General features: G+C 45.0%; 51 protein-coding genes, 3 tRNA genes and 1 other annotated feature (2 of these 55 only partly in view). Of the genes, 42 read left to right on the top strand and 12 right to left on the bottom strand.

Annotation, left to right across the window (positions count from 1 at the left end; all coding sequences use genetic code 11):
* Window positions 1-1,439 carry the 5' portion of an IS1634 family transposase gene (locus tag DHBDCA_RS09430; RefSeq protein ID WP_015042137.1) on the bottom strand. The gene continues 331 nt to the left of window position 1, outside the view, so only the first 1,439 of its 1,770 coding nucleotides appear in the window; it begins with the start codon at window positions 1,437-1,439; its stop codon lies beyond the left edge, outside the window.
* Between the two features lie 357 nt (window positions 1,440-1,796).
* Here DHBDCA_RS09430 and DHBDCA_RS09425 point away from each other — a divergent pair, with 357 nt between their 5' ends.
* The 3 genes from DHBDCA_RS09425 to DHBDCA_RS09415 all read left to right on the top strand — a co-directional run bounded on the left by DHBDCA_RS09425 (window position 1,797) and on the right by DHBDCA_RS09415 (window position 3,846).
* Window positions 1,797-2,546, top strand: coding sequence for a Rid family hydrolase (locus tag DHBDCA_RS09425; RefSeq protein ID WP_015043994.1), 750 nt, complete (start codon window positions 1,797-1,799; stop codon window positions 2,544-2,546).
* Between the two features lie 199 nt (window positions 2,547-2,745).
* Window positions 2,746-3,384 (top strand): DedA family protein, encoded by a 639-nt coding sequence (locus DHBDCA_RS09420; protein ID WP_015043993.1) that lies wholly within the window; start codon window positions 2,746-2,748, stop codon window positions 3,382-3,384.
* A 24-nt stretch (window positions 3,385-3,408) separates the two neighbouring features.
* On the top strand, window positions 3,409-3,846 hold the full coding sequence (locus tag DHBDCA_RS09415; RefSeq protein WP_015043992.1) for a YkvA family protein: 438 nt from the start codon (window positions 3,409-3,411) through the stop codon (window positions 3,844-3,846).
* A gap of 83 nt (window positions 3,847-3,929) precedes the next feature.
* Here DHBDCA_RS09415 and DHBDCA_RS09410 read toward each other — a convergent pair whose 3' ends face one another.
* Window positions 3,930-4,610: a manganese catalase family protein gene (locus tag DHBDCA_RS09410; RefSeq protein WP_015043991.1), complete on the bottom strand. Its 681-nt coding sequence runs from the start codon at window positions 4,608-4,610 to the stop codon at window positions 3,930-3,932.
* Between the two features lie 164 nt (window positions 4,611-4,774).
* On the opposite strand from DHBDCA_RS09410, the gene DHBDCA_RS09405 reads away from it, so the two are divergent.
* The 6 genes from DHBDCA_RS09405 (at window position 4,775) to DHBDCA_RS09380 (ending at window position 13,295) form a co-directional block, all read left to right on the top strand.
* Complete coding sequence (locus DHBDCA_RS09405; RefSeq protein ID WP_015043990.1) at window positions 4,775-5,191, top strand: spore coat protein; 417 nt, start codon at window positions 4,775-4,777, stop codon at window positions 5,189-5,191.
* Between the two features lie 123 nt (window positions 5,192-5,314).
* Window positions 5,315-5,788, top strand: a complete 474-nt coding sequence (locus DHBDCA_RS09400; RefSeq protein ID WP_015043989.1) for a spore coat protein — start codon at window positions 5,315-5,317, stop codon at window positions 5,786-5,788.
* Window positions 5,789-6,728: 940 nt separating this feature from the next.
* Window positions 6,729-10,028, top strand: coding sequence for a hypothetical protein (locus DHBDCA_RS09395; RefSeq protein WP_242824888.1), 3,300 nt, complete (start codon window positions 6,729-6,731; stop codon window positions 10,026-10,028).
* Between the two features lie 168 nt (window positions 10,029-10,196).
* Window positions 10,197-11,330, top strand: coding sequence for a glycosyltransferase (locus DHBDCA_RS09390; RefSeq protein ID WP_015043987.1), 1,134 nt, complete (start codon window positions 10,197-10,199; stop codon window positions 11,328-11,330).
* A 72-nt stretch (window positions 11,331-11,402) separates the two neighbouring features.
* Entirely contained in the window at window positions 11,403-12,191 is a 789-nt protein-coding gene (locus DHBDCA_RS09385) for a hypothetical protein (protein WP_015043986.1), read from the top strand.
* Between the two features lie 42 nt (window positions 12,192-12,233).
* Window positions 12,234-13,295 (top strand): CgeB family protein, encoded by a 1,062-nt coding sequence (locus DHBDCA_RS09380; RefSeq protein WP_015043985.1) that lies wholly within the window; start codon window positions 12,234-12,236, stop codon window positions 13,293-13,295.
* Here the strand turns inward: DHBDCA_RS09380 and DHBDCA_RS09375 are convergent.
* The gene (locus tag DHBDCA_RS09375) at window positions 13,284-13,913 is read right to left on the bottom strand and encodes a class I SAM-dependent methyltransferase (protein WP_015043984.1); all 630 of its coding nucleotides are present in this window, start codon (window positions 13,911-13,913) and stop codon (window positions 13,284-13,286) included. The genes DHBDCA_RS09380 and DHBDCA_RS09375 overlap by 12 nt on opposite strands.
* A gap of 143 nt (window positions 13,914-14,056) precedes the next feature.
* Between DHBDCA_RS09375 and DHBDCA_RS09370 the strand changes: the two genes are divergently transcribed.
* The gene (locus DHBDCA_RS09370; protein ID WP_015043983.1) at window positions 14,057-16,282 is read left to right on the top strand and encodes a thioredoxin domain-containing protein; all 2,226 of its coding nucleotides are present in this window, start codon (window positions 14,057-14,059) and stop codon (window positions 16,280-16,282) included.
* A 58-nt stretch (window positions 16,283-16,340) separates the two neighbouring features.
* Here DHBDCA_RS09370 and DHBDCA_RS09365 read toward each other — a convergent pair whose 3' ends face one another.
* Together DHBDCA_RS09365 and DHBDCA_RS09360 are read right to left on the bottom strand one after the other, a co-directional pair.
* A complete protein-coding gene (locus tag DHBDCA_RS09365; protein WP_034378231.1) occupies window positions 16,341-16,763 on the bottom strand; it encodes a putative ABC transporter permease in 423 nt (140 codons plus the stop codon).
* A 91-nt stretch (window positions 16,764-16,854) separates the two neighbouring features.
* Complete coding sequence (locus tag DHBDCA_RS09360) at window positions 16,855-17,457, bottom strand: NUDIX hydrolase (RefSeq protein ID WP_015043981.1); 603 nt, start codon at window positions 17,455-17,457, stop codon at window positions 16,855-16,857.
* Window positions 17,458-17,631: 174 nt separating this feature from the next.
* On the opposite strand from DHBDCA_RS09360, the gene DHBDCA_RS09355 reads away from it, so the two are divergent.
* The 6 genes from DHBDCA_RS09355 (at window position 17,632) to radA (ending at window position 24,545) form a co-directional block, all read left to right on the top strand.
* Window positions 17,632-18,414, top strand: a complete 783-nt coding sequence (locus tag DHBDCA_RS09355; protein ID WP_015043980.1) for a hypothetical protein — start codon at window positions 17,632-17,634, stop codon at window positions 18,412-18,414.
* Window positions 18,415-18,599: 185 nt separating this feature from the next.
* On the top strand, window positions 18,600-19,073 hold the full coding sequence (locus DHBDCA_RS09350; protein WP_015043979.1) for a CtsR family transcriptional regulator: 474 nt from the start codon (window positions 18,600-18,602) through the stop codon (window positions 19,071-19,073).
* A gap of 14 nt (window positions 19,074-19,087) precedes the next feature.
* Entirely contained in the window at window positions 19,088-19,612 is a 525-nt protein-coding gene (locus DHBDCA_RS09345) for a protein-arginine kinase activator protein McsA (RefSeq protein WP_015043978.1), read from the top strand.
* Window positions 19,609-20,676 (top strand): protein arginine kinase, encoded by a 1,068-nt coding sequence (locus DHBDCA_RS09340; RefSeq protein ID WP_015043977.1) that lies wholly within the window; start codon window positions 19,609-19,611, stop codon window positions 20,674-20,676. The genes DHBDCA_RS09345 and DHBDCA_RS09340 overlap by 4 nt, the downstream gene beginning before the upstream one ends.
* Window positions 20,677-20,707: 31 nt before the next feature.
* Window positions 20,708-23,191 carry an ATP-dependent Clp protease ATP-binding subunit gene (locus DHBDCA_RS09335; RefSeq protein WP_015043976.1) on the top strand — a complete coding sequence of 828 codons (2,484 nt, stop codon included), beginning with the start codon at window positions 20,708-20,710 and terminating at the stop codon, window positions 23,189-23,191.
* Between the two features lie 13 nt (window positions 23,192-23,204).
* The gene (gene radA, locus DHBDCA_RS09330; RefSeq protein WP_015043975.1) at window positions 23,205-24,545 is read left to right on the top strand and encodes a DNA repair protein RadA; all 1,341 of its coding nucleotides are present in this window, start codon (window positions 23,205-23,207) and stop codon (window positions 24,543-24,545) included.
* Between the two features lie 153 nt (window positions 24,546-24,698).
* Here radA and DHBDCA_RS09325 read toward each other — a convergent pair whose 3' ends face one another.
* Entirely contained in the window at window positions 24,699-25,091 is a 393-nt protein-coding gene (locus DHBDCA_RS09325) for a hypothetical protein (protein WP_015043974.1), read from the bottom strand.
* Between the two features lie 270 nt (window positions 25,092-25,361).
* On the opposite strand from DHBDCA_RS09325, the gene DHBDCA_RS09320 reads away from it, so the two are divergent.
* The 12 genes from DHBDCA_RS09320 (at window position 25,362) to DHBDCA_RS09265 (ending at window position 35,164) form a co-directional block, all read left to right on the top strand.
* Complete coding sequence (locus DHBDCA_RS09320) at window positions 25,362-26,528, top strand: PIN/TRAM domain-containing protein (RefSeq protein WP_015043972.1); 1,167 nt, start codon at window positions 25,362-25,364, stop codon at window positions 26,526-26,528.
* Window positions 26,506-27,693: a 2-C-methyl-D-erythritol 4-phosphate cytidylyltransferase gene (gene ispD, locus DHBDCA_RS15920; RefSeq protein ID WP_015043971.1), complete on the top strand. Its 1,188-nt coding sequence runs from the start codon at window positions 26,506-26,508 to the stop codon at window positions 27,691-27,693. Before DHBDCA_RS09320 ends, ispD begins: the two co-directional genes overlap by 23 nt.
* Before the next feature lie 107 nt (window positions 27,694-27,800).
* Window positions 27,801-29,258, top strand: a complete 1,458-nt coding sequence (gene gltX, locus DHBDCA_RS09310) for a glutamate--tRNA ligase (RefSeq protein WP_015043970.1) — start codon at window positions 27,801-27,803, stop codon at window positions 29,256-29,258.
* Between the two features lie 19 nt (window positions 29,259-29,277).
* Window positions 29,278-30,741 (top strand): cysteine--tRNA ligase, encoded by a 1,464-nt coding sequence (gene cysS, locus DHBDCA_RS09305; protein ID WP_015043969.1) that lies wholly within the window; start codon window positions 29,278-29,280, stop codon window positions 30,739-30,741.
* Between the two features lie 17 nt (window positions 30,742-30,758).
* Window positions 30,759-31,292 (top strand): Mini-ribonuclease 3, encoded by a 534-nt coding sequence (locus DHBDCA_RS09300; RefSeq protein ID WP_015043968.1) that lies wholly within the window; start codon window positions 30,759-30,761, stop codon window positions 31,290-31,292.
* On the top strand, window positions 31,273-32,607 hold the full coding sequence (locus DHBDCA_RS09295) for an FAD-dependent thymidylate synthase (RefSeq protein ID WP_015043967.1): 1,335 nt from the start codon (window positions 31,273-31,275) through the stop codon (window positions 32,605-32,607). Before DHBDCA_RS09300 ends, DHBDCA_RS09295 begins: the two co-directional genes overlap by 20 nt.
* Window positions 32,608-32,688: 81 nt before the next feature.
* The gene (locus DHBDCA_RS09290) at window positions 32,689-33,177 is read left to right on the top strand and encodes a dihydrofolate reductase (protein ID WP_015043966.1); all 489 of its coding nucleotides are present in this window, start codon (window positions 32,689-32,691) and stop codon (window positions 33,175-33,177) included.
* Window positions 33,178-33,243: 66 nt separating this feature from the next.
* The gene (gene rlmB, locus DHBDCA_RS09285; protein WP_015043965.1) at window positions 33,244-33,981 is read left to right on the top strand and encodes a 23S rRNA (guanosine(2251)-2'-O)-methyltransferase RlmB; all 738 of its coding nucleotides are present in this window, start codon (window positions 33,244-33,246) and stop codon (window positions 33,979-33,981) included.
* Window positions 33,982-34,106: 125 nt separating this feature from the next.
* Complete coding sequence (sigH, locus tag DHBDCA_RS09280) at window positions 34,107-34,760, top strand: RNA polymerase sporulation sigma factor SigH (RefSeq protein WP_015043964.1); 654 nt, start codon at window positions 34,107-34,109, stop codon at window positions 34,758-34,760.
* A gap of 119 nt (window positions 34,761-34,879) precedes the next feature.
* Window positions 34,880-34,955 (top strand) — tRNA-Thr (locus tag DHBDCA_RS09275).
* Window positions 34,956-34,963: 8 nt separating this feature from the next.
* Window positions 34,964-35,047: transfer RNA gene (locus DHBDCA_RS09270), tRNA-Tyr, on the top strand.
* 42 nt (window positions 35,048-35,089) lie between these two features.
* Window positions 35,090-35,164: transfer RNA gene (locus DHBDCA_RS09265), tRNA-Met, on the top strand.
* Between the two features lie 76 nt (window positions 35,165-35,240).
* On the opposite strand, the gene DHBDCA_RS15005 is transcribed toward DHBDCA_RS09265, so the two are convergent.
* From DHBDCA_RS15005 to DHBDCA_RS09245, 5 genes are all read right to left on the bottom strand, one after another.
* Window positions 35,241-35,402 carry a VOC family protein gene (locus tag DHBDCA_RS15005; protein ID WP_081580525.1) on the bottom strand — a complete coding sequence of 54 codons (162 nt, stop codon included), beginning with the start codon at window positions 35,400-35,402 and terminating at the stop codon, window positions 35,241-35,243.
* Between the two features lie 15 nt (window positions 35,403-35,417).
* On the bottom strand, window positions 35,418-35,885 hold the full coding sequence (locus tag DHBDCA_RS09260; protein ID WP_015043963.1) for a chemotaxis protein CheX: 468 nt from the start codon (window positions 35,883-35,885) through the stop codon (window positions 35,418-35,420).
* Window positions 35,876-36,739, bottom strand: a complete 864-nt coding sequence (locus tag DHBDCA_RS09255) for a response regulator (protein WP_021315207.1) — start codon at window positions 36,737-36,739, stop codon at window positions 35,876-35,878. The genes DHBDCA_RS09260 and DHBDCA_RS09255 overlap by 10 nt, the downstream gene beginning before the upstream one ends.
* A 180-nt stretch (window positions 36,740-36,919) precedes the next feature.
* Window positions 36,920-37,147: a small acid-soluble spore protein Tlp gene (gene tlp / locus DHBDCA_RS09250; protein ID WP_015043961.1), complete on the bottom strand. Its 228-nt coding sequence runs from the start codon at window positions 37,145-37,147 to the stop codon at window positions 36,920-36,922.
* Window positions 37,148-37,235: 88 nt separating this feature from the next.
* Complete coding sequence (locus DHBDCA_RS09245; RefSeq protein ID WP_015043960.1) at window positions 37,236-38,516, bottom strand: LysM peptidoglycan-binding domain-containing protein; 1,281 nt, start codon at window positions 38,514-38,516, stop codon at window positions 37,236-37,238.
* A gap of 133 nt (window positions 38,517-38,649) precedes the next feature.
* On the opposite strand from DHBDCA_RS09245, the gene DHBDCA_RS09240 reads away from it, so the two are divergent.
* On the top strand, window positions 38,650-39,735 hold the full coding sequence (locus DHBDCA_RS09240; RefSeq protein ID WP_015043959.1) for an FUSC family protein: 1,086 nt from the start codon (window positions 38,650-38,652) through the stop codon (window positions 39,733-39,735).
* A 40-nt stretch (window positions 39,736-39,775) separates the two neighbouring features.
* Here the strand turns inward: DHBDCA_RS09240 and DHBDCA_RS09235 are convergent, their stop codons facing one another.
* The gene (locus DHBDCA_RS09235) at window positions 39,776-40,591 is read right to left on the bottom strand and encodes an amidohydrolase family protein (RefSeq protein ID WP_015043958.1); all 816 of its coding nucleotides are present in this window, start codon (window positions 40,589-40,591) and stop codon (window positions 39,776-39,778) included.
* Between the two features lie 233 nt (window positions 40,592-40,824).
* Between DHBDCA_RS09235 and rpmG the strand changes: the two genes are divergently transcribed.
* The 13 genes from rpmG to fusA all read left to right on the top strand — a co-directional run.
* Window positions 40,825-40,974 carry a 50S ribosomal protein L33 gene (rpmG, locus tag DHBDCA_RS09230; protein ID WP_015043957.1) on the top strand — a complete coding sequence of 50 codons (150 nt, stop codon included), beginning with the start codon at window positions 40,825-40,827 and terminating at the stop codon, window positions 40,972-40,974.
* 38 nt (window positions 40,975-41,012) lie between these two features.
* Window positions 41,013-41,264 (top strand): preprotein translocase subunit SecE, encoded by a 252-nt coding sequence (gene secE, locus DHBDCA_RS09225; protein WP_015043956.1) that lies wholly within the window; start codon window positions 41,013-41,015, stop codon window positions 41,262-41,264.
* A 48-nt stretch (window positions 41,265-41,312) separates the two neighbouring features.
* Entirely contained in the window at window positions 41,313-41,840 is a 528-nt protein-coding gene (gene nusG, locus DHBDCA_RS09220; protein ID WP_015043955.1) for a transcription termination/antitermination protein NusG, read from the top strand.
* A 30-nt stretch (window positions 41,841-41,870) separates the two neighbouring features.
* Window positions 41,871-42,293: a 50S ribosomal protein L11 gene (gene rplK, locus DHBDCA_RS09215; RefSeq protein WP_015043954.1), complete on the top strand. Its 423-nt coding sequence runs from the start codon at window positions 41,871-41,873 to the stop codon at window positions 42,291-42,293.
* 57 nt (window positions 42,294-42,350) lie between these two features.
* A complete protein-coding gene (gene rplA, locus DHBDCA_RS09210; protein ID WP_015043953.1) occupies window positions 42,351-43,043 on the top strand; it encodes a 50S ribosomal protein L1 in 693 nt (230 codons plus the stop codon).
* 40 nt (window positions 43,044-43,083) lie between these two features.
* Window positions 43,084-43,228: a sequence feature (ribosomal protein L10 leader region), on the top strand.
* 54 nt (window positions 43,229-43,282) lie between these two features.
* Window positions 43,283-43,807, top strand: coding sequence for a 50S ribosomal protein L10 (gene rplJ / locus DHBDCA_RS09205; RefSeq protein ID WP_015043952.1), 525 nt, complete (start codon window positions 43,283-43,285; stop codon window positions 43,805-43,807).
* A gap of 161 nt (window positions 43,808-43,968) precedes the next feature.
* Window positions 43,969-44,346 carry a 50S ribosomal protein L7/L12 gene (gene rplL, locus DHBDCA_RS09200; protein WP_034377915.1) on the top strand — a complete coding sequence of 126 codons (378 nt, stop codon included), beginning with the start codon at window positions 43,969-43,971 and terminating at the stop codon, window positions 44,344-44,346.
* A gap of 558 nt (window positions 44,347-44,904) precedes the next feature.
* Window positions 44,905-48,345, top strand: a complete 3,441-nt coding sequence (rpoB, locus tag DHBDCA_RS09195; protein ID WP_015043950.1) for a DNA-directed RNA polymerase subunit beta — start codon at window positions 44,905-44,907, stop codon at window positions 48,343-48,345.
* Window positions 48,346-48,394: 49 nt separating this feature from the next.
* On the top strand, window positions 48,395-51,847 hold the full coding sequence (rpoC, locus tag DHBDCA_RS09190) for a DNA-directed RNA polymerase subunit beta' (RefSeq protein WP_015043949.1): 3,453 nt from the start codon (window positions 48,395-48,397) through the stop codon (window positions 51,845-51,847).
* A 244-nt stretch (window positions 51,848-52,091) separates the two neighbouring features.
* On the top strand, window positions 52,092-52,343 hold the full coding sequence (locus tag DHBDCA_RS09185) for a L7Ae/L30e/S12e/Gadd45 family ribosomal protein (protein WP_015043948.1): 252 nt from the start codon (window positions 52,092-52,094) through the stop codon (window positions 52,341-52,343).
* A gap of 80 nt (window positions 52,344-52,423) precedes the next feature.
* Window positions 52,424-52,843 carry a 30S ribosomal protein S12 gene (gene rpsL, locus DHBDCA_RS09180; protein ID WP_015043947.1) on the top strand — a complete coding sequence of 140 codons (420 nt, stop codon included), beginning with the start codon at window positions 52,424-52,426 and terminating at the stop codon, window positions 52,841-52,843.
* 84 nt (window positions 52,844-52,927) lie between these two features.
* On the top strand, window positions 52,928-53,398 hold the full coding sequence (rpsG, locus tag DHBDCA_RS09175; protein ID WP_015043946.1) for a 30S ribosomal protein S7: 471 nt from the start codon (window positions 52,928-52,930) through the stop codon (window positions 53,396-53,398).
* A gap of 63 nt (window positions 53,399-53,461) precedes the next feature.
* Window positions 53,462-54,005 carry the 5' portion of an elongation factor G gene (gene fusA / locus DHBDCA_RS09170; protein ID WP_015043945.1) on the top strand. 1,535 nt of this gene lie beyond the right edge of the window, so the window shows 544 of its 2,079 coding nt (coding positions 1-544); it begins with the start codon at window positions 53,462-53,464; the stop codon falls past the right edge of the window.

Below are 54,005 nucleotides of genomic sequence, written 5' to 3'. Positions count from 1 at the left end.
CTAAGGTCAGTCTTAAGTATTCTAAAACTCTCTTCGATCTTCCATAGTCCTCCGTATATCTTGGAAACCTCATCTGTGCTCAAGTTCAGGTTGTTGGTAATGACCGCATAATACCCATCATAGCGGGCGGCTTGCTCAATTTTTGCTTCATCCAGCTTCCAATCTTCTGTGTCAAGCTCCATCTGCAAAAACTGATTGCAACCCCGTTTTACTGCAGCCTTAAGCTGATAGGGTTTGTCAAGGCGTTTCTTGAGCTTCTCTAGTACGCGTTCCCTGTCGGATCTGTCTTTGTTAGCCCGTTTGGCCGACCAGGTTAAGTGTATCTTTACGGGAATTTTTTCAATAGTGTACTTCCTGGGCCTTCCTCTTTTTTTCTTTTCAGCACTTTCCTCATCCTGATCTATGGGAACCTTGACCTCCAGTATTTGCTCTACGATCTTGGAACGAGAGGTTATCTCCCCTGTGGCAAGGTCCACACTATCTTGCCATCCTTCGTCGTTCCATACAAGTTCCTTAAAGGAGTCAGGAGAACGCTTTAAAGTATAGCTGATGACGAAGTCGTGCCCACCCTTGCAGAGGTACTCAAGATTGCTGCCGCTGTTGAGTCCTCTGTCGGCAACCACCGTGATCTTTTCCAGCCTGTACAGACTCTTAAGCTTCTCTACCGATCGGGTCAGAGTACACTGATCCATCGTGTTGCCTGGAAAAAGTTCATACGTTATGGGTATGCCGTTGTTGTCCAAAAGCAGCCCCATGACCACCTGAACTTCGTTATTTTTGTGATCCTTCGAGAAGCCAAACATTCGTAATTCGCCCCAGCGGGTGCTCTCAAAAGCGTACGTTGTGACGTCATAGTATGCTTCAGGACCACTGCGGCTGGTTTTCTTTTCAAAGAAGTCAGCAAGGTGGCTTATGATGGCCTCTTTCTGCTGGGAGAGTACATCAAGAACATCGTAAAGGACATCGATCCCAAGAGAAAGGATACCCGCATAGGAATTCTGTTCCAATGCACTCGCATGGATACTGCAAGGATCTGCGCAGCGATGGGCGACAAGGTAGAATAGAGCTTGTCCAACAGCTGTAGCATTGCGCTTTCCGCAATTAGCAAGAAAAAAGGCGTCTAACCCCATAGTGCTCCAAAGCTGTTTGATTAGCGCATGACCGAACCTGAAGGAAGGAACAACATCCTGAGGTGATGTGATGTCCATAACGGTAACGCTTAAAGCGAGAGGAGCGTTCGTTTCCTTCTTTGCCCTTGTCAGTTCAGCTGCTTCAGCCTTAAGCTTGGCAATAATGTCCGGATCCTCAGCGAGCATTCGTTCATAGTTACCAATCGTCTTCACGACATGCGTCTTTTTCTTCGTTGTTCCCGGAATACGGGTATCTTCTCTAAACTGTATGACCCGGGCCTTGCCCGAGCCTGTTATGGCAACGTACATACAGAAGGCTCCTCTGGATAAAAATATCTAAAACTATTATACCATAATCGCAACTAATATAAAAGGACATAATAGGACAAAATATAATATATTTTCTACATAAAAATCAGCCCTGAACTCCGCTATCTAAACGGTTTTCAGGGCTGAGTGCTAGCAGTTTTTCGTCTTATAAGTCCTAAAGTCAGGATGTAGTCTCTTCATATATGGATGGCTTAGTGCCGTGGTGCTAAGGATGGTAAGGGAACAGCGCAGGTAACTAAAGGGGTACATGTAAACAATGTACCCCTTTGCTTTCCATGAATAATTCAGTATACTATAGGGTAAATTGATTGAGAAATAGCAGTAAATGGAGAGTAAATGATGGATACACTTCGGACTAAAGAAAATCAGCCCGGGCATAATGGTGAAGACGATAACTATCTATTTTTTTCCAGCCTGGAGCTCATTGACTATTTTGTTAATAACTTAGCAGATAAAGATATCAGAACTCAAACGAAAAGAATACTTGAAATGGCCAGAGTTCTTATGAGAAAAAAAGATTTTAAGCTGGAAGATATTTATTCAGTACTCATTATGGTTAGAAATATCGGACTTGGTTCCCAGATTGATGAAGTCTTTTCTTTATATTTTAAAGAAGGAAATTACCCTATCCGGGTTTTTATTCAAATTGCAGATTTAGAAAGCACAGCCGATGTTGAACTGGAATTTTCAGCCTACCGAGGTCAAAAAAAATATATCAATAACGGAAAGCTTTTTCTGTCTGAAGGGCCTTTCTCACAAGGGGTTATCATAGAAAATTATTATCACGGTTCTGCTATACAGCCCTTTTCTCCACTTGACCAAAGGCTTATTGATGGTGACTTCAAGCAGGCTGTCAGGCAGTGCTTGGAGAACCTGAAGAATACGCTGGAGTCGGCAGGGAGCAGTTTAAATCGGGTTTATTCTTTTATGGTTTATTTAAAAGATTTGAATGCACTTCCCGAGGTTGAAGAGATCGTCGGACAGTATATCTCTAATCAGGGTGAAATACTCCAAGACGCAATAAAGATTGAGCAGTTTAAGGGCAATCATAATATCGAAATTGCTTGTTCTGCTTATTTGTGCTAATCATAGTGGGATTTATTACATATTTTTGATAGAATTCTAAGACAATTTTAAGAGCAGGCTGCTAATCTGATTATCAAGATTTAATATTAGTTGTTTCTTGTTCTTTTGTCATGGTTATATTACTATATTAAAGGCAAGGAAATGATTCGAAAATCTAACGTGTTTATTTAAAATGCTTGTTTGAATGAAGGAGAATTTGATGGAATTTATTACGAGTTTGATTGATATTGTCTTACATATTGACAAATACCTGGATATGTTGGTCCAAACGTACGGTGTCTGGGCGTATCTGATTATCTTTTTAATCATTTTTTGTGAAACCGGACTTGTTGTAACACCGTTTCTGCCGGGGGATTCTTTGCTTTTTGTCATCGGGGCTCTGGGAGCAACAGGGGCGATGGATATTAAATTTGCTTTTATCTTACTGCTTATTGCGGCAATCGCAGGAAATACGCAGAATTATTTTATTGGAAGATTTTTTGGACAGAAAGCCTTCAATTGGAAAGACAACAGACTCTTTAAAAAGAAATATCTCATTCAAACTCATGGTTTTTATGAAAAACATGGCGGGAAAACGATTTTTATTTCACGGTTTTTACCAATTATCCGGACATTTGCACCATTTGTCGGAGGGATCAGCAACATGAGGCTGTGGAAGTTCATGCTCTACAATATATGTGGGGCTTTGGCCTGGATTTCACTTTTTATGATGGGCGGATATTATTTTGGGAACATTCCGACAGTCGAACAGAACTTTTCATTAATCATTTTTGCGATTATTTTCATCACTGTTTTACCAAGTGTCATTTTTGCTCTTCGCCAAAAGTTTTCGTCGTAAAGGTGCATTCAGGAGGATAGAAAAATGGCTGATAATATTAAGGAAATTGAACAATACGAAGATGCAGAGATCATAGTTGAGCCACAGGAGATGGAGCGCTGGCAGAACAAGGCTAAAGACTATGTGGACAACCCTGTAAAGACGGAAAATTTGCTTACTGAAGCCCTGAAAAAAGCGGATAACAATAAAAACCGCGATGTAATCCAGAATATCTGGGATAAAATTCAGTTGCTCTTTTCTTTATTAAAAGACTGGTTAAACGGTGATTACAGAACGATCTCCAAAACGGCCATAATTTCTGTAATTGCCGGACTTATCTATTTCGTATCCCCTGTTGATCTTGTTCCTGATTGGATTGCTGCACTGGGGCTAGTCGATGATGCTGCTGTTCTTGCGCTAATATTCAACCAGTTAGACAAGGAATTGACCAAGTATAAAAAATGGAAAAGCCTTGAGTTCTAATATACGATAGGACAACGATAGAATTAATGACAGGAAAAACACAAACAACCCGAGAATTAAATCCCGGGTTGTTTTTATTATATTTAGTGGGGTTGATCAGGAGTATTGAATCTTGGCGCTTGGGGGTCTTTAAGTTCATTGAAGTACTTTCCAGGTGTTGAGAGATCAAAGTATACCTTGGAATCCTGAGTAACTCCCCAGTCTTGGAGTGAGCCTGTATTCTGGAGCATATTGAATGCTTCCCGGAAAAGTGTATTATGTGCTTCTTCCCTATTCAAAAGGAAGTCAATCGTTTCTCTTACCCCTTTATCGTTAATCTGCCGGTAGAGATATTCATAAACTACTTTTGCCCTTGTTTCAGCCGATATATCTGACAGTAGATCCGCAGCGAGATCGCCGGTACACTCGATATATGCTCCGGTCCAGGGATAGCCTGAAGCATTGGTTAACATGGGGGCAAGTCCGCCGATGACATGTGATTCCACGGTGCCAACAGAAGTATTCATGGCTTCAAGCGTGTGGCCATTTAATAGATTGACTGTCTGGGCGACCATTTCCATATGACTTAATTCTTCTGAAGCAATATCCATGAAAAGATCCTTAATCTTTTCATCTTTGATGCGATAACTCTGAGACAGATACTGTAAAGCTGCTTTGAGCTCACCATGCGGTCCGCCTAATTGATCTAACATTAAAGATGCATAATTTGGGTTAGGACCGTCGACGCGTACATCTTTCAGCAGCTGCTTATCATGTTTGAACAAATGTATTTCTCCCTTCATTCAGATTTTAATCGTTCGTTACCTTCTATAGTCTTGCAATATTCTTATTGATTATACAAAGAAGAATAATTGAATTTTAACTTTTTGCATAATAACAATAGATTTTCAGCAAAATATAATGGAGATTGATAATAGGAGGAACTGAAATGCAATTAAGCCAGAAAGAAAAAATGCTTTTAGAGGACCTGAAAAGCCACGAGCAAATGTTTGCTCAAAAATGCAGTGAATTTGCCAATCAAGCTCAAGATCCGCAACTCAAACAACTCTTTCAGAACATGGCGCAGCATGAACAGCAGCATGTCCAAAAAATCGATCAAAGTTTGAGCCAAACTTCCGGAACATCAGGCCAGCTTCAGGGCATGACGGGTCAAAAAGATTCGATGCTTTGCCATGATATGCTCTCAACAGAAAAATATCTCTCTGGGGCCTATAATACAGTAATTTTTGAAATCCAGGATACCTCCCTCCGTCAGGACCTGAATAGTATACAGAGTGAAAAGCAAAGGCAGGGGGAAGAAATCTTCAGGTATATGCAAAATAAAGGAATGTATACGGTTCACTAAAAAATGAAAGAGGGTATCGCCAACCACTACAAAGTAGTAGTTTTGCGGTTCCCTCTTTCATTTTCGTATCTTTAGGAACAATTTCAGCAAGATCATAGATCATCAAAAATGTTGGAGGGTTACATGATGCAGCTTACAAGTAAAGAAAGATCTTTATTGGAAGATTCCAAGAGCCATGAAGAACTGTGTATTAAGAAGTACAATAACTATGCCGGTCAGGCCCAGGATCTGCAGCTTCAACAGTTGTTTCAGAGCCTGGCGCAAAAAGAGCAGGAGCATCTAACAAGCCTTAACCAGATTTTAAGCGGCGGGATACCGAATATCCAACAGGGCCAACAGGGCCAACAGCAGCAACAGCCCCAGTTTATGACGTCCGGTATGGGACAGGCCGGAATGGTCAATCAGCAGGATGCCGATCTTTGTCAGGATATGCTTTCAACGGAAAAACATATTGCTTCGACGTACAATACGGCCATTTTTGAATTCAGAGACACCAACATCCGCAAAGTATTAAATCATATCCAGACAGAAGAGCAGCAGCATGGCGAATCTATTTATAACTATATGCAAAGCAAAGGGATGTATCAGGTCCATTGAGATACACGAATATCTCAAAACCTCAGCTTTTTAAATTTCCAGACCCTGGAGCGATATTGTTACTGGCTCCGGGGTCTGATTGTTCATTGTGATTGCTTGTAAGTAAAAGCTATACCGAAGAATAATTTTCGGTTATTTTTTTGTAATTTTTTAAAGCCTAAGATTTATCTGCACACCTCATGTCCTAAAAAGCATATTTATAAGCATGTACTGAAATATTGGTTAAATTTAACACAAAAAAGAATTTCTAATAATAAAAGGAGGAAGAATGGTGGTCGATAACCCCGAAAATGAACAAAAAGCAAGTGGAAAAATATCTCGCAAAAATTTTGTTGACTGCTTACAAATCATAAAAGATGAATTAAGAGATATTCAATCGTCAGTAAGCAGTATAAAAGATGTTGGGGATATACAAAGTCTAGATAGTTCTGAAAAAGGACTTTATTTTTCAGAAATTAAGGCTTCCAGCGCGCGAGCATTTAATAGCTATAAATCTATATTGGACACCTTAAAATTTATTTCTAATAAAACCGGTGTTAAACCCAGTATACTGGAATCAATAATTAATGTTATTGAAGACGGTTTTGTATCAATAAGGTCTCAGATAGACAATATCAAAGAAAGTCCTGGAGTTGAAGCGGTATTACGGAAAGAGAATTCTTTAACAACGATCAAACAAATATGTGAAAAGTCATTAATATGTATTGAGGTACTGGGGGGACTTTTCTTATGTGGTGAGACGTTAAAAATTGTTCATGAAAGAAAGCCAGATAATGAAACATGTCCCAAGAATTTGCCTGGCAGAAAAAAGATTGTGATTGTTAATAATAAAAAAATATGTATTACTGCAGCAGGCGTACTATTTCTCTGCAATAAGGCACTTAAATTCCATTGTAAAAAAAAGGAACACTGTCATAAGCATTCTGACTGCAAGAAAATATTGAAATTGCTTGAAAGCCCAACTTTTGGACTAGCAGAAATTAAAACAGAAGTAAAATCTATAGAAGACGCTGTTTACCATCCGTTTTTTGGCCTGCAGGAGATCAAATCCGAGGTTCAGCTTATCGAGTTTGAAGTCCAGAATATTGAGAAAAAGTTAGATAGTCCAACATTCGGACTTGCAGAGATTAAGACCGAAGTATTCAGTATCGGTACACTGCTGGAGAGCATCTATACGAGCATCATCGGAGCAACCTTTGGATTAGCAGAGATCAAATCCGAAGTCGCCGCAATCGAAGGAGCAGTGTTCAGTCCGACATTTGGGTTAGCGGAAATCAAGACCGAAGTCTTTAGCATTGGAACCTTGATTGAAAGTATCTATACGAGCATCATCGGAGCAACCTTTGGATTAGCAGAGATCAAATCCGAAGTAGCAGCAATCGAAGGAGCAGTCTTCAGTCCGACGTTTGGGTTGGCCGAGATCAAGACCGAAGTCTTTAGTATTGGAACCTTAATTGAAAGTATCTATACGAGCATAATCGGAGCAACCTTTGGGTTAGCAGAGATCAAATCCGAAGTAGCAGCAATCGAAGGAGCAGTGTTCAGTCCGACGTTTGGGTTGGCAGAGATCAAGACCGAAGTGTTCAGCATTGGAACCTTGATTGAAAGTATCTACACGAGCATAATCGGAGCAACCTTTGGGTTAGCAGAGATCAAATCCGAAGTAGCAGCAATCGAAGGAGCAGTGTTCAGTCCGACGTTTGGGTTGGCAGAGATCAAGACCGAAGTATTCAGCATTGGAACCTTGATTGAAAGTATCTATACGAGCATAATCGGTGCAACCTTTGGATTAGCAGAGATCAAATCCGAGGTCGCAGCGATCGAAGGAGCGGTCTTCAGTCCGACATTCGGATTGGCAGAGATTAAGACAGAAGTATTCAGCATCGGCACATTGGTCGAAGGAATCTACACGACCTTAGTAGGCTCAACTTTCAGCTTAGGTGAGATCAAATCTGAAGTAGCAGCAATCGAAGGAGCAGTGTTTAGCCCAACATTTGGGTTGGCGGAGATCAAGACCGAAGTCTTTAGCATCGGCACACTGGTCGAAGGAATCTACACGACCTTAGTAAGCTCAACCTTCAGCCTCCAGGAGATCAAATCCGAAGTAGCAGCAATCGAAGGAGCAGTGTTCAGCCCGACGTTTGGGTTAGCGGAGATTAAGACAGAAGTGTTTAGTATTGGTACTCTGATTGAGAGTATCTACACGAGTATCATCGGAGCAACCTTTGGGTTAGCAGAGATCAAATCTGAAGTAGCAGCAATCGAAGGAGCGGTTTTCAGCCCGACATTCGGTTTGGCTGAGATCAAGACCGAAGTGTTCAGCATTGGCACGTTAGTTGAAGGCATCTACACGACCTTGGTAAGCTCAACCTTCAGCTTAGGTGAGATCAAGTCTGAAGTCGCAGCGATTGAAGGAGCGGTTTTCAGCCCGACATTTGGGTTAGCTGAGATTAAGACGGAAGTCTTTAGCATTGGCACGTTAGTCGAAGGCATCTACACGACCTTGGTCAGCTCAACCTTTAGCTTGGGTGAGATCAAGTCCGAAGTAGCAGCGATCGAAGGAGCAGTGTTTAGCCCGACGTTTGGGTTAGCTGAGATTAAGACAGAAGTGTTTAGTATTGGTACTCTGATTGAGAGTATCTACACGAGCATCATCGGAGCAACCTTTGGATTAGCAGAGATCAAATCTGAAGTAGCAGCAATCGAAGGAGCGGTGTTCAGCCCGACATTTGGGTTGGCAGAGATCAAGACAGAAGTGTTCAGCATTGGAACCTTGATTGAAAGTATCTACACGAGCATAATCGGTGCAACATTTGGGTTAGCAGAGATCAAATCCGAGGTCGCAGCGATCGAAGGAGCGGTCTTCAGTCCGACATTCGGATTGGCAGAGATTAAGACAGAAGTATTCAGCATCGGCACACTTGTCGAAGGAATCTACACGACCTTAGTAGGCTCAACTTTCAGCTTAGGTGAGATCAAATCTGAAGTGGCAGCAATTGAAGGAGCAGTGTTCAGCCCAACGTTTGGATTGGCCGAGATCAAGACGGAAGTCTTTAGTATTGGCACATTGGTCGAGGGCATCTATACGGCGTTAGTCGGTTCCACTTTCAGTCTGCAGGAAATCAAGTCTGAAGTGGCAGCAATCGAAGGAGCGGTGTTCAGTCCGACATTCGGATTAGCAGAGATTAAGACGGAAGTCTTTAGCATCGGGACACTGGTCGAAGGAATCTACACGACCTTAGTAGGCTCAACCTTCAGCTTAGGTGAGATCAAATCTGAGGTCGCCGCAATCGAAGGAGCGGTGTTCAGTCCGACATTCGGATTAGCAGAGATTAAGACGGAAGTCTTTAGCATCGGGACACTGGTCGAAGGAATCTACACGACTTTAGTAAGCTCAACCTTCAGTTTAGGTGAGATCAAATCCGAAGTAGCAGCAATCGAGGGAGCGGTATTCAGTCCGACGTTTGGATTGGCAGAGATCAAGACAGAGGTATTCAGCATCGGCACTCTGGTCGAAGGGATCTACACGACCTTGGTAGGCTCAACCTTCAGCTTAGGTGAGATCAAGTCTGAAGTAGCAGCAATCGAAGGAGCAGTGTTTAGCCCGACGTTTGGGTTGGCTGAGATTAAGACCGAAGTATTTTCAATTGGAACCTTGGTTGAAGCCATTTTCACGACAGTAGAAAATTTGTCCGGGAGCACATTTATCGAAGCAATCTATACAGCAGTCTATAGCCCGACGTTTGGGTTAGCGGAGATTAAGACCGAAGTCTTCAGTATCGGCACCCTGGTCGAAGGTGTCTACACGGCTATTTATAGCCCGACCTTTGGTTTAGAAGAGATTAAAACCGAAGTATTCCAATTATTGAAACAAAGCTTCAGTAAGGATTTGACTACCGGTATTGCTCAAAGAGATAATCCGAATAATAATGATGATTTTTACGTCGAGGTTTTGAACAATACAGCAGCTACTGTCAGTGTAACGCTTTCGGTCTTTGATTATTCTTCAAGTACGGGAATTGCGGCCCTTGGGACGCCAACCCTACTGACCATTGCGCCAGGCAATGTAATAGAATTTGCTAGTTTGAATCTTAATGCAACAGTCTTGAATAGGTATGAGGTTACACTAACCAATGTCCAGGATGGAATCTATATTTGGTCGGCTTTCCGTCTCGCCAGCGGAGAATTGAGCCCGGCGAATACCTTCAGAGCGGGTGAATTTGTACCGCTTCTGCCCTAATAACAATAACACGTTGGCGGAAAGCTTCATTTCAGTCGTCATTAAATCAAATTCCGTTTTTCATCCGGTCAGCAATCAATACGCTGACCGGATGCTCATATCAAATAAGAATTGAAAAAAGTTCCTTATCGTTTGGCATTTGAATATAGTAGCAAAGAGGAGGGTGCTATGATTACCATCAGCTTATGTATGATCGTCAAAAATGAAGAAGAACATCTGCTCAATGTCCTTAATTGTGTGAAGAATATTGTAGATGAAATTATCGTGGTGGATACCGGGTCGGACGATAAAAGCAAGGAAATTGCTTGTTTGCACCAGGCTAGAATTTATGACTGGGAATGGATGGACGATTTTGCGGCTGCCAGGAATTTTTCTTTTGCCAAGGCTAGTATGGATTATATCTTGTGGCTGGACGCCGACGATATCCTGAAAAATCATGACCAGTTTGCCCTGATGCAATTGAAGCATGTGCTTAATCCCAATGTGGATGTTGTGCTGATGAAGTATTGTGTGAACACCGGGGTAATAGGAGATTCCATGTCAACCTTTTACCGGGAACGACTTGTTAAGCGGAGCAAGAATTTCCAGTGGCGGGAGCCGGTGCACGAGTACCTGGATTTTAACGGTGAAATTTTAACGACAGATATCTGTATCTGTCATACGGGAATAAAGTGCAATTCGCCAAGGAATTTGAGCATTTATGAAAAAATACTGGCTGAGGGGAAAAAGTTAAATGTCAGAAACCTTTACTATTTTGCGAGAGAACTTTTTAATTGCGGAAGATTTGCCGAGGCCATCAAAAATTTTGAGAATTTGTTAGACAGCAGTGAAGATATTATGCCCTATTATCTGGATGCGTGTATCCGGTTAGCCATCTGTTATGCTGCCCAGAACAATCATGACAAAGTGCTGGATTCCCTGCACAAAAGTTTTAAGTACGATATACCACGGGCTGAGGTTTGCTGCAGGCTTGGTTATTATTATAAGAGCAGAGAGGATTATAAAAAGGCCATTTTTTGGTTTGAACTGGCTACTAAATTGAAAAAACCAAACCAAACATGGAGCATGGTTGAATATGATTGTTGGGACTTTATCCCTTATACGGAGCTTTGTTCGTGCTATTACCGGGTGGGGCATCCCAAAGAAGCCTTATACTACAACAGCTTGGCATTGGAAACCAAGCCGGAAGATGCGATGAGCCTAAGTAACAAAGCTTTCCTGGAAGGTGTAATAAAAGGATCATCCTCTGTTTCAGCTGACGCATTGCATGAGTCGCTAAATTTACTGTATCCAAAGAGTTAATATTGCCAAGTAACAGATTCCAGAGTTTTGCATATTTTGTAGTACAAGTATCAAAAATGGAGGTAGAAAAAAATGGCATACCTTCCCGATCTTTGCAGTAGGTTGGGCTCGGCAGCTTTTACTGCGATCAATGACTCGGAAACCTTGACACTTGGCAGCAGAATCTATACGTTTTTAGATACTCTCGGAGCAACACCTCCCGCGGGAAATGTTCATATTGAGATTCAATCTGGATTGGCTGACACAGTAAAATTATTAGCCAAAGCAATCCGAGGCGAGGCGGATATCAGTATTCTATATGCAGCAGGCGAGAGCAATAACCCTGAATGCACAGCCTATTGGACAAGTCAGAGGTTTGCACTTGACGATGTCCAGGTGGTGGCAGGTCAGAATGTTTATATTGTGGAGAGAGAAGAGGATTCCAATACACCCATAACCCTGTCAACAACATGTAGCGGCTGTTCTCTGAACTCTTTAAGGCGTGCCGGCTTTTCAAGGTATTTTCTTGATGGAAACAATGCAACAGATGCCCAACAAAGTATAAGAGGTTCCTACCAGATGATTCTGCCAATAAATTTTGTTGGTTTTGCATATACAATTAATTGTATTAATAAAATTTATTGCTCGATGAGTTCTACAAGTTGTATTGAAATTGACTTATACCGGAGCCCTGATGAAGTCACTTTTACCAGAGTCGTAAGAAGTACGAGTTTTCCGGGTGCATCATATGGCGCGCTAATATGTGAAGATGTGGATTGTGATTCGATATCAGCAAATGAAGGCCTTTATTACCGACTTGGTACCGATGGAACTGATCCGACAAATTATATCGATATCAAATTCTCCTATGTGGCGGTGTAGTAACAGAACGACAATGGTCTTGTCTTGAAAGGGGAACAGTTGTTGAAAATTGCCTGCTTTTCCGCATCACCAATCATGAAGTATGGGCTGATGCCTGGTTTTGAAAAAAATGGAGAGGAAACAAAAATATTTCCTATGGCCTGTATGGGTGACGAAATGGTGACTCTGGAATTGGACGGACAGGTTATCCGCGTTCCCTATACCGAGCAGGATAAGATTAATAGCTATATTGACAAATGCATAGCCCGATATGGACCAGATTATGTCATCCTGGAAGGCTATCAGGGGGAACTGGCACTTGGCATTTCCATGGCCTGTGAAAAGTATGGCTGCGGGTTTATTTACTGGAGTATTGAAGATCCGGTGGGTTTTGCTAGAACACTGCCTATAGCAAAAATGGCCGATATTGTATTTACGACCGCTTTGGAGTGTATCCGTGAATACCGGAATCAAGGAATTCAGGCCCATCTCCTTATGTTTGGCTGCAATCCTGAATTCCACCGAAGCGGGGTATATAGGCCCCAGTGTGATCTGGATTTTGCGGTGCAGGCTAGTTGGTACAATTTTGCTTCCAGAATAGAGGGCTTTAACATTTTGTTAAAGCCTTTGCTGGGATTAGGTTATAAGTATCGCATTTGGGGGTACAATTGGGACAGTAATCCACAGGCCCGCGCTTTTCTAGGAGATAATGAAGACCATTTCGCCGGGATTTTTCCCAATGAGAAGCTGCCGGATCTATGTGCTTCTGCCAGAATCATTCTAGGATTTCAGTGTGATTCCTCCAGTATTACGCAGACCAGTATGCGGAATTATGAGGTGCTTTCTTGCGGGGGATTCTATCTTTGTCAATATACCAAGGCCAGTGCCTATATTTTCCGTGAGGGAACCCACCTTGAACTTGTCAGGGATAAAGAAGAGGCCGTGAGCAAAGTGTTATTTTACTTGGCCCATGACCAGGAACGTATCAGGGTTGCCCGGCTAGGGCAGGAGTATGTGCACAGAAGGCACTCGTATGAGGTCAGGGTTAGTGAGGATGTTCTTCCTTACATTGAACGGAGAGCAAGCATAAGGGAAACCGCTAAGATCAGAGAACTAAGGATCTGAATTGTTTTGTGCGGCTGAAAGCCTTTTATAGATCATTAACATTTGCTGGCCGCACCAGTATCCTTTGTCTTGGGAATTTATGATTTTCAAAAAGCATCTCCCAAAGCCATTGATTTCTAAGGGAAAACTGTTTTCTGAAAGAATAATCTGATGCTCAGGACAAATTGGAGGCTTTTCATTATAAGGAACTAGAAGTATATAATATTGGCCGGTACTTAAGAGATGTTGAGCAAATACTTCAGCCGGGTTCGGAAAGTGCTCAAGACAGTTGCTGGAGGTAATAACATTAAAGCGATCTTTTTGAGGATCGAGGATTTCCGAACGGAAATTGCCGGATGGGTAATCAGCTTTGCATTTTTTGACAGCGATCTCTGAAAAGTCCAGACCGGTCACATGAGCGTTTGGAAATCTTTTGCTAATCTCCTCAGCTCCTTGTCCCAGAGCGCAGCCCCAATCCAGGATAAAGGGACTCTCATCCTTAATGTATTTACACACTTCTTCGGGCAGATTGTCCAACAGTATCCTCATGAAAAATCTTGTCTGATTCTTTCCCCCCGCCGTTTCCCAATTAACATCAAACCGGCTGTCCCAATACTCTTTAGAGTTTATCGTCGTCATATTTTTGTCTCCTCCTCATTCGTGTAATAACAGCATATTCATCGTACAAAGCATTGTTCACGCTTAATATCAAATGATAAAAAACCTCAATGGGGAAATAATATACAAGAAAAGCTACACGATAAGAAAGGGGTTGATGCCAAATGAACGAAGTACACGGAAACGCAAACAGATTGGCAGGGGAAAAATCGCCATACCTGTTGCAACATGCATTGAATCCAGTGGATTGGTTCCCCTGGGGTGAAGAGGCCTTCCAAAAAGCCAAAGAGGAAAACAAGCCGGTATTCTTAAGCATCGGCTATTCCACATGTCACTGGTGCCATGTGATGGAACGGGAATCATTTGAGGATAAAGAAGTCGCCGCAATTCTGAACCGCAGTTATATTCCGGTTAAAGTGGACCGGGAAGAAAGACCGGATATTGACCAACTGTACATGACCTATTGCCAGGTGATGACCGGAGCAGGGGGCTGGCCGCTGACAGTGCTGATGACGCCGGATAAACAGCCTTTCTTTGCCGGAACTTATTTCCCAAAACACAGCCATTACGGACGTCCTGGTCTCATGGATATTTTGAGTCAGGTAGGTGAGCTGTGGCAGACAGAGAAAGATAAAGTCATCCAAACGGCAGCGGAACTTTACGAAACAGTTACCAGGCATTATCGTGGGGATAAAAACGCCACGTCTGCCGTGCCAAAGAACAAGCAAACCCTGCCATTTACAGAGAAAGAAAAAGACAGCGGTGATATAGCTATCTGGGGTAAAACCCTACTGGGCAAAGGATATGAACTGCTGGAAAACAAGTTTGATTCAAAATACGGGGGATTCGGCAGTGCTCCGAAATTCCCGGCTCCCCATAACCTGGGTTTTTTACTGCGGTATTCAATGGAAGAGCCACAGAGCAAAGCACTGGCGATGGTTGAAAAAACATTGGACAGCATGGCTGACGGAGGGATCTTCGATCATATCGGGTTTGGCTTTGCACGCTATAGCACAGACCATTACTGGCTGGTTCCTCATTTTGAAAAGATGCTCTATGACAACGCCGGTCTGGCCCTTGTCTATTTAGAAGCTTATCAGCGGACGAAAAACCAAAAATACCGCCGGGTTGCGCAAAATATATTCGGGTATGTTCTGCGCGATATGACTTCTGCGGAAGGAGGCTTTTACAGTGCGGAAGATGCCGACTCTGAAGGGGAGGAGGGCAAATACTATCTTTGGTCCAAAGATGAGATTAGAAAAACACTCCAGGATGGAATTGAATCCCTTCAAAAAGAAAGAGAGCTTAAAAACGGATTTAAACCTCTTTCTAAGCAAAAGGAAGAAGTGGCGGATATCTATTGTGATGCGTATGGCATAACGGATGAAGGTAATTATGAAGGAAAAAATATTCCTTCACGCATCTTTCATGTCGGTGTTGGGGACCTCACTTCCCGCTATAGTCTGACTGGAGACGAACTGGGCGAGATGTTGGACATTTGTAATACCATTCTGTTTTCAGCAAGAGAGAAAAGGGTTCGTCCGGCTAAAGATGATAAGATCCTGGTTTCCTGGAATGGTTTGATGATTGGGGCTTTAGCCAAAGGAGTGCAGGTGCTCTCAGGTGATCTCTCTTGGGAAAATGATAAAAAGAGTCTTCTTCTAACCGCAGAAAATGCCGCAGGTTTTATCAGAGACAAGATGTTTGATTCCCGCGGCAGACTGCTCGCCAGGTACAGGGAGGGGGAAGCAGGTATTCCCGGTTATCTCGATGATTATGCTTTTCTTGTTCACGGGTTGCTGGAACTCTATACGGCGTGCGGAAAAACAGAATACCTGGAGCAGGCGATATTTCTTCAGGAAGAGCAGGAAAAACTGTTCCGGGATGAAACGAACGGGGGATATTATTTTACCGGTTGTGATGCTGAGGAACTGCTACTCAGGCCTAAGGAGATCTATGACGGTGCAATGCCTTCCGGGAACTCAATGAGCGCCTGCAATCTAGGGAGGCTGTGGAGACTTACCGGACTGTCAAAATGGCAAGAACGGGCTGAAAAACAAATCAATTCATTCCGGACGACTGTTGAAGACTATCCTCCGGGATACACAGCTTTCCTTCAGGCGATCCAATACGCCTTAAATCAAGGCGAGGAACTGGTATTATCGGGATCTTCCGCTAATCAAACGCTAGAAAAAATGCAGACCGCCATTTTTAAGGATTTTCATCCATATGCTGCAGTGGCCTACAATGACGGTTCGTTAGGACAGTTAATCCCAAGAATGGATGATTACCCTGTCGGTAGGGACCTATCGGTTTACGTCTGCAGGGATTTTGCTTGCAGGGAGCCTGTAAATACCCCCGAAGAATTAGCAAAAATCCTCTCAGAATAACCCAGGCATACACATCCAGGCATCATTATATGGGTATGTCCTTGAGCTTGTTTACCGTTTACCTTTCTGAATATCTGTTTGTGAGTATAACGAAAGCATCAAGTTTACGGTGAACCCGCTCAAAGAGAAGGCCGCCGATAAACCATACCGGGGCATAGCTGAGTGTAATGAGTCCGTTTATCGCCAGCGGATCCGTATACCGCCAAGGATAGACCCCCAGAATTTTAAGTAGAAACAGACCGCTAAAATATTCTATCCCCCAGATTGCTGTGAGCCAAACGAGTCCCCTCAAAGGCCACCTCCATCCTGAAATTAAATCGTGTAAAGGTTCAAGAATAGCAGCGGAACCATATATAAAAAACATCCAAAGGTTGGTAAAGCCCATTAGCCGAAAATCCCCGTGAATAAGAGAATCAAGTCCTGTCCAGATTATTTCGAGGCTCCAGCCCATCAGCCCGTAAATTAAATATCGTTTTAGCATGATCATAGTTTGTGACAGGGAGGGATATTTTACTTATTGTAAAATATCCCTTAATAATCAGTACCACGGTTAACCCTAAATTTAATTATTTTTAGATTAAAGTGAATAGTTCGGAAAGCGCACCAAATACAGGGACTCCTTCTTTGTGAATTAGTCCTGGGAAAGGATTTTCTTTTCCGGTGTGTTCGATTGCTTTTGTGATCACTTCAAGACTCATCGGGGCGATAGGTAAATTACGACAATCTTCGAGCGAGTAGAAACCGGCCTGGATTACCTCGACCGGATCATGTTTTAATTGACCGCCCAGACCGCGAAGAAAGAAGACAATATAAATATTGTGTTTCACGTTCGGGATATCTTCAGGGTAATCGCGGACTGCCAGAATGCTTACAGGCTTCGACAGGATGCCGGTTTCCTCACGGACTTCCCTGACAACCGCTTGGGTAATTTTTTCATTCTGTTCTACATAGCCGCCGGGAATGGTCCATCTTCCTTTACCGGGGTTATGCGCTCTTTGGACGAGGAGTACTTTGTCGTCTTGAAGCAAAAGACCGCCTACGCCCAGGGAGTATTCCCCCCAGTGGATATAGTCACAGGCCGGGCAGCTTTGCCTCTTTTTGTCTTCAATTAGTTTATACTCCAGTGCGGCAGAACACACGGGACAAAACTTAAATTCCGGATAAAGAGACGGCATATGGTTCCTTCTTTCTCTAATCAAAGTTATTAATCCTATTTTATCCTGAAAAAGAGAAGATGCAAATTTTATCTAAATTGGGAAATACGGTACGAAGGATAAATAATTTCTTTGTAGAACTACTAAATAATACTTTAATCGACTGAATTTTCAACCTGTGGGGGAAATATAAGAATGAAAAATGATAAGAAAAAAGAGATTTGGCTTGATCCTGAGGAACTCCGGCAGTTGTTGGAGGGAGGCTTGTATTGGAAAGATATAGAGCCCAAACTGTCCGAAGAAAATGCGGAAAGCATCAGAAGGCAGTTTAGTCTTGAAGATGAGGCTGATATTAATGACGGTGATATTGACGAGTATGACCAGAACACCGGGGAATTTGACCAGAACAACGGAGAATATGGCCGGACGGCCGGGAAGTCTCCGGAAGAGGATCAAGCGGAAGCAGGTCCTGTTTTTGCCGGAGATTCGGATGAAGACAATGAGGAGATCAGAACGATTTTGCTTGGTGATCAAAATTCGGGGCAGGATGAACTGCAAAGACTGTTTATCTCCCAAGCGGCTTCCCTGGAAGATGATTTTAATGGAATAGAGCATATGAGCGAAATGAAAAATCCGGCGGAAACAAGTCCGAACAGCTTCAGCCCGCTTGCTGATACTGAGGCAGCGGATGATTTGAATAAAGCTGATGAAGCCTACAACGCAGAAGATACCGCTATGATCCCGAAAAGACCGGGCACTCTGGAGGAAACAGAAGTAGGGGCGGAAGAAAGAAGCCGCTTTTCTGATTTAAATAGTTATATCATGAACAGTAAAAATGACCCGAGTGCGGACGATGACGATGACCTAGATTTTGAGTTCGAACAGAAAAGCGGCTTTGGTGGACTAAAGCTTGTTATTTTTGTTGTGATTGTTGCAGCGGTCACCTTCGGTTTGTGGTATTTCTTTATCAGCGATTGAGGACTTTTCGTTAAGTACAGCAATGTTGAATTTTTTGTAGTCAGCGAGCATAAAAACCTATCTTCGGATAGGTTTTTTTAAATAAAATAGTTTTCAAAATCATCAAAAAGGGGTAAAATAGTTACAAAGGTCAAAAAAGGTCATAAAGTCAGCAAAGGTCAACATTAAAATAAGGATGGATGACGATGAGTAATTTGGCGGACAGAATCGAGGAGTACCTCAAAAAGATTATAGAGCAGGCCGAAGTTGGGTACATTGTCCTGCAAAGAGGTTATCTTGCTGATTTCTTTTCATGTGCTCCTTCCCAGATTAACTATGTTCTTACAACGAGGTTTACCGCAGAACGCGGCTATCTTGTTGAAAGCAGAAGAGGCGGCGGCGGTTATTTAAGGATTGTTAGGCTGGGACTTGATCCTGAGGGTAAATTCCAGAGACTCATGTCGGAACTCATTGGGGATGACCTTTCCCAGGATCGGGCCAACAATCTTGTGGACAGACTCAGAGAAGAAGATCTGTTCACCAAAAGAGAAGCAATCCTGGTAAAAACGATTTTTTCCGACCGGCTTTTGGTTGGAGTGACGAATTTGCCTTCTACGCTTAGGGCCCGTATGATGAAAGAAATACTGGCGAATATGTGCAGGGACGATGTTAATGATTGATCGGAGGGATAGCAATGCTTTGTCAGAACTGTCAACAACGGGAGGCTGTGGTTCATCTGACCAAAATCATTAATGGACAGGCGGCGCAGCTTCATCTTTGCCAGGAATGTGCGCAGAAAGCGCCTGGTACCGGCTTCAATCTCTACCCTGGCATGGTATCGGATTTTTTACAGGCATTATTTGGGGTAAATCCGGCAGGACAGTATGATCAGACGATCGTAGACAGCCAGCCCGGGAAATGTCCCGGGTGCGGAAGAACTTTTTCCCAGATACAGCAAGCCGGGAAAATGGGCTGTAGTAAATGTTACGATGAATTTGAGCCCCAAATGGAAATGCTCCTGCGCCGGATCCATGGAAGAGGGATGCATGTCGGGAAGGTGCCGGCAAGACGAGGCGCTTCGTTCCGAAACAAACAGGAAATAGTCAAATTGAAAGAACAACTCTTGGAGCTAGTAAAAGCAGAAAAGTTTGAAGAGGCAGCTATATTAAGAGACCGGATTAAAGAAATGGAGAATACTGTCGGAGGTGAGAGCAAATGACTTATCGGGAACTGCTTGCCAAAGACAGCTTCTGGATGAAGGATACCCCGGACATTCCGATTGTACTGAGTTCCAGGATCAGACTGGCCAGAAATATCGCGGACAATCCTTTCCCTCACGTAATGACCCATGATGATGCCGAAAAAATTGAAGCACAGATTTCCGGCGTTCTGGACGGTTTTACCGCTGAAGGGGAAAAGCTTGTTTATATTCCATTGAAAATGCTTATTCCGGTGGAGAAGAAGGTACTGATTGAAAAGCATCTGGTCAGCCCGGGTTTTAACGAGACTGAATATGCACGCGGTCTGGCCTTGTCCGAAAGCCATAAAATTGCAGTCATGGTCAATGAAGAAGATCACCTGAGAATTCAGGTGCTGATGCCGGGGAACAGCCTCAGGGAAGCTTGGCATCTTGCAGGATTGGTCGATGATCATCTGGAAGCGCATCTGGATATTGCTTATAAAGAAAAGCTTGGCTATTTGACGACTTGCCCCACCAATGTTGGAACCGGCCTGAGAGTATCCGTGATGGTTCACTTACCGGCCTTGGTGCTGACCAATCAGGTCCAGCAGGTTCTGGGTGCCCTGACTTCGCTTGGGTTGGCAGTACGCGGTCTGTACGGTGAAGGCTCCAGGCCCTTCGGAAATATCTTTCAGATATCCAACCAGGTTACTTTAGGTAAGAGTGAAGAGGACACCTTGACGCATCTTGATGCGGTGACGCGGCAGCTGATAGAACGGGAAGTCCAGATGCGGGAAGTTATTCGCAAAGAATCTCCGCTTATCGTCGAAGACAAAGTATGGAGGGCCCGGGGGACTTTGGAAAATGTCAGGATCCTTGAAACGGAAGAGATCTATTCACTTCTATCGGAGGATCGGTTGGGCATTGATATGGGCATTTTATCTAGAGTTTCTGCAGGTTTCGTATCTGTCTTGATCAACTCAATGCAGGGATGTCTGCAATATAATCTCAATAAGCAGCTGGATGCTTATCATATTAACGCAGAAAGAGCTAATTTTGTGCGTGGAATCTACCATCACAAAATGAGCGAGAATGTAAATTAAACGCCGATAGGTTTGGAAAGGAAGGATCAAAATGTCAAGAAAATTTACGCAAAAGGCAGAAAAAGTATTTATGCTTGCTGAGGCGATTGCCAAACGCATGGGCCATAAGATTATAGGGACTGAGCATTTTCTTTTGGCTTTGATTGAAGAAGGAGAAGGAGTTGCCGCGAAGGCGCTGACCGGGATTGGATTGGATCCTGACAAGGTAAGCGCAAAGATTACCCAGATCATTGGCGTAGGAACCCCTATCAGCGGAGAGGTCGGATTGTCTCCGCGAGTGAAGCGCGTGATTCAGCTTGCCACCGAAGAGGCTCAACGCCAGGGGGTCAATTATATCGGAACCGAGCACATTCTGCTTGGCCTGATCATTGAGGGAGAAGGAATTGCTGCGAGAGTCCTGGCGGATCTTAAGATCAGTCCGGAAAAAATATGGGAGCAGGTTGTAGAGCTCCTGGGAGGAGAAACCGAAGGCACATCAATGCCCGGAAGTTCCGCCGCGAATAACAGCAAACCCGGACAGGCAGGTGGAACACCGACTTTAAACGAGTTCGGACGGGACTTGACGGTTATGGCCGCTGAAGGGAAGCTTGACCCCGTCGTCGGCCGGGGAAATGAGATTGAAAGAGTCATTCAGGTACTGAGCCGCCGGACGAAGAATAACCCTGTATTGATTGGAGAACCCGGGGTCGGAAAAACGGCCATCGCCGAGGGTTTGGCCCAAAGGATTGTTAACAACCAAGTGCCGGAGATACTTGTCGATAAACGGGTTGTGACACTCGATCTTTCTTCGATGGTAGCAGGGACAAAATATCGTGGTGAATTTGAAGAGAGAATGAAAAAAGTCATGGAAGAAATCCGGCTGGCGGGCAACGTGGTCGTCTTCATCGACGAACTTCATACCCTGATCGGAGCGGGGGCTGCCGAAGGAGCCATTGACGCAGCCAATATTCTGAAACCGGCCCTGGCCAGAGGAGAAATGCAATGTATCGGAGCAACGACGCTCGATGAATACCGTAAGCATATTGAACGTGATCCAGCCTTGGAAAGACGTTTTCAACCGATTAAGGTAGGAGAGCCTACAGTTGAGGAAACCGTGGCCATTCTGAAGGGCTTAAGGGACAAGTATGAAGCCCATCACAGGGTGAAGATATCCGATGAGGCGATTGATGTGGCAGCGCGCTTGTCCGACAGGTATATTTCCGACAGATTTTTGCCCGATAAAGCCATCGATTTAATTGATGAGGCTGCATCCAGAGTTCGCATTCACAGTTTTACGGCACCGTCGGATTTGAAAGAGCTGGAGGAAGAAATCGAAAATCTGAAGAAAGAAAAAGAAGCAGCCGTAAAAAGGCAGGAATTCGAAAAAGCCGCCGAAATCAGAGACGAAGAGCAAAAGAAACGCGAAAAGCTCAGCGAGATTCGTAAGAACTGGGAGGAAAGCCGAGAAAAGGACCGGATGGTCGTGGGGCCAGAGGATATCTCCGGAATCGTATCGAGCTGGACAGGAGTCCCAGTGAATAAACTTGAAGAAGGAGAAAGCTTCAGACTTTTGAAACTGGAATCCCTTCTGCATGAGAGCGTGATCGGACAGGATGAGGCGGTCACGGCTGTTGCCCGTTCGATCAGACGGGCCAGGGCGGGACTCAAAGACCCTAAGCGGCCCATTGGTTCGTTTATCTTCCTCGGACCGACAGGAGTCGGAAAAACCCAGCTGGCGAGGTCCTTGGCTGAATCTCTGTTTGGGGATGAAAATTCGCTGATCAGAGTTGATATGTCCGAATATATGGAAAAGCATGCCGTATCCAGGATGGTAGGTTCGCCTCCGGGATATGTCGGTCATGATGAAGGTGGTCAGCTTACGGAGGCGGTCCGCAGGAAACCATACAGCGTCATTCTGTTTGACGAAATAGAGAAGGCCCATCCTGAAGTGTTTAATATTCTGCTGCAGGTACTGGAAGACGGCAGGCTCACGGACTCTAAGGGAAGGCTTGTGGATTTTCGCAACTGCGTATTGATTATGACGTCCAACGTCGGAGCTTCTTTCCTAAAAAAAGAATCTCTGGGTTTTGTCTCCGGAAGAAGCGAAGAAAGCGAATATAAATCCATGAGTTCCAGGATCATGGAGGAACTTAAGAAGACTTTTCGTCCGGAATTTTTGAACAGAGTGGATGAAATGGTGGTATTCCATCCGCTCAAGCAAGACGATCTTGTGAAGATTACCAAAATCCTGATCAAGGATGTCAGCAAACGACTAAAAGAGCAGGAACTTGAACTGGTCCTGGATGATGAGGTTCTGGAGCATCTGGCAGAAGAGGGTAATGATCCGACTTATGGGGCGCGTCCTTTACGGAGGGCCATCCAAAAAATGATTGAGGATCCCCTGTCTGAAAAGATTCTTGAAGGAACTTATAACGCAGGCGATACGATTAAGGTCGAACTTTCCGACAAAGAAGTCGTTTTTGTGAAACCCGCTGCCGTCAAGAAAAAGGGCAGAAAGAAACTGGAAAAGGTCTAAGGGGGAAGGAATTTTGGCAGGCCCAAAGACGAAGTTCTATTGCCGGGAATGCGGGCAGGAAAGCGCGAGATGGCTCGGAAGGTGTCCCGGATGCGGTGAATGGAATACACTGATTGAGGAACGCGTAGAAAAATCCAAACCTACAGAAAACAGAGGGATCGTTCAGGCGATCCCTCTGACTGAAATCCAAACGATGGAAGGGCAGAGACTTGATACCGGAAGTCAGGAACTTAACCGGGTTTTTGGGGGAGGGGTTGTCGAAGGATCTTTTGTTCTTTTAAGCGGAGAGCCTGGAATCGGCAAATCTACGCTGTTTCTGCAAATGGCAGAATATCTTTCCCGGAAGGAAAATGTGCTTTATGTGTCGGGAGAGGAGTCTGCCCGGCAAATCAAACTCAGGGCTGACAGAATGGAGCTTTCTTCTTCCCGGGTACATATACTCACCGATAATTCCCTGGAAGCAGTACGTTCGGAGGTGCTGAACAAAGGCTATAAAGTCGTTTTTATTGATTCAATTCAGACGATGCTGCTCGAAGACGTCCAGTCTGCACCCGGAAGCGTCAGCCAGGTCAGGGAAGGGGCTTCTTTTTTGCTGAAACTGGCCAAAGAAAATGAGATTACGGTTTTCCTGGCCGGCCATATTACAAAGGAGGGTGTGATTGCCGGACCCAGGGTTCTGGAGCACATGGTCGATACGGTCCTGTATTTTGAAGGAGATCAGCACCATATTTTCCGTCTGCTGCGGGCAGTTAAAAACCGTTTTGGTCCTGCCAACGAAATTGGGGTATTTGAGATGAGAGGCTGCGGTCTAGCTGATGTTACAAATCCCTCCATGTTTTTTATGGGCGATCATACACAAGTATCCGCTGGTTCCGGGGTGGCTGTCGTGATGGAAGGAACAAGGCCGCTCTTAGTGGAAGTCCAGGCTTTGGTAACATCGTCCATCTTTGCGCCGCCGAGAAGAACCGTAAACGGGATGGATTACCACCGCCTGCTGATGCTTCTGGCAGTCCTGGACAAACGAGCCGGGTACGCTTTTGGCACCCGGGATGTTTTTGTCAATATTGCCGGGGGTCTCGATGTGGATGAACCGGCAGCGGATCTTGCCGTCATCGCCTCTGTGATGTCGGGAATTAAAGATCAGCCGCTTGGAAATATGGCTTTAATCGGGGAACTCGGTTTGACCGGAGAAATTAGAGGGGTTTCTCATATTGAGCAGCGGATCAGAGAAGCGGAAAAATTTGGTTTCCGAAATTGCCTGGTACCAGAAGTCAATGCAGACAGTATCGGGAGGACCGATTGCCGGATCATTCCGGTTAAAAACATTGAGGAAGTGCTGGATTTTCTTTTTTAGATGATTTTGATACCAAAATAAAAAAGGATGTCAAAAGACATCCGCGGCAGTCATTCCAAGGCATCACTGATATGTAAACATTAGTAACTGATATACAAATATACAAAATGAAAGAAAATATCTCCGCATTCTTTAATCTTCTTTTAAGCTCAGCTATCTAAAATTAAAAACGGTTAGTGTTTTGAGTCTGCTTTCTTCTTTTTCCAGGATTTCGTTTACAGACAAGCCCAGAATATTGGCAAGAGCTGAGATGTAAAAAAGCTGATTTCCCAGTTCGATTTCGACAACTTCACGGCAGTTGGAACAAAGGTTTCCTTCCAGATGACTGTTCAGGAGAAACTTAAGATCTGAGATAGTAGCATTTTCTGGAATTGGGCTCTTGTGGGCATCCACTGAGACACAGCCGCAAGAAGTCACAGCCTTCGTGATAGCCCTGTTTACCCGGGAAGAAGCCTCTTGTCCTTTTGATAAAATATCCAAGATGCTTTGGTGTCGAATTAGCATAGCATCAACCGTTTCTTGAAAATCATTATTGATTGGACTCATAGAACATACACTTCCTTTCTGCCAATTTCATTATAGACAGCATCAGAAGCTGTTGTCAATTTCATCAAATCGGGAAATATTTCTTGAATTAAGATATATTGAAATAATTTGTCGTTTACTTTGAAAGAGAAATACAACCTGATATAATGATGAGATACAGGGGAAAATACCGCTAAACAATTTCATAGGGGACAGATTAGGAAAATTTCAGGCTCATGGTATAAACAGAATTGTTTTTAGCCAAAATATAGAAAAAGGGAGGTGAATTTGATGCTTAGCAAAATTGTTCGCGGCATCATTACGCTGCTGTTCGGTGCAGCAGGAATTTACGTAGATTACTTGATATTAAAGGTTGTCGATATTCGTCAGCTTAGTCAGACATTAGGTTTTGAGATTCACTTATACTGGACTTATATTATTATTTTTATTGTGTTATCTGCTTTTGGTTTCTTTCTCGCCCCTGTATGTATGAAAGTCTTTATTGGCCTTGTCAAATGGCTGGAAAGCAGACTTACCCGCATGCCGATTCACGATCTGGTCGGAGGTTCACTTGGGGGTATTGTGGGTTTGCTGATTGCCCGCCTGATTTGCATTACTTTTGTGGGTATTCCGTTTCTCGGCCCAATTCTGTCGGTCGTCGTCAGCTTGTTACTTGGCTACGTCGGCTTGATTATTGGGATCACGCGCAAGGATGATATTCTTGGATTTTTCAACTTTTTGCCCAAACTGAAAGGGGAACGGGCTGAAAGAGAAAAGAATAAGGATAAAGGGCAGGGGAAGCAATCCGCTGCTGCAGGCTATAAAGTGCTTGATACCAGTGTGATTATTGACGGCAGAATTGCGGATATTGTCAAAACGAGCTTTTTAGATGGGGTTCTTCTGGTTCCTGGTTTTGTTCTGGAAGAGCTCAGACATATTGCCGATTCTTCAGACGCCCTGAAAAGAAACCGGGGTCGGAGAGGGCTTGATATCTTGAATCAGATTTCCAAGGAATCGGTCATCAAGGTTGAGATCTACGAAGGTGATTTTGAAGACATCGCTGAAGTGGACAGTAAACTTGTCAAGCTGGCGAATATTCTGGACGCACCGATATTGACCAATGATTATAACCTTAACAAAGTGGCCGAGCTTCAGGGGATAAAAGTCTTAAATATCAATGAATTGGCCAATGCTGTGAAACCAGTTGTCCTTCCGGGCGAAGAGATGTATATTCAGATTATGAAGGAAGGAAAAGAGGCTGGACAGGGCGTAGCTTATCTGGATGACGGAACGATGGTTGTCGTTGACGGAGGACGCAGGTACATTGGGCAACAGACCACCGTGCTGGTTACGACTGTTCTGCAAACTGCCGCGGGTAGGATGATCTTTGCTAAACCCAAAGGGATGCAGGAAAAATCATCTGAGGAGTTTTCCCATGAGTTTAATGCATTCGGCTAATATTGCGGCTATTGTACCTGCCGCCGGGCGGGGAAAAAGGATGGGGGATCAAGGCAACAAGCTTCTGCTTGAACTTGCCGGGACCCCTATCCTTGTTTTTACTCTAAAAACGCTGGAACTTTGTCCGCTAATTAAAGAAATCATTATTCCTGCGGCAAAGGTAGATATTTTGACAATTAAAAAATTGGTGGAAGAATACAGCCTAAAAAAGGTGACGGTAGTGGTTGAGGGAGGTGCCGAAAGGCAGGAATCCGTTTACCGGGCGCTTCAGTCCTTAAGTCCTGAAGTGGACAGCGTGATCGTCCATGACGGTGCCCGCCCCTTATTAACACTGGATGATCTGAACCGTTTTCTTGAAAAAACGGCTGACTCTGAAGCGGCTGTCATGGCTGTACCTTTGAAAGATACTGTGAAAAAGGTGGATACTCAGGGCCAAGTTATGGAAACACCCCCGCGGGAACAGCTCCGGGCGATTCAGACACCGCAGATTTTTAATCGGAACCTTTTAGAAAAAGTACACAAACTTGCCTTTGAACAGCAGTACCTGGCCACGGACGATGCTTCTCTGTTTGAGTGGCAGGGCTTACCGGTCAGGGTTGTTGAAGGCAATTACGAGAATATCAAAGTGACCACGCCTGAAGATATGCTTTGGGCGGAGTCCATCCTGCACAGAAGAAGAGAGGTGCCTCAAATGAAGATGGGACTGGGCTACGATGTCCATGCACTGGTTAAGGGACGGACGTTGATTCTGGGCGGAGTAGAAATTCCCCATGACAAAGGACTTTTGGGGCATTCTGATGCAGATGTTCTGACGCATGCCGTAATGGATGCGATTCTCGGGGCTTGTGCGCTTGGTGATATCGGCAAACATTTTCCCGACAGCGATGCCCGGTACAAAGGCATTTCCAGTCTGGCATTACTGGCTGAAGTTGTAAAGCTTGCGCAAGGCGAAGGCTACAGGCTTGGGAATCTGGATAGTATTATTGTTGCTCAAAAACCGAAAGTATTGCCTTATATCGCGCAGATGAGAAAGAATCTTGCTGAGATTCTGAACGCAAGTCCGGACTGTATATCGATCAAAGCAACGACGACGGAGTACCTGGGCTTCGAGGGCAGAGAAGAAGGAATCAGTTCCCAGGCAATCGTTTGTCTTTTGCCTGTATGACCTGATATAATATTAAACGCTATTATTTTTATTTTTTTAATATCTTGTATTTTATTAATACTTGATGAAGACAAGCAGTACGAAGTAGAAATGAGGTTATGTCGATTATGACGGTGAAAGTAAGGTTTGCTCCAAGCCCGACCGGGCCCCTGCATATCGGAGGAGCAAGGTCAGCTCTTTTTAATTATTTGTTTACAGGAGGCAAAGGTGGGACCTTTGTCTTTAGGATAGAGGATACCGACCTGGAACGGTCGAGCCGGGAATCGGAACAGGATATCATGAACGCGCTGCACTGGCTGGGGATCACCTGGGACGAGGGGATAGACGCCGGTGGAGATTCCGGCCCTTACAGGCAGACGGAAAGGCTCGATACATACCGTGAATACACGGATAAGCTTCTTCAGAGCGGACATGCTTACCTGTGCTACTGTTCGGAAGAAGAACTGGAACAGGAGCGTCAGGAGCTGAGTGCCCGTGGGGAGACCCCGCGCTATCTCGGAAAATGCCGGACGCTGACCGCAGAACAGCGCCAGGCTTATGAAGCGGAAGGAAGGAAACCTGTTGTCCGCTTCCGAGTGCCGGAAGGCCAGGATATCGTGATCAATGACCTGGTCAGAGGGAAAGTCGTTTTTGAAAGTAATGGAATCGGGGATTATATCATTGTCAAATCAGATGGAATCCCAACATACAATTATGCCGTGGTCATCGACGATGTCCTGATGGGCATCACGCATGTTGTTAGAGGAGAAGAACATCTATCCAATACGCCGCGTCAGGTCTTAATTTATGAGGCCCTTGGAATGAAAGTACCGGATTTTGCCCATATCTCCTTGATTTTGAATACTGAAGGGCGGAAGATGAGCAAACGGGACGGGGATACTGCTGTCATGGATTATTTCCATAAAGGGTATTTGCCGGAGGCCGTCGTGAACTTTATCGCGCTTTTAGGCTGGTCGCCTTCCGGTGAGCAGGAATTTTTTACGATCGAAGAACTCAAGAAAGAATTTTCATTGGAAAAAGTATCAAAGAGCCCGGCAGTTTTTGATTTGAATAAACTGAACTACATTAATGCGCACTACCTGAAACAGACTGCTTCGGCAGACCTTGCCCGGTTGGTGCTGCCGTTTTTGAGAGAAAAAGGACTTTTTCCGAATGAGCTTTCTTTGGCCGAACAGCAGTGGGTGACCGGCTTTATTGACGCCGTAAAGGAAAAAATCAACTGCTTAAGCGAGGTTAAGTCCTATATTCATTATTTTATTGGAACAGAAATTGATGTGCTGACGGAGGAAGCTGAAGCGATTATGAAGGCAGATACCGTACCGGCAGTGCTGCAGCTTTTTGCAGCCAAGGTCCGGGAAGCCGCGCTGCTCGACGCACCGGCAGCCAAGAGCATATTAAAAGAGATCACCAAAGAACTTAACCTGAAAGGCAAGGATGTATTTATGCCGGTTAGGATTGCGCTTACGGGGCAGATGCATGGCCCGGATCTCGACCGGATCATGGAACTGCTCGGCAAAGAAAATATTTACGGGCGATTGGAGAAAACGGCTGCTTTCTCGAAGTAAGTACAAGGAGGAAATCGTGATGGCGATTAGACTATATAATACACTTACACGCCGCAAAGAAGCGTTTGTTCCGAGAGAACCGGGAAAGGCTTCAATGTACGCCTGCGGCCCTACGACGTATAATTATTTTCATTTGGGAAATGCCCGGATGCTGGTAGTATTTGATATGGTCAGGCGCTACCTGATCCATAAAGGATTTGTCGTTACGTATGTCCAAAATTTCACCGACGTGGATGATAAAATTATCAACCGGGCTGCTGAAGAGGGCTGCGATCCGATAGCGCTGGCCGGCAAATATATTAATGAGTACTTTACGGATGCCAAGGCTTTGAATATTCTTCCTGCCGATATCCACCCGAAAGCCACGGAACATATCCCGGAGATGATTGACATTATCCGCAGGTTGGAGGAAAAGGGCTTAGCCTATAATATTGACGGGGATGTCTATTTCGCTGTTGACAAATTCCCGGGATACGGCAAGCTGTCCGGCCGGACCCTTGAAGATATGCAGGCCGGAGCGCGTGTAGAGGTGGATGACAAGAAGCATAACCCGATGGATTTTGCGCTATGGAAAAAAGCCAAAGCGGGAGAACCTTTCTGGGAAAGTCCTTGGGGTAAAGGAAGGCCCGGCTGGCATATTGAATGTTCAGCGATGTCCTTGAAATACCTCGGTCCTGGGTTTGATATTCATGGGGGCGGAGGCGACCTGGTTTTTCCGCATCATGAGAATGAAATTGCGCAGTCCGAGGGCTGTCTGGAGGGCCAGCAGTTTGCGCGGTACTGGATGCATAATGCGTTTATTACCATTAATCAGGAGAAAATGTCCAAATCGCTGGGGAATTTCTTTTTGGTCAGAGATGTTACCGGAAAATTCCCGGGAGATGTTATCCGTTTTTATCTGCTCGGAACACACTACCGCAGTCCGCTGGATTTCGATGATGAGAAGCTGGTCATGGCCTCAAAAGGACTGGACCGCCTGAAAAACAGCGTGCGTCTGGCCAAAGAGGCCTTGGGCAAAGCACAGGGTAAAGAGGGTATGACGTTCGGTATCATTGCTGTGAACCGGGACCTGAAGACGGATAATGAAATGGCTCAGGCCTGCCTGGAGGCCAGGAATGCTTTCGAACAGGCTATGGACGATGATTTTAATTCGGCCCAGGCTTATGCAGCCTTATTTGAGCTAGCCAAAGGAATCAATACGTACCTTGCCAAAGGTTCTATAGAGACGGAATCTCTGACTGAAGCAGCACAAACTTTGATAGAGCTGGCTGGGATACTAGGATTTGATCTGGAAGCCGAGGCTGAAATGTTGCAGGAAGATTCCGGGAAACTGGCCCAGGTCATGGAGCTTGTGATGGAGATCAGAGCTAATGCCCGTAGGAACAAAGACTGGACGACTGCGGATCTCATCAGGGACAGGATTAAAGAAATCGGGATTGTGATTGAAGATACCCCTGAGGGTGCTCGTTGGTATTTGAAATAGTTAAAGGATGATCGCATTTGCCTAAGCAAAACGAACCTGAACAGGATAACGGTATGCCGGATATTTGGGCGGTACAAATCAATAAAAGGTGGCAGGATATTAATATTCTGCTGCTCGCCTATATAGGTGACGCCGTTTATGAATTATGGGTGCGCAAGCACCTTTTGGAACAGGACATTGCCAAGGTACAACTCATGCATAAGCGGGCTATTTTCTATGTACAGGCCAAAACACAAGCAGGTATTCTGAGGCATCTCATGAACGAACTGGATGAAACGGAAACAGAGGTTGTTCTGAGGGGTCGGAATGCGAAGGGCCACTATCCACGTAGTGTTGATGTTGTCACCTACAGGCATTCTACAGCATTCGAAGCGCTTATCGGCTACTGGCATATTACTGGCAAAAATACTCGGATGGGCGCGGTTCTAAACAACATAGACGGGATTCTTGAGACAATGGCGACAGAAAATAGCAAGAAAACAGAAAGAGGTACTTTACCCGAAGAAACCGGAAAACGGGGGGAGTCGAAACATGAAGATCACAAACTTTGAACATACCGGACTGGACCGGATTGCAGCTTGGATTAGACGGAACCACTTAAGCGAGATATCTTGCACGGAGCTGAAGGAAGTTCTGAAAACAATTAACATTTTCTTTGTTGCTGACGGCATTAACCGGGTCCAGAGTATGCTGCTCTGCGAGCTGAAAGCATCCTATGTCCAACAAAGTCAAAGATATGTGGCGCTTGATCAGGACGCTTTTGCTTTCCCGGACCTGCCGCCTGAAGATAGCCGCAGAGCCGAGGAACTCGGGCAGCAGGCTTTGAATCTGTATGCAAAAATGTGTACGCTGAAGGAAGGCGGGTTTAAAGGGAGACCTAAGCCGGAGCATTACCTTTACACAATTCCGATTGAAGATGCCCGCTATATCCTGCCGCTCTCGGCAAAGACGAATCTCTCCGTTTCGATGTCCGGAGACAAGCTGTGGGATCTCTTTCTTTTATTCAATGACAGGAAATATGAAGGGATATTCGAGACCCTGAAAAATGAGCTGGAAGCCTTTCTTCCGGTTGAATTATGCGCACTGTTCCCTCGCGACTATGATAGTACGGCAGAATTGGCAATCATTGAGGACTTCTATCAGACAGATTTGGCGAAAATCAGTCCCGAAGATGACCTTATCTTATTGTCCAGTTGTCAGGACCCGGATATTAAGGCTGGCCTGGGAGCTCTCGCCAGCACCCAAAGCAGGGCGTCTTCCGAGGTTTTGCTATCCTGGGGGGAGGAAGCCCCGGTCAAGGCGAAAGAAATTGTTCGGAGAGTACTTGGTTACGGTCATGAAAGTATTGCCGAACAGGTCCGGACCACTTTTGGGATGATGTGTTCCTTGGTGACGTATCACCAGCAGGTCCGTCATCGTCTGCCGGAAATGTTCCGGGAAGACTTCAGTAACCTTTTCAGCGACACAGAAAGACCGGTAATCGTTCCGGATAGCATTCGCAATTCTCCGTTTTTGGAGGAGTTCTTAAATCTGACGGAAGCCTATCGGACATTTTCCAGGGAGATTTATCAAAAATTGGGGCTGGGCAAAGCTATGCCGTTTATCCTGAACTGCCAGCTTTTAAAAATGATTATGTCCACAAATGCGAGGATAGACAATCAGATGCTCTCAGAAAGGACCTGCCTAAACGCCCAGTGGGAAATCAGAAAGCTCGCAGTCAAGAAACTGAAGATCCTCAGAGAATTCTCCGGTGTACTCTATGAAAAAGCACTGCCGCCCTGTCTGGTCAGCAAATGCCATGAAGGGAAGATGACCTGCGGCAAACAGCAGGAAGTAAGAGATCTGTTCTATTACAGGCAAAAGTAACGGCTGCGCACTACATGCAGCATTTTATTATCTTCAGAGGATTTGCCGCGTTGTTCTGAAAATTTTTTAGGGGGCTAATGAATGAAAGCAATCGTTTCGGTAGATCAAAACTGGGGCATTGGCTATAAAGGCGACCTGCTGCTGAAAATTCCGGAAGATATGAAGTTTTTTAAGCAGATGACTGTTGGCAAGGTCGTGGTCATGGGCAGAGGAACCTATGAATCATTGCCGGGAAAAGAGCCCTTGAAGGACAGAACGAATATTGTCCTGAGCACAAACAGGGATTTTCAGGATGAAAGATTTATTATCTGTCATTCTCTGGAGGACCTGCTTCAGGAGCTGAAAGAATACCCTTCGGACGATATCTGTGTGATTGGCGGAGAATCACTTTTTCAGCTGCTCATGCCCTATCTGAATGAACTGTATGTAACAAAAATCAGGCACACATTCCCTGCGGATAAGCATCTTAGGAATGTCGATGAAGATGACAACTGGAAAGTTGAGTCTGAAGGTGAATTGCAAACTTATAATGACATTCAGTACAGTGTTGTAAAATATGTAAGAAAGTGAACGTCGTAATATACAAATTTTAAAGGTTAGTATGCTACGATAAACTTTCGGAAGGGGAAACCGGCATTGGAAGAAAATATTGTGTGCGGGCGCAACGCTGTGACCGAACTGATCAAATCCGGGAATCCGGTGAATAAAGTGCTGATCAAAAATGAAAAGGGGCAGGGAAGAAATTCGGACATACTGCATCTACTTAAAGCGCACGGCATACCGTACCAATTTGTGGAGAATACTGTCCTGGACAAATATACTGCCGGAGAAAAGCATCAGGGAGTGGTGGCATTTGCTGCTGCCAAAGAATATGCAGAACCATCCGATATTTTGGAGATAGCAAGGCACACAGGGGAAGATCCATTTATCCTTGTTCTGGATGAGATCGAGGATCCGCATAATTTAGGGGCTCTTCTTCGAACTGCCGATGCAGCGGGTGTTCATGGGGTGATCATTCCCAAAAGAAGAAGTGCCGCACTCACGCCAGCTGTCGGCAGAACGTCGGCCGGAGCTGTGGAATATGTGCCTGTGGCCAGGGTAAGCAACCTTGTCCAGACACTTAAATATCTCAAAGAAGAGGGCTGCTGGGTATCCGGTGCGGAAGCAGGCGGCAAAGATATCTATCAGGCGGAACTGAAAGGGCCAAGGGTCATCGTCATTGGCGGAGAGGATAAGGGACTCGGGAGACTGATCCGGGAAACCTGCGATGAAATTATATCCTTGCCAATGTATGGCAGAATTTCATCTTTGAATGCCAGCGTAGCCGGATCCATCATCATGTATGAGGTACGGAGACAGAGAAATCAGACTTAATCTGCCATATCCCGCCAATCTTCATCTTGACGCTATTTGTGCATTTCAGGTATAATTATTTTGTTATAAGCATATAATGGAGGCTTCAGCGTTACCTTCGTGAATCGGTTTCGGGAGGGATGGACTTGACTTACGGTATCCAGACAGAGATTCCAGAAGAATTCGAGGCTAATGAATACATAGCGGATGAAGAACTAGTTGAGTTAGCAAAGATCGGTGACGCAGAAGCTCAGGAGTACTTGATCAATAAGTACAAGAATTTTGTCAGAGCAAAAGCCAGATCGTATTTCTTGATCGGTGCGGATAGGGAAGATATCATTCAAGAAGGCATGATTGGACTGTATAAAGCAATTCGTGACTTTCGTGGGGACAAGCTCTCCTCTTTCAGAACATTTGCCGAGTTATGCATAACTCGGCAGATTATTACAGCGATCAAGACGGCTACCAGACAAAAGCATATTCCGCTCAATTCGTACGTATCGCTGAACAAACCTATTTACGATGAGGATTCCGACAGGACGCTCTTGGATGTTATTTCTGGAAATAAGATCACGGATCCCGAGGAACTGATCATCAGCAGGGAAGAATTTGACGATATTGAAGAAAAGATGGGCGAAATTTTAAGTTCGCTCGAATGGGAAGTGCTGATGTCCTATCTTGAAGGCAAATCTTATCAGGAGATTGCCGTTGATCTCGACAGGCATGTCAAATCCATTGACAATGCACTGCAGCGGGTCAAGCGAAAGTTGGAAAGGTATCTGGAGCACAGAGGGGCCTAAAATTCCATACAATATGAATAAAATCAGACCACTCTGTTTTGCAAATTCTTCCAGAAAAAAAATGACTTTTATTGTTGACAAGTGGCCGTAATCTTTGATACAATACGTTGGTGTCCAATGCCGATGTAGCTCAATTGGTAGAGCAGCTGATTTGTAATCAGCAGGTTGCGGGTTCGAGTCCCATCGTCGGCTCCAATTGAAATGGGTAGGTGGCCGAGTGGTTAAAGGCGGCAGACTGTAAATCTGTTCCGAAAGGTACGGTGGTTCGAATCCATCCCTGCCCACCATTCTATAATTGGAGATATCGAGCTGGAACGTTAATTTAACATCGCGGGGTGGAGCAGTGGTAGCTCGTCGGGCTCATAACCCGAAGGTCGTCGGTTCAAATCCGGCCCCCGCAACCAAAGAAAGTTAAAGCCTTAGACAAATGTCTAAGGCTTTTGTGTATTGTATCCTAGTGATTCTCTACAAACTGAATTTTTAAACCATTGGGATCAAGGATAAAGAGAAACGTGAAAAGCAAATCTCAGTGCTCGGGTCTGGATGGAGTCTTTGAACCAAGGGCAATCCAACAACTTCCTGATAAAATTTTAAAGATTCCTCCAGGTTGTTAACGTTGACCGTGGTCAAACAAAGACCCATTTTCTTGTTCCCCCTTTATTTATTCATCAGACTTACATAGGCACTCAGTTCAATATCATCAATCAGGAAATTTACGACAATCGATTTCGGCACGGGTAGGGTCGCCTCACCGTTCTCACTGATCATAAGGGTCGGAGGCGAGATATCCAGATCAGTGATACCAATTTTTGTGAACTGCGTGCACGTATTAGCACAGACCATATTTCCCATTTCAGAAATTGCACTTCTGGCCATAGCATCCAGTTCAGCCACCGGCATACCCATCATCATTTTCGAGGCAAACTTTTTGGCAGCTTCAATATCCATCCCGAATAGGATCGCGCCTTTCACTGTTCCGAAAAGTGAGATATTCAGAAGAATACCGTTGTACTGAAAGGCCGCTTCTATTTTGGACACCTTGCGCCGTTCGACCGACTGGAAGCCGAGCTGCGGCAGAACTTCTGTAAAAGCAGTCAGAAGAGGATTAATGATACTTACATCCATATACTCGACCCCTTCTTAAAACCAACACCCAGGAAAATATTCCCGAAGTTGGTTTCTGCTGTCACGGCATCCATTTTAAGATTCGGACTCATAATTTCGGTCCCGGTACCGTAAAAGAGACTGGGTGGAGAAACGCTCAGACTATAAGTTTTATCGGACTTATTCAGCATCGAGCAGGCAACTCCGGCAATAATATTGGCCAATTCGGCAACCATAGCCAATACCTCTTCGCGGTTTCTATGAGCGCGTTTCAGAAGCATCTCAACAATTCTTTCCGCTGTCTCCATCGACATATCTAAGATCATAGATCCGGAGTGGCGGCCGATCAGCCCGATAACAGCTGTAATTCCCTGGGATAAGTAATGGTCTCCAAAATTTTCGTATGAAGCAAAAGAAACGGGTGATTTGGTCATCCGGGCAATATTCTGGGTTAGAGATTCCTTAAAGGTTTCCAGACCATAGGCGAGTAGATGGTCATAATGAATATCCGGTGCTATAACGTTGTTGATCATCTGGACCAGGTAGTCGCTGTCAACAGGTTTTTGAATGTATCCGGAAATCCCGATGCGGCGCGCTTCAGCTTCCGATTCTTCATCTTTCATCGAGCTGACAAGAATAATCTTTGCATTAGGGTCTTTTACAAAAAGGGCACGGCTGCACTCAAATCCGTCCATATCCGGCATAACAATATCCATAGTTACGATATCGGGTTTGCACCTGTCATATGTTTCGATTAAGCTGTCGTAGGAATCAGCTTCGCCAACAACTTCCAAGCCGCTGTCGCGAAGTATTTCCACAATGAGTGTTCTTGAAAACAGAGAGTCGTCAACGACCATTACTTTTATTGCACTCATTTTTCGGATTACCCCCATTCAATGCCAGTACCAAGGTACTAGTCAATATGCACTCTAAATTATAGCAAGTAATTTTTGGGATTGCTATCATTGATATGGGGTTATCAATAAATAGAACAAATTTAACAGGTCTAATTCAAAAACAAAGCCAGGCTGTTGCCTGGCTGCTATTTTTTGGATCTATTCATACTCTCTTTTTTTATCCAGGGCTTCGTCCCGGATTTCCGCCCTCATTCCGTTTAGCGCATCATGCCTCCGTTCATTCTTTCCTTTCAAATCTTTCTTACTTTTAGGATCATCAGTTTTCGCAATCATTTCATCAGCAAGCTCCATATTTTGGATCGTGTGATTAATATTTTTTTGGATTCTGTCGACATTATCTCTGCGGTCATCCGGATTGTGTTTCATGAATACTGTTCCTCCTTTGGTCTGCACTTGAAAAGAATTTGTTTCAGTATATTGTTTGAGGAGTGAACAAGTCTTATACCATAAAATTTTAAAGCAGTTTCTTTATACTGTATAAAGACCTCAAAACAAGCCAGTTCTGGGGAAAATATCTTCCAATCGTCCAATAGCTTATGCCCCCAACCCGAAATTCTTTGGCCAGGGTCAGTTTGGCATAGATGCTTCGGGCATCTTCAAACCATACTTCGTGCTTTTTGCCGGCATCGTCGTAGTAGGTGAAATACGGAGACTGCGCTGTTGAATCATACTGGATTGCTGTCTTTTCAGTTCTGGCCAGATCTACCGCCCCGCTGTTGGAGACTGTTCTGGCGGCAGTACCGGAAACGTATGGAAGGGTCCAGTCATAGCCATAATTGGGGATACCCATAAAGATTTTCTGTCTCGGAATAGCCGACACCGCATAGGTCAATACTTTGCGCACTTCATTTACAGGAGCGACTGCTTTGGGTGGGCTGTAGGTGTAACCCCATTCATAGGTCATTAGGATGACGTGGTTGGCCAGAGCCCCGTGAACAGGATAGTCATGGGCTTCGTATAGCAGACCTTTTTGATCGGCAGTCAGCTTAGGAGCGAGAGCTGTCGTCACAGGATAGCCTAAAGGGCGGAGCGTATTAACGATCCTTCGGAGAAAGTTGTTATAGTTTTCCCGGTCGGATGGATAGATATATTCAAAATCAATATCGAGGCCGTAATAGTTTTTTTCTCTCAGCGTTCTGATAACCTGACTGATTAAAGTATTCTGAGCAGTCTGGTTCGTCAGGATGGATCTGGCCAGCGTACTGTTGAAGCTTCCGCCCTGCTGGATATTCGTGATGACCATTAGCGGAGCTGTCCGGGCTTCTCTCGCTGCCTGAATCAGCGGTTCATCCGGAATCGTATTCAGGGTGCCATCCGCGTTGACCTGATAACTGAAGATACTAAGATATGTAAGATGGCGAAGACTTTTTCGGAGAATGTCTCTGTTAATATTCGGAAAGGCATACCCGTTCACTTCTATCGTTCCATAGCTGGCAGCCGCTGCCGGAATGGCAATAGTCTGACCAGCATAGATACGGCTCGGATCTGTTATCCGAGGATTGGCGGCGAGTAAAGCATTCACAGTTACTCCGTGTTTTTGGGCAATCAGATAAAGCGACTCACCGGCGGCAACAGTATGTGTTCCGCTACTTTCCAGAATGACCAGCGTCTGCCCGACAACTAGCTGGCTTGGATTGGTCAGTTCATTATCTGCAATCATTTTCTGGGGTGAGACCCCGTATTTGCGAGCAATGGAATAGATGCTCTGTCCTGAGCTCACAACATGAATTTTCAAGAAACACACTTCCTTTTTCATACTGTATGCTTCAGAGAAAAAAGAAGTGTTTGGAGTGCGGGTTTATTATTCGGGATGGGTTGTGTTATCATAAGACAATAAACATAAAGAATAAACCTTAAGGAGCTGTGGAATGAATATCGGAGCCAGGACGTTAAAGACAGGTCTCGCTGTGGCGGTCAGTGTTTATATCTGTATCCTTTTGGATATTGAGCCGTCTTTGTTTGCTGCGACATCGGCAGTGGTCTGTATGCAGCAATCTCTCGGCAGAAGTTTTCGAAATGCGCTGGAAGAAATTATAGTAAACATCATTGCAATTATTGTGGCTGTGGCGATCGGACTGGCCATACCGCTGCAGTTTCTGAGTATGGCACTTGCAACGATTATCCTGATTATTATTTTCACCAAAGTGATCAAAGTGCCGAATCAGATCGTTCTTGCAGTGATCTCAGCCATTTTTATCCTGGCTTCACCGCAGGAGCAGTTTTTGTCCCACGCGGTTTCACGGTCACTGGCTATCCTGATTGGTATGGTGACTGCAAATGTGATCAATTTGACGATCGCACCTCCGCGTTACCAAAAAGTGCTTGAGGATAAATTGATTGAACTAAATAATTTTGCTGTCCGGATGTTTGTCGATGCAGTGAACCGGTATCTGTACCTGAATCTGGCTCCGGAAGAAGAAATGCGTAAAAATAAAGCGGAATTCAACAGCTTGTTTCAGGAAGCTGAGAATTTGTATGATTTATACCGCAAAGAGTGGAACGTCTTGTGGTTCGGTAAAAACAAGAAAGATCCCAAGGCCCGTAAACCATTATATAAGGAATATTTAAATTACAGCCGGGGCCTCTGGCAAAGATCACAGGACTTGCTTTTTCTTGCCGCAGAACGAAAAACCCGCCGGGAGGAAGCCAATGATCCGGCGGTGAGTCCTGAATTTGAACATGTTTTTGAAATGCTGCACAATGTGATGTTCAGTGCGACAAGCTACAATCTGCAGCTTCAGAAAAAAGTCAAGGGGGAAGAGGCAGCTCAGTTTCCCGAATTGCGTGTCTGGAGCAAACTGCACGCTATTCTGAATGAATGGCAGGAGAATACACCCTCGACAAGCTTTTACTATCATGCGCTGATTGAATTGTCTGTTGTCACCTACAGCATTCGCTGGTTTGCGAAGGAATCCTCCCGGCTGCTGAATCTGGAGACGGAAATGAGTGTCTGAAGAAGACTAGATGCAGCTTGATTTCATAGTATTGTAGGGTTTACGGCTGCAGGCCAAACAGTTTTCTGCCGTTTTCCCAGAGGATTTTCTGGTTTTCCTCTTTCGTCAGGCCAAGTGATAGGAAACGCTCAAGTTCGGCTTCGGGTGACCACATTGGGTAATCCGTGCCAAACAGTACTTTATCAATGCCATGGGAGCGAATAATATCAACAGCTGTTTCTTTTTCTATTAACATCAGAGAGCTGGACGTGTCGATGTAGACATTTTGCTCAAACAGGCTGTGGTCAAAATCATCCCACAGACTCCAGCCGCCCAGATGGGCTGCAATGACCACCAAATCGGGAAACATTTTCAGAATGTGGGCAAGTCTGTGCGGATTGGAGTAATCCGTGCGCGTATCTCCGACATGAAAAAGGATAGGCAATTTGCCTTCTGCTGCCTCGTATATAGGAAATAAAGATGGATCGTCAATGTTATATTCCTGAAAATCCGGGTGAAGCTTTAAACCTTTTAAACCGAGTGAAAGTACCCGCTCGATTTCCAGTTGAGGATTAGGAAATTCAGGATGCATGGTGCCGAAGCCGACGAACCGCGAATCGGTGCAAACACCGGCAATGAAATCGTTGATTGACTCGACTTGTTCTGTTCTCGTAGCGGTGGAGGAAATCAAAAAGCGGTTGATCCCGATGCCTGCGCCGGAAGCGATCAGATCGGAGGCGGTTCCTTTTCCAGGCTCCATATCTTGAATAAGTTCGTCGTAGAAGGACAAGATGGAATCGACTGCCCTGGGAGCTACTTTTTGCGGAAAAATATGGGCATGGGCATCAAAAATGTTTGGATAATCTGGATTGGACATAAGACAGACCTCTAATTCTTTTTTTATTTTCTAAGCACAGTTATGATATAATGAATAAATATCGACAATAATACAATCCTAATTCGTTCTGCCTATTTTGGCAAGAGAATTTCACAGTTTATTTGCGGCATACAAAGGAATCTTCCTTGACAAAGACTTTATTATTGTGTTAAATTATTCTGTGCGACTTGTAAAATATGCAGTTTAATGCCATTGCCGGGGGGGTGTTCCGAATGCGTGTTGCAATTACATTGGCTTGTACTGAGTGCAAAAACAGAAATTATCAGTCCAATAAGAATAAGAAAAATGACCCAGATCGTATAGAGATTAAAAAATATTGCAGAACTTGCAAAGCTCATACTGTTCATAAGGAAACAAAATAGTACGAACCGGAAGAATATTCCGTTAAGGATGTGAAGATATGGCAGTGGCAAAGAAAGCAGATACCACAGGTGCAAAAGGCGGCTTTCTTAATAGGTTTAAGAACCCCGGAAAACGGTTTGCTTTTTTTCGTGAGGTTGGGCTTGAGCTGAAAAAAGTACATTGGCCGACTCGTCAGACGTTGCTGACGTATACTGGTGTCGTGCTTGTTTCTGTGGCAATTGTTGCTTTGTTGATTTGGATTGTAGACAGTGGCCTGACGTACGCAATGACCAACCTGCTTGGTATTTAACAATTCATTTAACAATTGGATGAATCTTTCTTAGGAGGCTTTCGGTTAATGACGAAGAACTGGTATGTTATTCACACTTATTCCGGATATGAGAACAAGGTGAAAACAAATCTGGAAAAACGCGTGGAATCCATGAATATGGAGGATAAAATTTTTCGCGTTTTAGTTCCTATGGAAGACGAGATCGAAATAAAAAACGGCAAGAAAAAAATCTCCAAACGCAAGGTGTTTCCAGGTTACGTTCTAGTGGAGATGGACATGACTGACGACTCTTGGTATGTGGTCCGCAATACACCTGGGGTGACCGGGTTTGTAGGAAGTGGCAGCAAACCGATTCCGCTTCTGGATCAAGAGGTCGCTGTTATTTTACGCCAAATGGGACTCGAGAAAATCCGCACCAAGATTGACGTTGTTGTCGGGCAGTCTGTCCGGGTCATTTCCGGTCCGTTCAAAGACTTTATTGGTGTTGTGAAAGAAGTCCTCGAAGAAAAGCAAAAAGTCAGGGTCTCGGTTTCCATGTTTGGGAGAGAGACGCCGGTCGAACTCGAGTTTGGGCAAGTGGAAAAGCTTGACTAAATAGATATTCCACAGCAAGGAGGTGTAATTATGGCAAAGAAAGTTATTGGGCTGGTAAAATTGGCAATCACCGCAGGTAAGGCAAATCCGGCACCTCCGGTTGGTCCTGCTTTGGGTCAGCACGGTGTTAATATCATGGGCTTCTGTAAAGAATACAATGAAAGAACAAAGGATCAGGCTGGACTGATCATTCCTGCAGAGATTACGATTTATGAAGACCGTTCCTTTACTTTTGTTCTGAAGACTCCGCCGGCATCCGTATTGCTTAAGAAGGCAGCCAACATTCCGTCTGGTTCCGCTGTTCCGAACAAGCAAAAGGTTGCAAAAGTGACCAAAGATCAGGTTAGGGAAATTGCTGAACAAAAGATGAAAGACTTAAATGCAGCAAGCATTGAAGCTGCAATGCGTATGGTCGAAGGTACTGCACGCAGTATGGGGATCGATATTGTTTGATTCCGTTGAACAATGTGGGAGGGTTTGGCCCGAAGACCACAAGGAGGTTAAAGAAAGATGCCAAAAAGAGGTAAGAAATACCTTGATGCTTTAAAAGCATTTGATAATCAGGCTGTGTTTGAGCCGGCCGAAGCAATTGGTGTTGTAAAAACCAATGCCAAAGCAAAATTTGATGAGACAGTTGAAGTTGCTTTCAAATTAGGAATCGATACCCGCCATGCTGATCAGCAGATCCGCGGAGCGGTTGTTCTTCCACATGGAACAGGCAAAACTTTAAGTGTACTTGTTTTTGCCAAGGGAGACAAAGCCAAAGAAGCCGAAGCTGCCGGCGCTGATTTTGTCGGAGCTGAAGAAATGGTTGAGAAAATCCAACAGGGCTGGTTTGGTTTTGACGTTGCTGTAGCGACACCGGATATGATGGGTACTGTCGGTAAGCTGGGTAAGCTTTTGGGACCTAAGGGCCTCATGCCGAACCCGAAGACCGGAACTGTATCGTTTGATGTCGAAAGAGCAGTTAAAGAAATTAAAGCCGGTAAAGTGGAATACAGGGCTGATAAAGCCGGTATTATCCATGTACCGATCGGCAAGGTTTCTTTTGATCAGGATAAGCTGATGGACAACTACAAGACCATTGCCGAAGTTGTCACAAAAGCAAAACCTGCAGCTGCCAAAGGACAGTATGTCCGTAGCGTAACGGTATCTTCCACCATGGGACCAGGAGTGAAAATCAATCCTTTGAAAATTGTCTAAAGACTTTTTAAGGGCTGAGATATACCGACTTGACTGAAAAAAATTATAACATTTTCCGCTGTAGAAAGCAGGCGCTTTATTAAGCTTAATATCCTGCCGAGGTGGAGACAAGATCGTCTTTTGAAGACATGAAAGACATTAATAATCTTGCCTCTGCGCCCAGCAGAGGCTTGTTTATTGACAGCCATGGATGGCAACGAAACGCATACGACAGTGTGCGTTCGGAAGGAGGTGTGTGTATGCCAAATTTTGAAGAGAAGCAAAAAGTTGTTGAAGATATCAAACAGAAGTTTGAAGGTGCAAACGGAGTGATTCTGGCAGACTACAGAGGTCTGACGGTATCGCAGGTGACCAATTTGAGAGTGGAACTGCGCCAGGCTGGTATTGAATACCGCGTATTGAAAAATACAATGGTTCGCCGGGCTGCAGATGAAATCGGGATTACCGGTTTGGATGAATTTCTGGAAGGTCCTACTGCTTTAGCCTTTTCTACAGATCCTGTTGCTCCTGCGAAGATTCTCAGTGAATTCAGCAAGAAAAACAAGAGCCTGACCATTAAGGCCGGGGTTCTTGACGGCAAGGTCATTAACGCTGAAAAAGTAAAAGATCTCGCAAATCTTCCGTCCAGAGAAGTTCTTCTTTCCCAGGTACTTGCTGGAATGCAAGGCCCGCTTCAAGGAATGGTCAATGTTCTGCAAGGGCCTATCCGCAAATTTGGTTATGCTTTGGAAGAAGTTCGTAAACTTAAAGAAGCCCAGGCATAGTCGAGGCACGGGATTCGATGCCCGAGGCCCGATGCATGCGCAGACTCTGGGACTATCCAACATCTGACACGAAGGTTTGGACGGTGCCGGATGTTAACAGATCTAATGATGGTCAAAACAAAAATGAAAAATATGTGAATTATTTTAAGGAGGATATTCTAATGTCCAAAACTGCTGAAATTTTAGAAGCCGTAAAAGGTATGACCGTTCTTGAGCTTGCTGAGCTCGTTAAAGCTTTCGAAGAAGAGTTTGGTGTAAGCGCTGCTGCTCCCGCAGCTGTTATGGCTGCCCCGGCAGCTGGCGCTGCTGCTCCTGTTGCTGAAGAGCAAACAGAATTTGATGTTATCCTGACCAGCGCTGGTGCTGCAAAGATCAACGTCATCAAAGTTGTCCGTGAAATCACTGGCCTGGGCTTAAAAGAAGCTAAAGATCTTGTTGACGGCGCACCGAAATCTGTCAAAGAAAAAATTACCAAAGAAGAAGCTGAAGCCATCAAAGCTAAACTTGTTGAAGCTGGTGCCGGCGTAGACGTAAAATAATCTAAACGAAAAATGTACCGCAGACTGAACCGGCCATGCTTAAGCCGGTTCAGTTTTTATTTGATGCCGGGTGCTCATGGATGTCAAATGTGTTCTGAACCAGGCTAATGGAATATTGAGTAGAAACAGGCAAAAAATATCTAAATGCCTTTAACTTTTTGGAATTTAATATATAATAATAGATATTTAACCTTTAATGTCAGAAAAATGTTACAGGGATGATGATTAGTAAATAAAATATACTTGACAAATATCGGTATACTTGTTAGGATTAATAACTGTCACTGTGATCTTAAGCTAAGACAAACCAATAAAGTTGGGAGATAATAGTGTGGATGTATTGCATCTCATGTGAGGCAGCTCCATAAACATTGAAGCGAGGTTTTTTCCCAAAAAGCCTTGCTTTTGGTTGTTTATGCCTATCTGCTCTTTGCTTTTTGGTGTTTGGATAGTAATGGATATTTGTATTAAGGTATTCGCAAACAATTATAATTATTTCTTGATTATCTAGTTTTCTGTTGGAACGATCAGGAAAAAACACTGGAAGGGTGAAACGGCATGGTGAATCCTATCAAAGTTGGAACAAGAGAACGGGCAAGTTATGCGAGGCTTCGGGAAGTTCTGGATATGCCCAACTTAATCGAAATTCAACAGAATTCCTACGAGTGGTTTCTGAAGGAAGGGCTTCGCGAAATGTTTCGCGACATTTCCCCGATTCAGGATTTTACCGGAAATCTGGTTTTGGAATTCATAGACTACAGCCTCGGCGATCCAAAATATGAGGTCGAGGAATGCAAAGAACGTGACGTTACGTTTGCAGCGCCTCTCAGAGTCAAAGTACGCCTTATTAATAAGGAAACAGGAGAGGTTAAGGAGCAGGAAGTGTTCATGGGGGACTTTCCCCTGATGACCGATAAAGGCACCTTCATTATTAATGGTGCGGAACGTGTTATTGTCAGTCAGTTGGTAAGATCGCCCGGCGTTTATTATTCTGAAACAATCGACACCAGCGGTAAAAAGCTTTACGGCGCAACAATTATTCCGAACCGTGGTGCCTGGCTGGAATTTGAGACAGATATTAATGATAATATTTTTGTCCGGGTTGACAGAACCCGTAAACTACCGGCTACTGTACTGGTCAGAGCCCTTGGCTATTCAACCAATGGCCGGATCCTCGAAGCGTTCGATGACAATGAGAACGTTAAAATTACGCTGGAAAGAGACAATACGGAATCAACGGAAGAAGCGCTGGTTGAGATTTATAAACGTCTTCGTCCTGGAGAACCGCCTACGGTGGAGAGTGCCCGCAGTCTTCTGGAATCCTTGTTCTTTGATCCCAGAAGATATGATCTGGCAAAAGTAGGCCGTTATAAGCTGAACAACAAACTGGGTCTGGATATTCCCAAGAACATACGGCATTTAACATCCGAGGACATCATCGCATCGATTTCTCGGATGCTTAAAATAATTAATGGTGAAGGACATATTGATGATATTGATCACCTTGGCAACAGACGTTTGCGTTCGGTTGGCGAGCTTCTTCAGAATCAGTTCAGAATCGGTCTCTCCCGTATGGAGAGAGTGGTGAGAGAGAGAATGACGATTCAGGACATTGAGGGGATTACACCTCAGGTGCTGATCAATATACGTCCAGTCGTGGCCGCAATTAAAGAGTTTTTTGGAAGCAGCCAGTTATCACAGTTTATGGACCAGACCAATCCGCTGGCCGAGCTTACGCATAAACGCCGTCTCAGCGCGCTGGGACCTGGTGGTTTAAGCAGAGAGAGAGCCGGATTTGAAGTGCGTGACGTGCATCATTCCCACTATGGCCGGATGTGCCCGATTGAAACGCCTGAGGGTCCGAACATTGGTTTGATTGGTTCACTCAGCACATATGGACGCATTAATGAGTATGGCTTTATTGAGGCACCTTACCGCAAAGTAGAAAATGGCAAAGTGACGGATGAGATCCATTACTTAACAGCTGATGAAGAGGAAAAATATATTATTGCCCAGGCCAATGCCGCTGTTGGTGAAAATGGGGAGTTTTTAAGCGAAAAGATCGAAGCGCGCCACGGTGAAGATTTCGTCCTGGTTCCGCCGGTAAACATTCAGTATATGGACGTTTCGCCGAAGCAGATGGTATCGATTGCGACCGCCTTGATTCCATTCCTCGAGCATGACGATGCTAACCGTGCTCTGATGGGTTCCAACATGCAGCGTCAGGCTGTGCCTCTACTCAGAACAGATGCACCGTATATTGGCACCGGCATGGAGTATAAGGCTGCTGTTGATTCCGGTGTTTGTCTGGTTTCTCCAAAAGAAGGAACTGCTTTACGGGTTACTTCCGATGAGATCATCATTCAAAACAATGACGGTACAACAACCCGGAATAGACTTTTGAAATACACGCGCAGCAACCAGGGAACCTGTATCAATCAGAAACCGATTGTTGTCAAAGGCCAGAGAATCGATGCTGGTCAGGTAATTGCCGACGGCCCGTCAACAGATAACGGAGAACTTGCCCTCGGGCGAAACGTTCTGGTAGCGTTTATGCCCTGGGAAGGATACAACTATGAGGATGCTATTCTGATCAGCGAGAAGCTGGTGAAAGAAGATTATTTTACGTCCATTCATATTGAGGAATACGAAGCAGATGCCCGGGATACCAAACTTGGGCCTGAAGAGATTACCAGAGATATTCCAAACGTCGGAGAAGATGTTTTGAAAGATCTTGACGAACGTGGTATTATCCGGATCGGTGCCGAAGTGCGCCCTGGAGATATCTTAGTGGGCAAGGTTACTCCGAAAGGGGAAACAGAGCTTACGGCTGAAGAACGCCTGCTAAGAGCAATCTTTGGTGAGAAAGCCAGAGAAGTCAGGGATACTTCTTTACGTGTTCCGCATGGCGAGGCCGGAAAAGTTGTTGATGTTAAAGTATTTAAGCGCGAGAACGGCGATGAACTGGCCCCTGGGGTCAACCAACTCGTAAGAGTCTATATTGCCCAGAAACGTAAGATATCCGTCGGCGATAAAATGGCTGGAAGACACGGAAACAAAGGGGTTATTTCCAGAATTATGCGCCAGGAGGATATGCCTTTCATGCCGGACGGCACGCCGATTGAAATCGTTCTGAATCCGCTCGGTGTTCCATCTCGTATGAATATCGGACAGGTTCTGGAGACCCATCTTGGTTGGGCGGCGAAAGCACTGGGCATGTATATTGCCACACCGGTTTTTGACGGAGCCAGAGAAGATGATGTCTTTGATACCTTGAGAAAGGCCGGACTTCCCGGACATGGAAAATCCGTTCTTTATGACGGCCGTACCGGTGAGCCTTTTGATAATGAAGTTACTGTTGGCTACATGTATATGCTGAAACTTCACCATCTTGTTGATGACAAGATCCATGCCCGTTCTACAGGTCCGTACTCGCTGGTCACCCAGCAGCCGCTCGGCGGTAAAGCGCAGTTCGGCGGTCAACGCTTCGGAGAGATGGAAGTTTGGGCACTTGAAGCTTATGGTGCATCGTTTACGCTGCAGGAGATACTTACCGTTAAATCCGATGATGTGGTAGGTAGGGTCAAGACCTATGAAGCAATTGTCAAAGGTGAGAATATTCCTGAGCCGGGCGTGCCAGAATCGTTTAAGGTACTCATCAAGGAATTGCAGAGCCTTGGACTTGATGTTTCCGTACTTTCGGAAGAAGATCAGGAAATTGAAATTAAGGATCTGGATGATGATGTCACAGAAGTTGCCCATGAACTGGGAATGGATGATCAGTATTCCGTGATTGATGCCAATGACGAAAGCGGCATTGGCTATGATAATGAAGATGAGACTCTTGATGAAGATTTGGATGGCGATTTGAATGACAAAACTGAAGATTTCCCTGTCCTGAGTGTTCCCGAGTCTGACCTTGGTAATGATCTTGTTAATGATCTGGACAATGATTTCAGCGACAACATGGATGACGATTTTGATCCAGATTACAAGTAAAGTGTCCGTTTAGATCGAGAAAGCTTGATGGGCGAAAGGAGAGAATACCGTGCTTGATGTGAATAATTTTGAGAGGATGCGTATCGGGTTGGCTTCTCCGGAGATGATCCGCAAATGGTCCTATGGGGAAGTAAAAAAACCTGAAACCATTAATTACCGCACCTTAAAGCCCGAAAGAGAAGGTCTTTTCTGTGAAAAAATATTTGGCCCTACCCGTGACTGGGAGTGCCACTGCGGTAAATATAAGAGAGTCCGTTATAAAGGCATTATTTGTGACCGATGCGGTGTTGAAGTAACGAGGTCTAAAGTCCGCCGCGAGAGAATGGGACATATTGAGCTGGCTGCGCCGGTTTCCCATATCTGGTACTTCAAAGGGATTCCGAGCAGAATGGGGCTTCTGCTGGACATGTCACCGCGTTCTCTGGAAAAAGTTCTATATTTTGTCGCGTATATCGTTGTTGATCCAAAGGATACCTCCCTGATGAAAAAACAGCTTCTTACCGAGACAGAATACCGGGAGGCCAGGGAAAAATACGGCAGTGGCTTCAAGGCAGAGATGGGTGCTGAGGCCATCAAGGCGTTATTGGCCGAGATTGATCTAGATAAACTGAACGAAGAACTTCGCACCGAGCTTAAGGAAGTGTCCGGTCAGCGAAAAATCAGGGCGATCAGACGGCTGGAAGTTGTCGAAGCATTTAAACAGTCCGGAAACAGTCCGGAATGGATGGTTCTTGATGCGATCCCGGTTATTCCGCCAGAACTGCGGCCGATGGTTCAGCTGGATGGCGGAAGGTTTGCAACCTCCGACCTGAATGATCTGTACCGCAGGGTTATTAATAGAAATAACAGGCTGAAAAAGCTTCTTGACCTTGGCGCTCCGGATATTATTGTCCGGAACGAAAAAAGAATGCTTCAAGAAGCTGTTGACGCACTGATTGACAATGGCCGTCGCGGACGGCCGGTTACCGGACCTGGCAACAGGCCGCTAAAATCGTTGAGTGATATGCTGAAAGGTAAGCAGGGAAGATTCCGTCAGAACCTTTTAGGAAAACGTGTTGACTATTCCGGACGTTCTGTTATCGTTGTAGGGCCGACACTGAAGCTTTCCCAGTGCGGGTTGCCGAAAGAGATGGCGATTGAGCTGTTTAAACCTTTCGTGATGAAAAACTTAGTTAATGAGGGTTATGCTCATAATATTAAAAGCGCCAAGCGAATGGTGGAAAGGGTAAGACCGGAAGTATGGGATGTCCTGGAAAAAGTCATTGCTGAGCATCCAGTGCTTCTGAACCGTGCCCCAACGCTGCACAGACTTGGAATTCAGGCTTTTGAGCCTATCCTTGTCGAAGGTAAGGCCCTGCAGATTCACCCGCTCGTTTGTACGGCTTACAATGCCGACTTCGATGGGGACCAGATGGCGGTTCACGTGCCGCTTTCCGCTGAGGCCCAGTCTGAAGCTCGGCTGCTGATGCTGTCCGCGCACAATATCCTGAACCCGAAAGACGGACGCCCGGTAGCTTCACCAACCAAAGATATGGTTCTGGGCTGCTACTATCTGACAATGGAAAGACCTGGAGCCCTTGGTGAAGGCAAGATCTTCAAGGATCTGGATGAAGCGGTTCTGGCGTACAATTCCAAAGCTGTCCATCTTCAAGCCTTGATCAAGGTGCGCAAGGATGGAGAACTTCTGGAGACAACGACAGGAAGACTCATTTTCAATACCGTTATTCCTGAAGAAGCCGGTTATATAAACGAAATGGTCACTAAGAAGTCTTTAGATAAAATTGTTGCCAAGACTTACCGTTTTTGCGGTTACGAGAAGACAGCCTTATTGCTGGACGGAATAAAAAATCTAGGCTTTAAGTTTTCGACACGAGCCGGAGTCACGGTCGGTATTGACGATATCCAGGTTCCCGAAGTCAAGAGAACGATTCTGGCCGAGGCGGATATTGCTGTTGCCAAGACCGAACAGCAGTACCGACGCGGTCTCATTACCGATGAAGAGCGCAAGATCCTTGTTATCGAAATCTGGACTAAAGCCAATGATTCCGTAACGAAAGCTTTGATGGAATCACTGGATAAGTTTAATCCGGTTTATATGATGGCCAATTCCGGAGCGCGTGGTAATATTCAGCAGCTGCGTCAGCTGGCAGGGATGCGCGGACTGATGGCAGACCCGTCAGGCCGAACGATTGAACTGCCTATTAAAGCCAACTTCCGTGAAGGCCTGACTGTGTTGGAGTACTTTATCTCTTCGCACGGTGCGCGTAAAGGTTTGGCTGACACCGCACTCAGAACTGCCGACTCCGGGTATCTGACCCGCAGACTCGTCGATGTATCCCAGGATGTCATTGTCCGGGAGGATGATTGCGGCTCCGATAAAGGCATTATGGTCGAAGACATCAAGGAAGGCAGTGAAATGATCGAAAAACTGGAAGAACGTCTGGTAGGACGCTTCCTGGTAAGAGAGATCCGTCATCCTGAAACAGGCGAACTGCTGGCTTCTCCCGATTACGAAATCAGTGAAGAACAAGCTAAAGCGATTGCTGATGTTTATGACAAAGTTGAGATAAGGTCCGTGCTGAACTGTAAGACCCGTTACGGCGTTTGCAAGAAATGCTACGGCAGAAACCTTGCCACCGGACGTCAGGTTGAAATCGGTGAAGCAGTCGGCATTATCGCTGCCCAATCTATCGGTGAACCTGGAACCCAGCTTACGATGCGTACTTTCCACACCGGTGGTGTTGCCGGAGACGACATTACTCAGGGTCTGCCGAGGGTAGAGGAACTGTTTGAAGCACGCAAGCCCAAAGGCCAGGCGATTATCTCCGAAATCAGTGGCACAATTACGATCAGAGAAGTCAAAGGCCGCAGAGAAGTGGAAGTCACGAGCGAAACCGGGGAACAAGGAATCTATACCATACCGTTTGGTTCCCGCCTCAAAGTCAAGAATGGCCAGGTCATTTCCCCTGGTGACGAATTGACTGAAGGCAGCATTAATCCTCATGATACGCTGAAGATTAAGGGAATAATCGGTGTACAGGTCTATCTGCTCGGAGAAGTGCAGCGGGTATACCGTCTGCAGGGCGTTGATATCAATGACAAGCATATCGAGGTGATGGTCCGGCAGATGCTCAGAAAAGTTAAGATAGAAGAAGCCGGAGACACCAGCCTTCTACCCGGCGGACTGATCGATATCTTCGAGTTTGAGGAGGAAAACGCGAAAGTCTTGCAGGAAGGCGGAGAACCTGCTGAATGCCGTCCGGTTCTGCTCGGAATTACCAAGGCTTCTCTCGCTACCGATTCCTTCCTCTCGGCAGCATCCTTCCAGGAGACAACCAGAGTACTCACGGAAGCTGCTATTAAAGGAAAAGTCGATCCGTTGATTGGCCTGAAAGAGAATGTCATCATCGGAAAACTAATCCCTGCCGGTACCGGGATGTCCAAATACCGCACCCTGAAAGTCACAGACAGCGGGGCACTTCAGTCCAGGACTGAAGTGTAGTACCATGTCAACCCTAAATCTTGTATATCCTGGCGGCAGATTTCTTGTAATACTGCGTTGTCATCAATCGGTATACGCTAGTATGCCTCAATCCTCCGTCTTGTCTTACAAGAAATCTGCTCACCATTATATTACAATTTCAGAGTTAACAAGGTACTAGCATAATTGTATTCTTGACACGAATATAGGTGACTGCTAAAATAATATAGTCTGATTTTAGGATAGGGGAGGAGAGCATTTTAAAATGCTTGATGAATCTATAAAAAAAACGCAAAGAGTTGTGGTTGGTTTTAAACAAACCAGCCGGGCGCTGGAGAAAGGCGAAGTCGGCAGTATTTATCTTGCCAAGGATGCAGATCAAAAGCTTCTTCGCCCGATCCTGGAGATGTGTGCTGTCAGACAAATTGAAATCAAGGAAGTTCCTACGATGACTGAATTGGGTAAAGCCTGTGGTATTAAAGTGGGTGCTGCAGTCGCAGCCATTCTGAATGACTAGGGTTCCTATAAACAGCTTTCTTGGTTGCCAAAAACCATCTGATTTTTGTAGAATAATTATTACAGGAAGGAGGTGCAGTTATGCCGACAATTCATCAGCTTATCCGCAAAGGGAGAGAAAAGGTTATTGCAAAATCGACCGCTCCTGCTCTGCAATGGGGACATAATTCACTGAAACGCAAGGATTTTCCTTCGGGTGGTTCTCCGCAAAAGAGAGGGGTATGTACGAGAGTGTATACCACAACACCTAAAAAACCGAATTCTGCTCTGAGAAAGGTAGCCCGTGTCCGCCTGACCAATGGCATTGAAATAACCACGTATATTCCTGGAATCGGCCACAACCTTCAGGAACACTCCGTAGTTCTGGTTCGTGGAGGCCGTGTTAAGGATCTTCCGGGCGTACGTTATCATATCGTTCGTGGGGCATTGGATACAACCGGTGTTCAAAACCGTAGTCAGGCTCGTTCCAAGTATGGGGCCAAGAGACCTAAGAAAAAATAATGTATAAGTATCGTAGCCTAAAATATGTTATATTTTGGCTGCACTCTAATTTTATTGCAGTGTTTTTAGAAAGGAGGAATACAGTTGCCCAGAAAAGGTTATATTGCGAAAAGAGAGATCCTGCCGGATCCAATCTATAAGAATAAGACCGTTACAAAATTTATTAACCAGATTATGCTTGACGGCAAAAAAGGTGTTGCTGAATCGAATTGCTATAATGCCTTTCAGATTATTCAAGATAAGACCGGCAAAGATCCGATCGAAGTATTTGAGACGGCATTAAAAAATGTTATGCCTGTATTAGAAGTCAAAGCACGCAGAGTCGGTGGTGCTAACTATCAGGTGCCGATCGAAGTACGTGTGGACCGTCGTCTGACCCTAGGCCTCCGTTGGCTGGTTGAGTATGCCCGTAAAAGGGGAGAAAAAACCATGCAGGAAAAACTGGCCGGAGAGCTAATGGATGCTGCCAACAATACTGGCGGTTCTTATAAGAAAAAAGAAGATACCCATAAAATGGCCGAAGCAAACAAGGCTTTTGCTCATTATCGCTGGTAATCACAATGATTAGCTTGGGGTTACTTTAGAGTTTATTTATCTGGATAGAAAGGCTGATAATAAGTGGCAAGGCAAGTTCCCTTGGAGAAAACTCGGAATATCGGCATCATGGCGCATATTGATGCTGGAAAGACCACAACCACAGAGCGCATCTTATTTTACACTGGCCGTGTTCATAAAATCGGTGAAGTGCATGATGGTGCTGCCACGATGGATTGGATGGTTCAGGAGCAGGAGCGTGGGATTACCATTACTTCTGCAGCTACCACCTGTCAATGGAAAGGGCACAATGTTAATATCATCGACACACCCGGGCACGTTGATTTTACCGTTGAGGTCGAGCGCTCTCTGCGTGTACTGGACGGCGCTGTAGCGGTGTTCTGTTCAGTTGGCGGTGTTGAGCCTCAGTCGGAAACAGTTTGGCGCCAGGCCGACAAATACGGTGTACCTCGTATCGCTTATATAAATAAGATGGACAGAGTCGGTGCGGATTTTTTCCGTGGAGTTTCCATGATTGTTGACCGCCTGGGATCAAATCCTGTTCCTATTCAGCTTCCGATTGGAACTGAAGACAAATTTAGCGGGATTGTGGATTTGGTTACCATGA

Origin of the sequence: Dehalobacter sp. DCA (assembly GCF_000305775.1) — a bacterium.
Lineage (GTDB): Bacteria > Bacillota > Desulfitobacteriia > Desulfitobacteriales > Syntrophobotulaceae > Dehalobacter > Dehalobacter alkaniphilus.
This window is presented reverse-complemented; position numbering and strand designations above follow the sequence as displayed.

Coding starts and splice junctions, on each gene's coding strand:
- DHBDCA_RS15005 (WP_081580525.1), bottom strand. CDS start 35,402: ATGGGTCTTTGTTTGACCACGGTCAACGTTAACAACCTGGAGGAATCT.
- DHBDCA_RS09295 (WP_015043967.1), top strand. CDS start 31,273: ATGAAGATCACAAACTTTGAACATACCGGACTGGACCGGATTGCAGCT.
- secE (WP_015043956.1), top strand. CDS start 41,013: ATGGCAGTGGCAAAGAAAGCAGATACCACAGGTGCAAAAGGCGGCTTT.
- DHBDCA_RS09405 (WP_015043990.1), top strand. CDS start 4,775: ATGCAATTAAGCCAGAAAGAAAAAATGCTTTTAGAGGACCTGAAAAGC.
- DHBDCA_RS09420 (WP_015043993.1), top strand. CDS start 2,746: ATGGAATTTATTACGAGTTTGATTGATATTGTCTTACATATTGACAAA.
- rpmG (WP_015043957.1), top strand. CDS start 40,825: ATGCGTGTTGCAATTACATTGGCTTGTACTGAGTGCAAAAACAGAAAT.
- DHBDCA_RS09255 (WP_021315207.1), bottom strand. CDS start 36,739: ATGAGTGCAATAAAAGTAATGGTCGTTGACGACTCTCTGTTTTCAAGA.
- rpsL (WP_015043947.1), top strand. CDS start 52,424: ATGCCGACAATTCATCAGCTTATCCGCAAAGGGAGAGAAAAGGTTATT.
- gltX (WP_015043970.1), top strand. CDS start 27,801: ATGACGGTGAAAGTAAGGTTTGCTCCAAGCCCGACCGGGCCCCTGCAT.
- DHBDCA_RS09365 (WP_034378231.1), bottom strand. CDS start 16,763: ATGCTAAAACGATATTTAATTTACGGGCTGATGGGCTGGAGCCTCGAA.
- nusG (WP_015043955.1), top strand. CDS start 41,313: ATGACGAAGAACTGGTATGTTATTCACACTTATTCCGGATATGAGAAC.
- DHBDCA_RS09425 (WP_015043994.1), top strand. CDS start 1,797: ATGATGGATACACTTCGGACTAAAGAAAATCAGCCCGGGCATAATGGT.
- DHBDCA_RS09325 (WP_015043974.1), bottom strand. CDS start 25,091: ATGAGTCCAATCAATAATGATTTTCAAGAAACGGTTGATGCTATGCTA.
- DHBDCA_RS09345 (WP_015043978.1), top strand. CDS start 19,088: ATGCTTTGTCAGAACTGTCAACAACGGGAGGCTGTGGTTCATCTGACC.
- DHBDCA_RS09340 (WP_015043977.1), top strand. CDS start 19,609: ATGACTTATCGGGAACTGCTTGCCAAAGACAGCTTCTGGATGAAGGAT.
- DHBDCA_RS09260 (WP_015043963.1), bottom strand. CDS start 35,885: ATGGATGTAAGTATCATTAATCCTCTTCTGACTGCTTTTACAGAAGTT.
- rplK (WP_015043954.1), top strand. CDS start 41,871: ATGGCAAAGAAAGTTATTGGGCTGGTAAAATTGGCAATCACCGCAGGT.
- cysS (WP_015043969.1), top strand. CDS start 29,278: ATGGCGATTAGACTATATAATACACTTACACGCCGCAAAGAAGCGTTT.
- DHBDCA_RS09360 (WP_015043981.1), bottom strand. CDS start 17,457: ATGCCGTCTCTTTATCCGGAATTTAAGTTTTGTCCCGTGTGTTCTGCC.
- DHBDCA_RS09290 (WP_015043966.1), top strand. CDS start 32,689: ATGAAAGCAATCGTTTCGGTAGATCAAAACTGGGGCATTGGCTATAAA.
- DHBDCA_RS09185 (WP_015043948.1), top strand. CDS start 52,092: ATGCTTGATGAATCTATAAAAAAAACGCAAAGAGTTGTGGTTGGTTTT.
- rplA (WP_015043953.1), top strand. CDS start 42,351: ATGCCAAAAAGAGGTAAGAAATACCTTGATGCTTTAAAAGCATTTGAT.
- DHBDCA_RS09400 (WP_015043989.1), top strand. CDS start 5,315: ATGATGCAGCTTACAAGTAAAGAAAGATCTTTATTGGAAGATTCCAAG.
- DHBDCA_RS09240 (WP_015043959.1), top strand. CDS start 38,650: ATGAATATCGGAGCCAGGACGTTAAAGACAGGTCTCGCTGTGGCGGTC.
- DHBDCA_RS09355 (WP_015043980.1), top strand. CDS start 17,632: ATGAAAAATGATAAGAAAAAAGAGATTTGGCTTGATCCTGAGGAACTC.
- DHBDCA_RS09390 (WP_015043987.1), top strand. CDS start 10,197: ATGATTACCATCAGCTTATGTATGATCGTCAAAAATGAAGAAGAACAT.
- DHBDCA_RS09350 (WP_015043979.1), top strand. CDS start 18,600: ATGAGTAATTTGGCGGACAGAATCGAGGAGTACCTCAAAAAGATTATA.
- DHBDCA_RS09415 (WP_015043992.1), top strand. CDS start 3,409: ATGGCTGATAATATTAAGGAAATTGAACAATACGAAGATGCAGAGATC.
- DHBDCA_RS09320 (WP_015043972.1), top strand. CDS start 25,362: ATGCTTAGCAAAATTGTTCGCGGCATCATTACGCTGCTGTTCGGTGCA.
- DHBDCA_RS09335 (WP_015043976.1), top strand. CDS start 20,708: ATGTCAAGAAAATTTACGCAAAAGGCAGAAAAAGTATTTATGCTTGCT.
- rplJ (WP_015043952.1), top strand. CDS start 43,283: ATGCCAAATTTTGAAGAGAAGCAAAAAGTTGTTGAAGATATCAAACAG.
- DHBDCA_RS09235 (WP_015043958.1), bottom strand. CDS start 40,591: ATGTCCAATCCAGATTATCCAAACATTTTTGATGCCCATGCCCATATT.
- DHBDCA_RS09375 (WP_015043984.1), bottom strand. CDS start 13,913: ATGACGACGATAAACTCTAAAGAGTATTGGGACAGCCGGTTTGATGTT.
- DHBDCA_RS09370 (WP_015043983.1), top strand. CDS start 14,057: ATGAACGAAGTACACGGAAACGCAAACAGATTGGCAGGGGAAAAATCG.
- rpoB (WP_015043950.1), top strand. CDS start 44,905: ATGGTGAATCCTATCAAAGTTGGAACAAGAGAACGGGCAAGTTATGCG.
- ispD (WP_015043971.1), top strand. CDS start 26,506: ATGAGTTTAATGCATTCGGCTAATATTGCGGCTATTGTACCTGCCGCC.
- tlp (WP_015043961.1), bottom strand. CDS start 37,147: ATGAAACACAATCCGGATGACCGCAGAGATAATGTCGACAGAATCCAA.
- DHBDCA_RS09385 (WP_015043986.1), top strand. CDS start 11,403: ATGGCATACCTTCCCGATCTTTGCAGTAGGTTGGGCTCGGCAGCTTTT.
- rplL (WP_034377915.1), top strand. CDS start 43,969: ATGTCCAAAACTGCTGAAATTTTAGAAGCCGTAAAAGGTATGACCGTT.